The sequence below is a fragment of the Ferrimonas balearica genome (assembly GCF_019802085.1).
Classification (GTDB): Bacteria; Pseudomonadota; Gammaproteobacteria; order Enterobacterales; family Shewanellaceae; genus Ferrimonas; species Ferrimonas balearica_B.
The window spans coordinates 392,137-445,758 of the sequence record NZ_JAHVHV010000003.1 but is presented as its reverse complement, the minus strand read 5'-3'; the positions used below and the strand labels follow the sequence as shown (position 1 = coordinate 445,758).

General features: G+C 65.5%; 57 protein-coding genes and 1 riboswitch (2 of these 58 cut by a window edge). Of the genes, 13 read left to right on the top strand and 44 right to left on the bottom strand.

The window, feature by feature from the left end; translation table 11 throughout:
* The 3 genes in view from KUV81_RS14855 to KUV81_RS14845 are tightly spaced (at most 49 nt apart) and all read right to left on the bottom strand, a layout consistent with a single transcriptional unit that may run on beyond the window.
* A protein-coding gene (locus tag KUV81_RS14855; RefSeq protein WP_222544666.1) for an alpha/beta fold hydrolase crosses the window boundary here: on the bottom strand, positions 1–33 show its start. 888 nt of this gene lie to the left of the window's left edge; 33 of the gene's 921 nt are visible here — the first part of the coding sequence; the start codon lies at positions 31–33; its stop codon lies off the left edge, out of view.
* Positions 30–335, bottom strand: coding sequence for a DUF1244 domain-containing protein (locus KUV81_RS14850; RefSeq protein WP_222544665.1), 306 nt, complete (start codon positions 333–335; stop codon positions 30–32). Before KUV81_RS14850 ends, KUV81_RS14855 begins: the two co-directional genes overlap by 4 nt.
* Before the next feature lie 49 nt (positions 336–384).
* Positions 385–2,112 carry a DUF885 domain-containing protein gene (locus tag KUV81_RS14845; RefSeq protein ID WP_222544664.1) on the bottom strand — a complete coding sequence of 576 codons (1,728 nt, stop codon included), beginning with the start codon at positions 2,110–2,112 and terminating at the stop codon, positions 385–387.
* A gap of 120 nt (positions 2,113–2,232) precedes the next feature.
* Between KUV81_RS14845 and add the strand changes: the two genes are divergently transcribed.
* The gene (gene add / locus KUV81_RS14840) at positions 2,233–3,240 is read left to right on the top strand and encodes an adenosine deaminase (RefSeq protein ID WP_222544663.1); all 1,008 of its coding nucleotides are present in this window, start codon (positions 2,233–2,235) and stop codon (positions 3,238–3,240) included.
* A gap of 53 nt (positions 3,241–3,293) precedes the next feature.
* Here add and hemN read toward each other — a convergent pair whose 3' ends face one another.
* Positions 3,294–4,697: an oxygen-independent coproporphyrinogen III oxidase gene (hemN, locus tag KUV81_RS14835; protein WP_261389414.1), complete on the bottom strand. Its 1,404-nt coding sequence runs from the start codon at positions 4,695–4,697 to the stop codon at positions 3,294–3,296.
* 103 nt (positions 4,698–4,800) lie between these two features.
* On the opposite strand from hemN, the gene KUV81_RS14830 reads away from it, so the two are divergent.
* Entirely contained in the window at positions 4,801–5,106 is a 306-nt protein-coding gene (locus KUV81_RS14830) for a hypothetical protein (protein ID WP_222544662.1), read from the top strand.
* Positions 5,107–5,109: 3 nt separating this feature from the next.
* Here the strand turns inward: KUV81_RS14830 and KUV81_RS14825 are convergent, their stop codons facing one another.
* The 4 genes from KUV81_RS14825 to KUV81_RS14810 all read right to left on the bottom strand — a co-directional run bounded on the left by KUV81_RS14825 (position 5,110) and on the right by KUV81_RS14810 (position 8,132).
* Positions 5,110–5,547 carry a DUF2489 domain-containing protein gene (locus KUV81_RS14825; RefSeq protein WP_222544661.1) on the bottom strand — a complete coding sequence of 146 codons (438 nt, stop codon included), beginning with the start codon at positions 5,545–5,547 and terminating at the stop codon, positions 5,110–5,112.
* 2 nt (positions 5,548–5,549) lie between these two features.
* Positions 5,550–6,062 (bottom strand): Der GTPase-activating protein YihI, encoded by a 513-nt coding sequence (gene yihI, locus KUV81_RS14820; protein WP_222544660.1) that lies wholly within the window; start codon positions 6,060–6,062, stop codon positions 5,550–5,552.
* Positions 6,063–6,095: 33 nt separating this feature from the next.
* Positions 6,096–6,731: a class I SAM-dependent methyltransferase gene (locus KUV81_RS14815; protein WP_222544659.1), complete on the bottom strand. Its 636-nt coding sequence runs from the start codon at positions 6,729–6,731 to the stop codon at positions 6,096–6,098.
* Positions 6,732–7,505: 774 nt separating this feature from the next.
* Positions 7,506–8,132: a c-type cytochrome gene (locus KUV81_RS14810; protein WP_222544658.1), complete on the bottom strand. Its 627-nt coding sequence runs from the start codon at positions 8,130–8,132 to the stop codon at positions 7,506–7,508.
* Positions 8,133–8,303: 171 nt separating this feature from the next.
* Between KUV81_RS14810 and yihA the strand changes: the two genes are divergently transcribed.
* A complete protein-coding gene (yihA, locus tag KUV81_RS14805; RefSeq protein WP_222544657.1) occupies positions 8,304–8,942 on the top strand; it encodes a ribosome biogenesis GTP-binding protein YihA/YsxC in 639 nt (212 codons plus the stop codon).
* A 403-nt stretch (positions 8,943–9,345) separates the two neighbouring features.
* On the opposite strand, the gene polA is transcribed toward yihA, so the two are convergent.
* Entirely contained in the window at positions 9,346–12,090 is a 2,745-nt protein-coding gene (polA, locus tag KUV81_RS14800; RefSeq protein WP_222544656.1) for a DNA polymerase I, read from the bottom strand.
* Between the two features lie 449 nt (positions 12,091–12,539).
* Between polA and elbB the strand changes: the two genes are divergently transcribed.
* A complete protein-coding gene (gene elbB, locus KUV81_RS14795) occupies positions 12,540–13,199 on the top strand; it encodes an isoprenoid biosynthesis glyoxalase ElbB (protein WP_222544655.1) in 660 nt (219 codons plus the stop codon).
* Positions 13,200–13,326: 127 nt separating this feature from the next.
* On the opposite strand, the gene KUV81_RS14790 is transcribed toward elbB, so the two are convergent.
* From KUV81_RS14790 to KUV81_RS14780, 3 genes are read right to left on the bottom strand one after another with little or no spacing between them, the layout of a single operon-like run.
* Complete coding sequence (locus KUV81_RS14790) at positions 13,327–13,782, bottom strand: GNAT family N-acetyltransferase (protein WP_222544654.1); 456 nt, start codon at positions 13,780–13,782, stop codon at positions 13,327–13,329.
* A complete protein-coding gene (locus KUV81_RS14785; protein WP_222544653.1) occupies positions 13,779–14,432 on the bottom strand; it encodes an HD domain-containing protein in 654 nt (217 codons plus the stop codon). Before KUV81_RS14785 ends, KUV81_RS14790 begins: the two co-directional genes overlap by 4 nt.
* Entirely contained in the window at positions 14,432–15,094 is a 663-nt protein-coding gene (locus tag KUV81_RS14780) for a 7-cyano-7-deazaguanine/7-aminomethyl-7-deazaguanine transporter (protein ID WP_222544652.1), read from the bottom strand. The genes KUV81_RS14785 and KUV81_RS14780 overlap by 1 nt, the downstream gene beginning before the upstream one ends.
* Positions 15,095–15,304: 210 nt before the next feature.
* Here KUV81_RS14780 and moeA point away from each other — a divergent pair, with 210 nt between their 5' ends.
* Entirely contained in the window at positions 15,305–16,552 is a 1,248-nt protein-coding gene (moeA, locus tag KUV81_RS14775; protein ID WP_222544651.1) for a molybdopterin molybdotransferase MoeA, read from the top strand.
* Positions 16,552–17,301, top strand: coding sequence for a molybdopterin-synthase adenylyltransferase MoeB (moeB, locus tag KUV81_RS14770; protein ID WP_222544650.1), 750 nt, complete (start codon positions 16,552–16,554; stop codon positions 17,299–17,301). The genes moeA and moeB overlap by 1 nt, the downstream gene beginning before the upstream one ends.
* A 38-nt stretch (positions 17,302–17,339) precedes the next feature.
* Here the strand turns inward: moeB and KUV81_RS14765 are convergent, their stop codons facing one another.
* The 12 genes from KUV81_RS14765 to moaA all read right to left on the bottom strand — a co-directional run bounded on the left by KUV81_RS14765 (position 17,340) and on the right by moaA (position 25,540).
* Positions 17,340–17,504: a YqaE/Pmp3 family membrane protein gene (locus KUV81_RS14765; protein ID WP_222544649.1), complete on the bottom strand. Its 165-nt coding sequence runs from the start codon at positions 17,502–17,504 to the stop codon at positions 17,340–17,342.
* A 26-nt stretch (positions 17,505–17,530) separates the two neighbouring features.
* Positions 17,531–18,220 carry a TIGR01621 family pseudouridine synthase gene (locus KUV81_RS14760; protein WP_222544648.1) on the bottom strand — a complete coding sequence of 230 codons (690 nt, stop codon included), beginning with the start codon at positions 18,218–18,220 and terminating at the stop codon, positions 17,531–17,533.
* Positions 18,221–18,262: 42 nt separating this feature from the next.
* Positions 18,263–19,588 (bottom strand): sensor histidine kinase, encoded by a 1,326-nt coding sequence (locus KUV81_RS14755; protein ID WP_222544647.1) that lies wholly within the window; start codon positions 19,586–19,588, stop codon positions 18,263–18,265.
* Positions 19,589–19,591: 3 nt separating this feature from the next.
* Complete coding sequence (locus tag KUV81_RS14750; protein WP_222544646.1) at positions 19,592–20,269, bottom strand: response regulator transcription factor; 678 nt, start codon at positions 20,267–20,269, stop codon at positions 19,592–19,594.
* A gap of 1 nt (position 20,270) precedes the next feature.
* A complete protein-coding gene (locus tag KUV81_RS14745; RefSeq protein ID WP_222544645.1) occupies positions 20,271–20,798 on the bottom strand; it encodes a PepSY domain-containing protein in 528 nt (175 codons plus the stop codon).
* Between the two features lie 65 nt (positions 20,799–20,863).
* On the bottom strand, positions 20,864–21,322 hold the full coding sequence (locus KUV81_RS14740) for a hypothetical protein (protein WP_222544644.1): 459 nt from the start codon (positions 21,320–21,322) through the stop codon (positions 20,864–20,866).
* A 54-nt stretch (positions 21,323–21,376) separates the two neighbouring features.
* On the bottom strand, positions 21,377–22,648 hold the full coding sequence (locus KUV81_RS14735; protein WP_222544643.1) for a DUF5666 domain-containing protein: 1,272 nt from the start codon (positions 22,646–22,648) through the stop codon (positions 21,377–21,379).
* Between the two features lie 155 nt (positions 22,649–22,803).
* The gene (gene moaE / locus KUV81_RS14730; RefSeq protein WP_222544642.1) at positions 22,804–23,250 is read right to left on the bottom strand and encodes a molybdopterin synthase catalytic subunit MoaE; all 447 of its coding nucleotides are present in this window, start codon (positions 23,248–23,250) and stop codon (positions 22,804–22,806) included.
* 1 nt (position 23,251) lies between these two features.
* Positions 23,252–23,500: a molybdopterin synthase sulfur carrier subunit gene (gene moaD / locus KUV81_RS14725; RefSeq protein WP_222544641.1), complete on the bottom strand. Its 249-nt coding sequence runs from the start codon at positions 23,498–23,500 to the stop codon at positions 23,252–23,254.
* A gap of 17 nt (positions 23,501–23,517) precedes the next feature.
* A complete protein-coding gene (gene moaC / locus KUV81_RS14720; protein ID WP_222544640.1) occupies positions 23,518–24,000 on the bottom strand; it encodes a cyclic pyranopterin monophosphate synthase MoaC in 483 nt (160 codons plus the stop codon).
* On the bottom strand, positions 23,997–24,527 hold the full coding sequence (moaB, locus tag KUV81_RS14715; protein ID WP_222544639.1) for a molybdenum cofactor biosynthesis protein B: 531 nt from the start codon (positions 24,525–24,527) through the stop codon (positions 23,997–23,999). Before moaB ends, moaC begins: the two co-directional genes overlap by 4 nt.
* Before the next feature lie 32 nt (positions 24,528–24,559).
* Positions 24,560–25,540: a GTP 3',8-cyclase MoaA gene (moaA, locus tag KUV81_RS14710; RefSeq protein ID WP_222544638.1), complete on the bottom strand. Its 981-nt coding sequence runs from the start codon at positions 25,538–25,540 to the stop codon at positions 24,560–24,562.
* Positions 25,528–25,674: riboswitch (molybdenum cofactor riboswitch) on the bottom strand. It overlaps the preceding gene by 13 nt.
* A gap of 219 nt (positions 25,675–25,893) precedes the next feature.
* Between moaA and KUV81_RS14705 the strand changes: the two genes are divergently transcribed.
* The gene (locus KUV81_RS14705) at positions 25,894–27,528 is read left to right on the top strand and encodes an electron transfer flavoprotein-ubiquinone oxidoreductase (protein ID WP_222544637.1); all 1,635 of its coding nucleotides are present in this window, start codon (positions 25,894–25,896) and stop codon (positions 27,526–27,528) included.
* Positions 27,529–27,563: 35 nt separating this feature from the next.
* Here the strand turns inward: KUV81_RS14705 and KUV81_RS14700 are convergent, their stop codons facing one another.
* The 7 genes from KUV81_RS14700 to KUV81_RS14670 all read right to left on the bottom strand — a co-directional run bounded on the left by KUV81_RS14700 (position 27,564) and on the right by KUV81_RS14670 (position 36,074).
* On the bottom strand, positions 27,564–28,619 hold the full coding sequence (locus KUV81_RS14700) for a GGDEF domain-containing protein (RefSeq protein WP_222544636.1): 1,056 nt from the start codon (positions 28,617–28,619) through the stop codon (positions 27,564–27,566).
* A gap of 78 nt (positions 28,620–28,697) precedes the next feature.
* Entirely contained in the window at positions 28,698–29,540 is an 843-nt protein-coding gene (locus KUV81_RS14695) for a PfkB family carbohydrate kinase (protein ID WP_222544635.1), read from the bottom strand.
* Between the two features lie 101 nt (positions 29,541–29,641).
* Entirely contained in the window at positions 29,642–30,976 is a 1,335-nt protein-coding gene (locus tag KUV81_RS14690) for a coproporphyrinogen III oxidase family protein (protein WP_222544634.1), read from the bottom strand.
* Positions 30,977–31,381: 405 nt separating this feature from the next.
* On the bottom strand, positions 31,382–32,368 hold the full coding sequence (locus tag KUV81_RS14685; RefSeq protein WP_222544633.1) for a formate dehydrogenase subunit gamma: 987 nt from the start codon (positions 32,366–32,368) through the stop codon (positions 31,382–31,384).
* Positions 32,369–32,419: 51 nt separating this feature from the next.
* Complete coding sequence (fdh3B, locus tag KUV81_RS14680; protein ID WP_222544632.1) at positions 32,420–32,992, bottom strand: formate dehydrogenase FDH3 subunit beta; 573 nt, start codon at positions 32,990–32,992, stop codon at positions 32,420–32,422.
* A gap of 14 nt (positions 32,993–33,006) precedes the next feature.
* The gene (locus tag KUV81_RS14675) at positions 33,007–35,868 is read right to left on the bottom strand and encodes a formate dehydrogenase subunit alpha (protein WP_222544631.1); all 2,862 of its coding nucleotides are present in this window, start codon (positions 35,866–35,868) and stop codon (positions 33,007–33,009) included.
* 17 nt (positions 35,869–35,885) lie between these two features.
* On the bottom strand, positions 35,886–36,074 hold the full coding sequence (locus KUV81_RS14670; RefSeq protein WP_222544630.1) for a formate dehydrogenase: 189 nt from the start codon (positions 36,072–36,074) through the stop codon (positions 35,886–35,888).
* A gap of 487 nt (positions 36,075–36,561) precedes the next feature.
* Here KUV81_RS14670 and KUV81_RS14665 point away from each other — a divergent pair, with 487 nt between their 5' ends.
* Positions 36,562–36,858 (top strand): DUF1496 domain-containing protein, encoded by a 297-nt coding sequence (locus tag KUV81_RS14665; protein WP_222544629.1) that lies wholly within the window; start codon positions 36,562–36,564, stop codon positions 36,856–36,858.
* Positions 36,859–36,946: 88 nt separating this feature from the next.
* Here KUV81_RS14665 and uvrD read toward each other — a convergent pair whose 3' ends face one another.
* The 3 genes from uvrD to KUV81_RS14650 form a co-directional block, all read right to left on the bottom strand.
* Positions 36,947–39,112, bottom strand: coding sequence for a DNA helicase II (uvrD, locus tag KUV81_RS14660; RefSeq protein ID WP_222544628.1), 2,166 nt, complete (start codon positions 39,110–39,112; stop codon positions 36,947–36,949).
* 82 nt (positions 39,113–39,194) lie between these two features.
* Entirely contained in the window at positions 39,195–39,902 is a 708-nt protein-coding gene (locus KUV81_RS14655) for an HAD-IA family hydrolase (protein ID WP_222544627.1), read from the bottom strand.
* Between the two features lie 57 nt (positions 39,903–39,959).
* A complete protein-coding gene (locus tag KUV81_RS14650) occupies positions 39,960–40,874 on the bottom strand; it encodes a GGDEF domain-containing protein (protein ID WP_222544626.1) in 915 nt (304 codons plus the stop codon).
* Positions 40,875–41,084: 210 nt separating this feature from the next.
* Between KUV81_RS14650 and KUV81_RS14645 the strand changes: the two genes are divergently transcribed.
* The gene (locus KUV81_RS14645) at positions 41,085–41,438 is read left to right on the top strand and encodes a DUF2956 domain-containing protein (protein WP_222544625.1); all 354 of its coding nucleotides are present in this window, start codon (positions 41,085–41,087) and stop codon (positions 41,436–41,438) included.
* A 58-nt stretch (positions 41,439–41,496) separates the two neighbouring features.
* Here the strand turns inward: KUV81_RS14645 and KUV81_RS14640 are convergent, their stop codons facing one another.
* The 6 genes from KUV81_RS14640 to lptM form a co-directional block, all read right to left on the bottom strand.
* Positions 41,497–41,769 carry a hypothetical protein gene (locus tag KUV81_RS14640; protein WP_222544624.1) on the bottom strand — a complete coding sequence of 91 codons (273 nt, stop codon included), beginning with the start codon at positions 41,767–41,769 and terminating at the stop codon, positions 41,497–41,499.
* Positions 41,770–41,867: 98 nt separating this feature from the next.
* Positions 41,868–42,758 (bottom strand): tyrosine recombinase XerC, encoded by an 891-nt coding sequence (gene xerC, locus KUV81_RS14635; RefSeq protein WP_222544623.1) that lies wholly within the window; start codon positions 42,756–42,758, stop codon positions 41,868–41,870.
* A complete protein-coding gene (locus KUV81_RS14630; RefSeq protein ID WP_222544622.1) occupies positions 42,751–43,419 on the bottom strand; it encodes a DUF484 family protein in 669 nt (222 codons plus the stop codon). The genes xerC and KUV81_RS14630 overlap by 8 nt, the downstream gene beginning before the upstream one ends.
* Complete coding sequence (gene dapF / locus KUV81_RS14625; protein WP_222544621.1) at positions 43,416–44,243, bottom strand: diaminopimelate epimerase; 828 nt, start codon at positions 44,241–44,243, stop codon at positions 43,416–43,418. The genes KUV81_RS14630 and dapF overlap by 4 nt, the downstream gene beginning before the upstream one ends.
* A 35-nt stretch (positions 44,244–44,278) precedes the next feature.
* Positions 44,279–45,523, bottom strand: coding sequence for a diaminopimelate decarboxylase (gene lysA / locus KUV81_RS14620; protein WP_222544620.1), 1,245 nt, complete (start codon positions 45,521–45,523; stop codon positions 44,279–44,281).
* Position 45,524: 1 nt separating this feature from the next.
* Entirely contained in the window at positions 45,525–45,686 is a 162-nt protein-coding gene (gene lptM / locus KUV81_RS14615) for an LPS translocon maturation chaperone LptM (RefSeq protein WP_222544619.1), read from the bottom strand.
* A 71-nt stretch (positions 45,687–45,757) separates the two neighbouring features.
* On the opposite strand from lptM, the gene cyaY reads away from it, so the two are divergent.
* Positions 45,758–46,075, top strand: coding sequence for an iron donor protein CyaY (gene cyaY, locus KUV81_RS14610; protein WP_222544618.1), 318 nt, complete (start codon positions 45,758–45,760; stop codon positions 46,073–46,075).
* 64 nt (positions 46,076–46,139) lie between these two features.
* Here cyaY and KUV81_RS14605 read toward each other — a convergent pair whose 3' ends face one another.
* The 4 genes from KUV81_RS14605 to KUV81_RS14590 form a co-directional block, all read right to left on the bottom strand.
* Positions 46,140–46,622: a hypothetical protein gene (locus KUV81_RS14605; RefSeq protein WP_222544617.1), complete on the bottom strand. Its 483-nt coding sequence runs from the start codon at positions 46,620–46,622 to the stop codon at positions 46,140–46,142.
* Between the two features lie 80 nt (positions 46,623–46,702).
* Positions 46,703–47,767, bottom strand: coding sequence for a DUF3541 domain-containing protein (locus KUV81_RS14600; protein ID WP_261389412.1), 1,065 nt, complete (start codon positions 47,765–47,767; stop codon positions 46,703–46,705).
* A gap of 58 nt (positions 47,768–47,825) precedes the next feature.
* Positions 47,826–48,233: a DUF3429 domain-containing protein gene (locus KUV81_RS14595; RefSeq protein ID WP_222544616.1), complete on the bottom strand. Its 408-nt coding sequence runs from the start codon at positions 48,231–48,233 to the stop codon at positions 47,826–47,828.
* Between the two features lie 58 nt (positions 48,234–48,291).
* Entirely contained in the window at positions 48,292–50,664 is a 2,373-nt protein-coding gene (locus KUV81_RS14590; RefSeq protein ID WP_222544615.1) for an adenylate cyclase, read from the bottom strand.
* Positions 50,665–50,882: 218 nt separating this feature from the next.
* Between KUV81_RS14590 and hemC the strand changes: the two genes are divergently transcribed.
* The 3 genes in view from hemC to KUV81_RS14575 are tightly spaced (each overlapping or abutting the next) and all read left to right on the top strand, a layout consistent with a single transcriptional unit that may run on beyond the window.
* Entirely contained in the window at positions 50,883–51,815 is a 933-nt protein-coding gene (gene hemC / locus KUV81_RS14585) for a hydroxymethylbilane synthase (RefSeq protein WP_222544614.1), read from the top strand.
* The gene (locus KUV81_RS14580) at positions 51,815–52,558 is read left to right on the top strand and encodes a uroporphyrinogen-III synthase (RefSeq protein WP_222544613.1); all 744 of its coding nucleotides are present in this window, start codon (positions 51,815–51,817) and stop codon (positions 52,556–52,558) included. The genes hemC and KUV81_RS14580 overlap by 1 nt, the downstream gene beginning before the upstream one ends.
* On the top strand, positions 52,533–53,622 hold the 5' portion of the coding sequence (locus KUV81_RS14575; protein WP_222544612.1) for a uroporphyrinogen-III C-methyltransferase. 293 nt of this gene lie beyond the right edge of the window; 1,090 of the gene's 1,383 nt are visible here — the first part of the coding sequence; the start codon lies at positions 52,533–52,535; its stop codon lies off the right edge, out of view. The genes KUV81_RS14580 and KUV81_RS14575 overlap by 26 nt, the downstream gene beginning before the upstream one ends.

The following is a 53,622-nucleotide window of genomic DNA, read 5'->3' as shown; positions in this document are numbered from 1 at the left end:
CCACAGGGGGTGGGCCTCCAGCGCTTCGATCATGAACCGGCTTTGGCCGCCTGGCGGGCCTCGAAGGCCGCCAACTGCTCCGCCGTGGCCGGCTGTTGATGCTTGGCTTTCCATTCGCTGTAGGGCATGCCGTAGATCGCTTCACGGGCGGCGTCGTAGTCCACCTCCACCCCCCGCTCTCCCGCTTCCGCCATGTACCACTTGGCCAGACAGTTACGACAGAAATCCGCCAGGATCATCAGGTCGATGTTCTGCACCTCCTTGTGGTTGTCCAGGTGGCTCAACAGGCGGCGCAATACCGCGGCCTGCACTTCGCTTTCGGTCTGTTTGTCCATGACGGCTCCAATCAAAGGGCGGGGAGACCCCCGCCGGGTTTAGGCGAGTTTAGCCTTGCTGTTGCTGGACGATCCAGGCGTCCACCTGACGCTCCAGTTCCGCCAGGGGCATGGAACCCCCCAGCAGGATCAGGTCGTGGAATTCGCGCAGGTCGAATCGTTCACCCAGGGCATCCTGTGCCTTGCTACGCAGACGCCACAGGGTCAGTTCCCCCACCTTGTAGGAGAGGGCCTGGCCCGGCCAGGAGATGTAGCGGTCGATCTCGGTGCCGACGTTGTGCAGCGACAGGGCGGTGTTGTCCGCCAGGAAGGCCTGGGCCCGTTCGCGGCTCCAGCCCTTGGCGTGCATGCCGGTGTCCACCACCAGGCGACAGGCGCGCCACATCTCGTAGGTGAGGCGGCCAAAGTTGCTGTAGGGGTCCTGGTAGAAGCCTCCCTCCAGGCCCAGCTTCTCGGCGTACAGGCCCCAGCCCTCGCCGAAGGCGCTGATGTAGTGGTAGCGGCGCAGGGGATGCACCTCCTGCTCCTGGCTCAGGGCGATCTGCAGGTGGTGGCCCGGTACCGCCTCGTGCAGGGTCAGGGCTTCCATCTCGTACAGCGGGCGCTTGTCCAGGGCGTAGGTGTTGACCCAGTAGTAGCCGGGCTGGTCATCGGCGCTGGCGCCGGAGTAGCGGCCGGTGGTGTATTTGGGGGCGATCTCCGCGGGCACCTCCATGATGCCGTAGGGGGTGCGCGGCAGGGTCTTGAAGAAGCGCGGCAGCATGGCGTCCGCCTGCTTGGACAGGTAGGCGGCGTAGCGCAGCAGCTCCTCCGGGGTCTGGGCGTAGAACTGGGGATCGGTGCGCAGGAACACGAGGAAATCGGCAAAGCTGCCCTCATACCCCTGCTCGGCGATCACCGCTTCCATCTCGGCGCGGATCCGGGCGACCTCCTCCAGGCCCAGCTGGTGCACCTGATCGGCGGTCATCGGCAAGGTGGTGAAATGACGCACCCGGTTTTCGTAGTAGGCCGGGCCATCGGGCAGCTCGGTGGCGGCGATGCTCTGGCGGGCGCCGGGACGGTACTCGCCGACGAAAAAGTCGTAGTAGCCCTGGTAGGCGGGGATCACCGCGTCGCGCACCAGCGCCAGACCCCGGGCCCGAGCCTCGGCGTGTTCCTCTCCCAACGCCTCGAGGGGGCGGTAGTAGAGGCTCTGTTCCGGGGTTTCGGGGATGAACGCCTGGATGCTGTCTTCGAAGCCGGTCAGCACCACCTGGGGTACGGTGACGCCCTGGGCCAGGCCCTGGCGCATCCAGGCGATCTGCTGATCAAAATAGACCGGCAGGGCCTCAAGGCGGCTGAGGTAGTGGGCCACGTCGGCGTCGTTTTCCAGACGGGCGGACCGGGCGAAGCTGGCCACGTAGGCGTGAAAGCCCCCCTCGGAGGAGAGCGGCATCAGGTGTTCACCGAAGGCGTAGGCGTCCACCCGGTTGTTCAATATGCCGCTTAAGATCGCCAGGTCGACCCGCTCCTCGGCGTTCAGGGCGTCGGCGTCCAGGGCCTCGGCCCGGGCCAGCAGGGCCCGGTAGGCGGCGTCCCGCCGGGCCAGGGCCTGCGGGGAGACGTCCGCCAGGCGACCGGCGGCGTCGGCGTCTCCGAAGCGCTCCGCCAGGGTGGGGGAGCTGGACAGCTGCAGCTGCCAGGTGTCGTCCATCAGTTGGGCCAGGGTGTCGTCGGACTGGGGGGTACCCGCACAGCCGACCAGCAGCAACAGCAGCGTGGCCAAGCACTTTTTCATCGTTTTTTTCCTTGTTTTCTTTATCCTTGTGCTCCACCCCCGGGGAGGGGGTGACGACAGTGTAACGATCCGTCTGGCCAAAAGGGAGGGGGCCGCGGATCCATCAACTCGGGATCCCCCATGACCGACAACACCCTGGTGCTCACCGACTTGCACCGACACCTGGACGGCAGCGTCCGGCCGCAAACCGTACTGGCGCTGGCCCGCCACTTTAACCTGCCCCTGCCGGCGGACACCCTGGCGGCCTTGCGCCCCATACTGCAGGTCACCGAGCCCTGTGCTTCGGTGGAGGCCTTCCTGGCCAAGCTGGATTACCAGGTGGCGGTGCTGGGCAACCTGGACGCGGTGCATCGGGTGGCGCGAGAGAACGTCGAGGATCTGGCCCTGGAGGGGGTCGATTACGCCGAGCTGCGCTTCTCTCCGGCCTACATGGCCGGCCCCCACGGACTGCCCCAGGACGGGGTGGTGGAGGCCGTGGTGGATGGCGTGCAGAGCGCGGCTCGGGCCACCGGGGTGAAGGTGAACCTCATCGGCATCCTCTGCCGCGGCGATGGCGAGGCCGCCTGCCAGCGGGAGCTGGACGCCATCCTGAGCCAGCGGGATCACTTTGTCGCCTGCGATCTGGCCGGCGATGAGCTGGGGTTCCCGGGGGAGCGTTTCGTCGATCACTTCCGCCGGGTGCGGGACGCCGGCCTCAACGTCACCATCCATGCCGGGGAGCCGGGGCCGCCGCAGAGCATCTGGCAGGCGGTGACCGAGTTGGGCGCCACCCGGCTGGGACACGCCACCACCGCGGTCCAGGATCCGCGCCTGATGGCTCACCTGGCCCAGGAGGGGATCGGCATCGAGTCCTGCCCCACCTCCAACGTCCACGCCAACTCGGTAGCCGACTACGAGGTGCACCCCATCCGCCAGTTTGTCGCGGCGGGGATCCCGGTGTGCCTGAACACCGACGACCCCGGGGTGTCCGCCAACTCGGTGCCCTTCGAGTACCGCATGGCCCGGGAGCGGATTGGCCTGACCGACGCGCAGCTGCGCCAGATCCAGCACAACGGCCTGCAGCTGGCCTTTTTGAGCGATGCTGAACGGGCCGAGCTGCGTGCCCGAAAACGCCAGGCCCGGGGGTAATCGGGCACAAAAAAAGCCGCCCTCGGGGCGGCTTTTTCTATTTTGGGCTGGGCTTAGATCACCCGGCTGAACTGCTGCTGACGGGCTTTCTCGCGCAGGTAGCGGTCGAAGCACATGCAGATGTTGCGGATCAGAAGGTTGCCCTGGGAGGTGATGCGGATGATGTTGCCGTCCAGCTCCACCAGTTCGTCCTCCACGAAGGGGGCCAGCAGCTTGAGGTCTTCGGCGAAGTATTCGTCGAAGTTGATGTCCCACTCCTGCTCGATGACGGTCTTGTCCATCTCGAAGTGGCAGATCAGCTGCTTGATCACCGCCCGGCGGATGAAGTCGTCCCGCTCCAGGGAGCAGCCCTTGACCAGGGCGTGACCCTCGGCGTCGATCGCCTCGTAGTAGTCCTTCAGCGCCACCTGGTTCTGGGCGTAGGCGTTACCGATGCTGGAGATGGCGGAGGCGCCCAGACCCAGCAGATCGGCGTCGGGCTGGGTGGTGTAGCCCTGGAAGTTACGGTGCAGCTTGCCGGCGCGCTGCAACTTGGCCAGCTCGTCGTCGGGCTTGGCGAAGTGGTCCATGCCGATGAACTGGTAGCCGTCTTCCACCAGGGTGTTGATGCTGTTTTCCAGGATCTTCAACTTCTGCTGCGGGTTCGGCAGATCGGTCTCGTGGATCTTGCGCTGGGCCGCGAAACGGTGCGGCAGGTGCGCGTAGTTGAAGATGGAGAGCCGGTCCGGGCTGAGATCCTTGATCCGCGCCAGGGTCTTGTTGAAGCTCTCCGGGGTCTGATGGGGCAGACCGTAGATCAGATCGACGTTGGTGGACTGGAAGCCACGCTCGCGGGCGTACTTCACCAGGTCGAAGATGAACTGCTCATCCTGCTCCCGGTTGACCGCCACCTGCACCTCTTTGTTGAAGTCCTGCACGCCGACGGAGATGCGGTTGAAACCCACCTCCTTGAGCACGTCCACGGTCTCCAACTCGATCTCCCGCGGGTCGATCTCGATGGAGAACTCCCCCTCACCGGCGAAGTTGAAGTGCTCTTTGAGCAACCCGGTCAGACGACGGATCTGCTCCTGGTTGAGGAAGGTCGGGGTGCCCCCGCCCCAGTGCATCTGGGTGACGGTGTACTCGGTGAACAGCGGTGCCCGGTTCTTGATCTCCCGCTCCAGGTAATCCAGGTACTGGTCCGCCTTGTGCGGGTGGCGGGTGATGATCTTGTTGCAGCCACAGTAGTAGCAGAGCTTGTGGCAGAAGGGCACGTGGATATAGAGGGAGAGATCCCGCTTGTCGGAGGTGGCGATGGCCTGACGCAGGTCGGCGTCAGCGAAATCTTTATGGAATTCGATCGCAGTGGGGTATGAGGTATAACGGGGGCCTGAGTAGTTGTACTTCTCAATCAGGGCCTGGTTCCAGCTGATCTTATCCTGCACGAAAGCGTCTCCTTGGGATCGGAATGAACGCATTATGCACCTTTTACCGGGCCCCGCCATTGATCGTGGCCCCAAATTTGACCAATGTGGCAACAGAGTTGCGAATGGGGTGTTGAGGATGCTAGGGAAAGTTGTGATGCCGATCGCGCTGTTGGCGATCAGTCTGCCGGCCCTGGGGGCGGGCAAAGCCTGTGAAATTGGCCAGCCGGCGAAGACACCGCAGCACTGGCAGCAGGCCGAGGACGCCGCGCTGCTGACGCGCTGGTGCCGGGTGGCGCAGCTGAGCGGGTTTCACCGCATGGACGTGGACAAATACCGGGACAAGGGCTGGCTCTCGGTGGCCAAGGCCTCGGAGCAGGCCCTGGCCGCCTGCGACCAGGAACGGATCCAGCTGGCGACCTTGCTGGCGGCCCGGGGTCTGGCGCCGCCGGACTGCCCCTGAGCCTCAGCTCAGCTCTGCCAGGGCCGCCAGTTCGTCGCCCATCTTGGGCCCCAGGCGGGACTCCCAGTGGGCGCGCTCCATGTCCAGCTTCATCCGCTCGTTGCGCTTGAGGGCCTTGCGGGCCTCCAGGATGGGGTGGTGGGCGATGTTGTCGTACAGCTCGTGCAGCACCGGGTAGCGCTGGCGCAGCTGCTCCTGATCGGCGTCCGGCAGGGCCCGCAACAGGTTCACCAGGCGCAGCGCCCCTTCCGAGGGCTCACACTGCTGCTGCTGGCAGGCCTTGGCCACCAGCTGGATCTGCTCCAGCAGATCGCTGCGCCGCTGGGCCACGGCCGCCGCCTGGCGCTGTTTGACCTGGCGCAGTTGCCACAACAGGCTGGCGGCGTAGGCCGCCAGCGCCACCACGATCAGCGCGCCCAGCGCCATCATCCATACCGGCATCGTCAATCCTTGTAGTTGTCCAGCATCGCTTCGCCCTGCTCAAAGCGGGCCAGCAGATCGTCTTCCGCGTCCATCGGGGTGTCGTGCTCGGGCGCCTCCTCCTCGTCCAGCCCCAGCTGCTGCATCAGCGCGCCGAGGCGATCCAGGGTGGCGTCCAGCCACTGCTGGTCCTTGGGCTTGAGGGTTTCCCCGGCCTCGGTGCGCTCCAGCAGCAGGTTCAGGCGCGGATCCGACTCCAGCTGGGCCAGCTCCACTTCCGGGGCCAGCGGTGCCGGCTGGGCCGGGGTCTGCTGGTCGACAAACAGGGCCACGGGCTTCTTGCTGCCTTTGCGGGGATCCTGGCCGGTGCCACCGTCCAGGCGCGCCTGAGCGGCCTTGGACAGGCTGTGACGGCTGCCGCTGGCCTGGCCCTTACCGGCTTTCTTGCTCGGCTTCTTGCGGGCGCTGGCTTTCTCCCGGGCCGGCCGGGTCGGGCCGTTGTTGTTCACTTTGCGGGATTTCTTGATTCGGGTCATAAGGCCTCCAATTGGGGGCGGGTTTATATCAGATTATGCCGGTTTTTGCAGCAGGATAACGTCGTTGCCGATGAACTCCAGCCGCAAACCGTCCCGTCGGGCCAGGAACTCGAAGGTGGCCTGGCTGAAAAAACTGACGTGGGTGGGGTCGTTTTTGTAGTGCCATTGGGCGAAGGCCTGGGGGCCGCGCACCAGCTTGGTCATCAGCCCCAGCCAGCCGCCGGGCTTGAGACGTTCCAGCAGCAGCTGCCACTCCCGGGCCGGGCGGTAGAAATGCTCAATGGCCTCGGTGCAGGTGATGAAGTCGTACTGCCGCCGCAGGGGGGCGCGGTCCGGGGCGTAGTAGGGGTCGTACAGTGCCACCGGGTGGCCCGCTTCGCTGAGCATCCGCGACAGGGTGGGGCCCGGGCCACAGCCAAAATCCAGCCCCTCGGCCCCACTGGGCAGTCGGGTCAGCAGCGGGTCGGCCAGCCGCGCCAGGAAACGCCGGTAGCCGGCGTCCGCCGGATCGTTGTTGTGCTTGTCGTACTGGTCCTTCTCGGCCGCGGCCGGCAGCAGGGAGGCGGGATCGGCAAACACCAACTGGCAGCGTTGGCACTGGAAGTAGTGGCGGCGTTTGTCCTGGTGGTAGTGTCCGGTGTCGGTGTGCTGGCACAGCGGGCAGAGCATGGGTGGTCCTGTCGGGTCTCGGGAGCGGCCATTATAGGCGCAATGGCGATAAAAAAGGCGGCAGATTGCTCTGCCGCCTCGCAAGGGTGTCGGAGACACTCCCCCATTCTGTAACCAGGCATTCCATACCTGCGTGAGACTTCCCGGTCTGCTTCCTTCTTTTTATTGCCTGCTTCCGTGCGTGCGTTTTTTGTTAGTGGTCACTCCGGACCTTTTTTCTTTTTCCTGTTATGTCATCCATAACGTCATGGCGTCGTATCCTTACGACCCGGTCATCCTGACCTGAAGGTAACCATCCATGTAAACCCAAAACTCCGTGGGTTCGGGATCTCCGTCCCGTCTCGTCCTGAGTCTTGGCTTCCAGTGCCGCTCCCCATCCTAGGGAGTTTCCTGGTGAACGCTGGCCTTCCTGTCCAAGCGTCCGTTCCGTTTCGGTGACTACTCTACGTAATTTGAGCTGGATCGCAACTTTTTTTCCGACGGGATCTGGCTCAATATATTTTGTTAAATCTATAAGTGCATGATTTGAAAAAGGTTGCCTGGAAACATCCTGCTAACAAGGTGGGGGTGTCTGGCAGACAATATGGCAAATGTCTTACACATGGCCGGGGTTATAACGCACGCACCAATGGATGCGTTGGTGGATGCTGCTGGAAAGGGTCGGACCAATCGTGCATTTCTCTGACGAAGTGGGGCGTGAAAAGGGCTTTTCACTGTCGGCCGGGCACAAAAAAGCGGGCCCGAGGGCCCGCGATTGCCATGGTGCTGTCCCGCTTATTTCAGCGCGCTGATGTACTGGGACAGGATGGCGATGTCTTCGTCGGTGAGGTTCTTCGCCACCCCGCCCATCATGCCGTTCATGTCGTTGTGACGGGAGCCGTCACGGAACTTCTCCAGCTGGATCTTCAGGTAGGTGGGGTGCTGGCTGGCCAGGGCGGGGTAACCGGCCAGGCTCATGCCCTCACCCTTGACGCCATGGCAGGCGACACAGGCGGTGATCTGACGGGCGGCGTCGCCCCCCATGTACAGCTGGTGGCCGCGCTCCTGCACCTCTTCGGCGGCCGCCGGACCGGCGCTGATCTGCTGGCTGGCGAAGTAGGCGGAGATGTCGGCGATGTCCTCGTCGCTCAGGGCCATGGCCATGCCGCTCATGACCGGGTCATGACGCCCTTCCTGGCCACCGGTTTGCGCAGCCTGGCGGAACTCTTTCAACTGCTTGACCATATACCCGGTGTGTTGGCCGGCGATCTTGGGGTACATATCGATGGGGCTGTTGCCATCCATACCGTGACAGGCGATGCAGGTCACGGCCTTCGTCTGGCCCGCTTGGGCGTCGCCCTCGGCCTGGGCCAAGGTGGAGAACATGGACAGCACAGCAAAGACAACAGCAAACTTTTTCATGACGTTCCAACTTATTATATCGGTGGCGTTTCTTTCCCTGCGACATGGGTCCCCTGTTACACTGGGGAGACCACGCAGCGGCATTTTACACGAAATCTGAGCCAGGTCTAAGCTCGGGGGTGTTTTGTGATCCCGTCCCGCTGTTGAGACGACCGTTTTTTGGAGATCCCCGTGACTGAGTTCCAAGTCGACTTCCGTCTCGCGCGCTTTGTCACCAGCGCGCCGGACATTCATCACCTGCCGCCGGACGAGGGGGTGGAGATCGCCTTTGCCGGCCGATCCAACGCCGGCAAGTCCAGCGCCCTCAACACCCTGACCGACCACAACGGTCTGGCCCACACCAGTAAGCGCCCGGGGCGGACCCAACTGATCAACGTCTTTGCTTTAACGGAGCAGAAGCGCCTGGTGGATTTGCCCGGCTACGGCTTTGCCAAGGTGCCGTTGGAGATGAAGCTGAAGTGGCAGGAGGCGTTGGCGGAGTACCTGGAGAAGCGCCAGTGCCTCAAGGGGCTGGTGGTGCTGATGGACGTGCGTCATCCGCTGAAGGACTTGGACCACAACATGATCCGCTGGGGGGTGGCCGCCGGCATGCCGGTGCTGGTGCTGCTGACTAAGGCGGACAAGCTCAAGCAGGCGGAGAAGAACAAGACCCTGCGCCAGGTGAAGGAGACTCTGTCCGAGCTGGAGGGCGAGGTGGTGGTGCAGCTGTTCTCCTCCCTCAAGGGCACCGGCCGGGAGCCGGCTCTGCGGGTGCTGAACGACTGGTTGCACCGGGATGAACAGGCCCAGCAGATGGGCACCCCCGAATAAGAAAAAAGCCGGTGACCAAAAGCGGTCGCCGGCGAAGTAAAAGCTAATTTTGGGGAGAAGCTTTTAAAAAACGATAACAAGACTAAACCGCCACTTGGGAAGGCCTAGTGGTGATAATGTAACCCACCCAGATGACAATTTAAAGTATTTGCTCTAACTTTTGCCGAGTCCCGCATCCCGGCGTTCAGGCACAAAAAAACCCCGACAACCGTGGTTGCCGGGGTGCCAATTTTGGCGATCACCAAAAGGCGATCATAATTAGGTCTGAAAGATAGAACATCTTACCTCTGTACCCTACCGAGACAGCATAACCAAGCCACCCAGACCGGAAAAGCGCTTTCGCCGGTGAATTTGATTATCTGTGATCTGGCTCACGCCGGGGTCTGGGCCCCGGCGCGTCGGCTCAGTGGGCCTGATCCCAGTTCTCCCCCAGGCCGCCTTCGGCCAGCAGGGGCACATCCAGCTCCGCCGCCTGGCTCATCAGCTCGCACAGCGCCGCCTGGTGTTGCTCTGCCTGGGCTTCGCGCACCTCGAACACCAGTTCATCGTGCACCTGCATGATGAGGTGGATCTCCCCTTCCGGCTGTGCCGTCAGGTAGTCCGCCACCAGCAGCATCGCTTTTTTGATGATGTCCGCCGCGGTGCCCTGCATGGGGGCGTTGATGGCGGTGCGCTCGGCGGCCTGCTGGCGCATCTTGTTGCGGGCGTTGATCTCCGGCAGGTGCAGGCGACGCCCCATCAGGGTCTCCACATACTCCTTGTCGTGGGCCTGGGCCTTGGTGCGGTCCATGTAGTCCAGCACGCCCGGGTAGCGGTGGAAGTAGCGATCGATGTAGTCCTGGGCCTCGGCCCGGCCGATGTCCAGCTGCTTGGCCAGACCGAACGCCGACATGCCGTAGATGAGGCCGAAGTTCACCGCCTTGGCCCGGCGGCGCTGCTCGGTGGTGACGCTGTCGAAGGGCACGCCAAACACCTCGGCGGCGGTGGCCTTGTGGATGTCCTTGCCCTGGGCGAAGGCCTCCAGCAGCCCCTTGTCCTGGGACAGGTGGGCCATGATCCGCAGCTCAATCTGGGAGTAGTCGATGGCCAGCAGGCGGTAGCCCTCGGGGGCGACAAAGGCCTGGCGGATCCGCCGCCCCTCGGCGGTGCGGATCGGAATGTTCTGCAAGTTGGGATCCGAGCTGGAGAGACGGCCGGTGGCGGTCACCGCCTGGTGGTAGCTGGTGTGCACCCGGCCCGAGGGCTTGACCAGCTGGGGCAGCTTGTCGGTGTAGGTGTTCTTCAGCTTGGCCAGGCTGCGATGCTCCAGGATGATCTTGGGCAGCGGGTAGTCCAGGGCCAGCTCCTGCAGCACCTCCTCGGCGGTGGAGGGGGCGCCCTTGGGGGTCTTCTTCAGCACCGGGTAGCCCAGCTTGTCGAAGAAGATCGCCTGCAGTTGCTTGGTGGAGCCCAGGTTGAACACCTCGCCGGCGATCTCGTGGGCTTGCTGCTCCAGGCTGTCCAGGGTGGCGGCGATCTCGCTGCTCTGCTGGTGCAGCTGGTCGGTGTCGATCAGCACGCCGTGACGCTCCATGGCGGACATGATGGGCACCAGCGGCAGTTCCAGCTCTTGGAACACCCGGCTGGGCCCGGCCAGCTCCTGCAAGCGGGGCCACAGGTGCTGGTGCAGCTGCAGGGTGATGTCGGCGTCCTCGGCGGCGTAGGGGGCCGCCTCTTCCAGGGGGATTTGGTTGAAGGTCTTCTGCTTGACCCCTTTGCCGGCGATCGCCTCGAAGTGGATGGTTTTCTTGCCCAGGTACTTGAGTGCCAGGTCGTCCATGTTGTGGCGGCCGGCGGTGGAGTTGAAGCAGTAGGACTCCAGCATGGTGTCGAAGGCGATCCCCCGCAGCTGGATGCCGTACTTGGCCAGCACCGACATGTCGTACTTGAGGTTCTGGCCCACCTTGCGGGGGGCGGGATCCTCCAGCAGCGGCTTGAGCTTGGCCAGCACGGCGTCGCGCTCCAGCTGTGCCGGTGCCCCCTCGTAATCGTGGCCCACCGGCAGGTAGGCGGCCTTGCCGGCCTCCACGGCGAAGGAGAGCCCCACCAGTTCCGCGGCCATGTAGTCCAGGCTGGTGGTCTCGGTGTCCAGGGCGAACAGCTCGGCGTCCGCCAGTTTGGTCAGCCAGGTGTCCAGCTGGGCTTCGGTCAGGATCAGCTCGTGCTCGGTCTGGCTCTGGGCCGGGGCGGGGCTGGCGTCGGCCTCCCCGTTGCCCGCGGGCAGCACGGCGCCGCCGTCCAGGACTTCATTGAGCCAGCGGCGAAACTCCAGTTCGCCGTAGAGCTTGGCCAGGGCATCCCGATCCGCATCGCCAATGGTCAGCTGGTCCGGTTTCTCCTCCAGCTCGACGTCGGTCTTGATGGTGGCCAGACGGTAGGAGAGGAAGGCCTCATCGCGGTTCTCCCGCAGCTTCTTGGGCATGGTTTTGCTGCCGCGAAAGCCCAGGGGCACCACGGCGTCCACGTCCTCGTAGATCCGCTCCAGGCTGCCGATCCCCTGCAACATCGCCAGGGCGGTCTTCTCCCCCACCCCGGGCAGCCCGGGGATGTTGTCCACCTTGTCCCCCATCATCGCCAGCAGATCGATGATGAGCTCCGGGCCCACCCCGAACTTGGCCTTGACCCCGGGCACGTCCAGCAGGGTGTCGGTCATGGTGTTGATCAGGGTGACCTTGTCGGTCACCAGCTGGGCCATGTCCTTGTCCCCGGTGCTGATCAGCACGTCGTAGCCGGCGGCTTCCGCCTGCTGGGCCAGGGTGCCGATGACGTCGTCCGCTTCCACGCCGGGAATGGAGATCAGCGGCAGGCCCAGGGCCTGGATGATGGCGTGCAGCGGCGCGATCTGGCTGCGCAGATCGTCGGGCATCGGGGGGCGCTGGGCTTTGTACTCCGGGTAGATCTCGTCGCGGAAGGTCTTGCCCTTGGCGTCGAATACCACCGCCATGTGGCTGGGCCCATACTGTTTCAGCAGGCTGCGCAGCATGTTGACCACACCGTACACGGCCCCGGTGGGTTCGCCCCTGGAGTTGGTCAGATGCGGCGGCGCGTGGTAAGCGCGGTAAAGGTAGGAGGAGCCATCAACCAGGATGAGGGGGGATTGGGCAGACATAGGGGCCGTTTCATCAGTGAATTGAAGGGGCTTAGGATGCCACGTTCCGCGGGGTTGACGCCAGTGTTCACCCTGGCTGACAGGCAGCCCAAACCGCAGCAACTAAGCTGTGGATAACTTTGTGTACAGGCTTTGTGGACAACTTGGGCGGATCCGTGATCCGGATCCTTGCTTTTACAGCAAACGCCCTTGTGCTGCGGGATCCAGAGGGTCCGTAAGTGACTTTACAGCGCGTTTTGTCCGATCACGGCAATGTGGATATTGACAATGCCAGTGGAGTGATATCGGGCAGGGAAGGTTGGGAAAAACAACAGGCTCCTTCCTGAAGTCGAAAGATAACTTAGCATATTATTTAACCGGGTCTACCCCGACATGAAAAAAATGTTAAAACGCTTTGACATATCGCAAAGTCAGTTGAGCAACTCATTGGAATAAAAAGGAGACTTGCCATGAAACCGATCGCGGTGATCCTCAGTGGTGCCGGTGTTTTTGACGGCAGTGAGATCCATGAAGCGGTGTTAACCCTGTTGGCCCTGTCCCGGGCCGGCGTGCCCTACCGCTGTTACGCCCCGGACCGGGATCAGCTGCACGTGGTCAACCACCTCACCGGCGAGGTGGCGGAGGGGGAGCGGCGCAACATCCTGGTGGAGGCGGCCCGCATCGCCCGGGGCGAGATCCAGCCTCTGTCCGCGCTGTCCGCCGAAGCGCACGCCGCGGTGATCCTGCCCGGCGGGTTCGGGGCGGCCAAGAACCTCTGTGATTTCGCCGTGACGGGGGCCGAATGCCAGGTGGCGGAGGACGTCAGCCAGGCCTGTCGAAGCTTTATCCAGGCCGGCAAGCCCAGCGGTTACGTCTGCATCGCCCCCATCATGATGCCGCGGATCTTTGGTGAGGGGGTGCGGGGCACCATCGGCACCGACGTCGACACCGCCGCGGCCTTCAACCTGATGGGGGGCGATCACCAGAGCTGCCCGGTGCAGGAGGTGGTGGTGGATCCCAGCCACAAGGTGGTGTCCACCCCTGCCTACATGCTGGCGGGCAACATCGCCGAGGCGGCGGAGGGGATCGAGAAGCTGGTGGCCGAGGTGCTGGCGATGTGCGAGCGCTAGGCAAAAAAAACAGGCCAGTGTGAGCGCTGGCCTGTAAACGTGTGAGCAATGTGCGTTGGGTGAGTGTGAGCGTCTCACCGGATTGGAACGCAGGTAAACGATAATCAATATCATTTGCCTTTGCAAGTTATTCGTTGCCGTTTTTTAATGCCTTGGTGAGGTGGATGCGGTGATCCGCCAGGGTGTCACCCTTGGCCTCGAACGCTTCGATGCCGTAGCCGTGGCGCAGCAGCATGGCCACCATGGTGGCGTAGCGGTTGCGGCTTTTCACCTTGAGCCGGTCGTAACCCTGGTCGTTGGCCCAGGCCTCCTGGGCCAGCAGCATCTCCCGGGCCAGGCCCAGGGCGCGAAAGTCCGGCAGGATCCCCCCCATCCAGGAGTAGAACACCCCCTCTTCCAGCTGGTAGCCCACCTTGAACCCGGCGGCCTCTCCCTCCACTTCGGCGATCTGGATCAGGTGGGGCACCGACGCCAGTCGGCGCTGGTACTCCTCGGCCCCGTAAGGCTGATTGAATTCCGGGATCTGTTGGCTGATGGCCACCACCTCGTCGATGGTGCCCGGTCGAATGCGTTGTTGGATCATGCGTCGGCTCCGAGTTCGTGGGCCAGTTGGTCGAGATAGCCCTGCATCCAGGCCCAGCGCCGGGCGCCTTCGGCCCGCCCGGCGTCGGTGTTCAGCTGCTCCGGCAGGTGACGCAGCTTGATGTACAGGTGGTCGAGGTTGAAACGGTTGTCGTCCCACTCCCGTCGCTCACCGAAGGGATCGGCCGGGTCATAGAGCGTCCGGCCCCACTGGCCTCCCAGCATCAGGCAGCGAGAAAGGCCGATGGCCCCCAGGGCGTCGAGGCGATCCGCATCCTGAACGATGCGGGCCTCCAGGGTCTCGGGGGCGATGCCGGCGGACCAGCTGTGGGCCATGATGGCGTGGTGGATGGCGCTCAGATGCTCAGCCGGGTAGCCCGCCTCCTCCAGCAGGGCCACTGCCTTGTCGGCACTCAACTGGGAGGCCTGGCTGCGGCGGGGATCCCGCTTGTCCACCAACACGGCGTCGTGCAGCCAGGCGGCGGGCAGGATCACCGCCAGGTTGGCCCCCTCCTCACGGCCCAGCTGGGCGGCGGTGGCCACCACCCGCTGGATGTGGGCCAGATCGTGGGCGCCGTCACTGCCGGCGGCGGCCGCCCAATCTCGGCAGCGTTGCTGCCAGGTGGCATCGAAAGGAGAGGCTGTGGTCATCAGGCTAAAGGCTGTCGTTGGGAATCAGAGGCCAGGAGTTTATCGGTCAGCACCTTCAAAAGCACGCCGTAGGCCGGCAAAAACAGCATCAGGCTGATGGCCAGTTTGAAGACGTAGTCGACGGTGGCGATCTCCACCCAGTGCTCAGCCATAAAGGGATCGGCGCTGGCGTAGAAGGCGACGGAAAAGAACACCGCGGTGTCGACGAAGTTGCCGATCACCGTGGAGGCGGCCGGGGCCACCCACCAGGCAGCATACTGACGCAGCTTGGCGAACACCTTGATGTCCATCAACTGGCCGAACAGGTAAGCGGTGAAGCTGGCCAGGGCGATGCGGGCCACGAAAGCGTTGAACTCCCCCAGGCCGGCCAGGCCGACGAACTGACCGTTCTGCCACACCACGGAGACCAGGTAGGAGATCACCAAAGCCGGCAACATGGCGCCGAAGATGATCCGCCGGGCCGCCCCGGCACCGAAGATCCGGACGGTCAGATCCGTGGCCAGGTAGACGAAGGGGAAGGAGAAGGCGCCCCAGGTGGTGTGGTAGCCAAACAGTTGGAACGGCAGCTGCACCAGAAAGTTACTGGAAGCGATGATGAAGATGTGAAAACTGACCAGCACGGCCAGGGCGCGCTTCATCTGCGCGTCGGTCAAGGAAAGCATCAATGTCACCTTTTTGGTTAGCGGGGTGAGGGAACCCGAACGGCAATAATCAGCCCGGGCCGGGGCGAGTTGAACCCGCTGCCGGCGCGGCGAAGGGCGAAATTATAGGCAGGAAGCGATCCAATGCAAGGCTTTGTTGATCGAAGTAGGGGCAAGGGGGGACGGTGGTGGCATAATGGACGCCATTCATCGCCACAACCGGAACTCCCTATGGTCAACCACGACTGCTGCAGTCAACCGGGCCTGATGCTGCCCGCCGATGCCCTGGCCCGCATGCGCGCCCAGGTGGCCCCCATCGACGACGAGGAGCGGGTGCCGCTGGAGCAGAGTGTCGGCCGGGTGCTGGCCCAGTCCATCGCCGCGGCCATCGATCTACCGCCCTTCGCCAACTCGGCGATGGACGGCTACGCGGTGCGGGCCGATGAAGTGGCCGAGGGCACCACCCTCCAGGTGGCGGGCAAGGCCTTTGCCGGCGCGCCCTTCGAGGGTCAGTGCGGTCCCGGTCAGTGCGTGCGCATCATGACCGGCGCCACCCTGCCCGAAGGGCTGGACAGCATCGTGATGCAGGAGCAGACCGAGGCCGAGGGCGACCGGGTGCGTTTTTTACGTGACGTGCGTCCGGGCCAGTTTGTCCGGGAACAGGGCAGCGAGCTGACCGCCGGCACCCAGGTGCTGGCGGCGGGCACCCGCATCGGCTCGGCGGAGATCGGCGTGCTGGCCACCGTCGGGGTGGCCGAGGTGCCCGTGCGTCGCCGCCTCAAGGTGGCGCTGTTTTCCACCGGGGACGAGCTCAAGGCCCCAGGCACTCCTCTGGCGGCGGGGGAGATCTACGATTCCAACCGCCACGCCCTGCGCACCATGCTGCAGGCGATGCATTGCGAGGTGCTGGATCTTGGGGTGATCCCCGACGATCTCGAGCAGGTGCGGGCCGCCTTCCGTCGGGCCGACGCCGAGGCCGACGTGGTGGTGACCTCCGGCGGCGTCTCCGTCGGCGAAGCGGATTTCATCAAGGTGGTGCTGGACGAGCTGGGTCAGATCAGCTTCTGGAAACTGGCGATCAAGCCGGGCAAGCCCTTTGCCTTTGGCCGACTGCCGGGCTCCTGGTTCTGCGGCCTGCCGGGCAACCCGGTCTCCTCCATGGTGACCTGCTACCAGCTGGTGCAACCGCTGCTGGCCCACCTGTCCGGCGAGGCCGAGCGGGCGCCGCTGCTGCTGCAGGCGCGGCTGCAGGACAGCCTGCGCAAGGGGCCCGGGCGTCAGGAATACCAGCGCGGAGTGCTGACCCGGGACGACGAGGGCAACCTGCTAGTGACCTCCACCGGCGCCCAGGGCTCCGACATGACCACCTCCATGAGCCGCGCCAACTGCTTCATCATCCTGCCCAAGGAGAGCGGCGACACCCCGGCGGGCAGCTGGGTGACCGTGGAGCCCTTTAACGCCGTGTTGGGAGGGGTGTGATGGAGGAGATCCTGTCCGACGAGGAACTGCTGCGCTACAACCGCCAGATCGTGATCCGGGCGTTCGACATGGACGGCCAGGAGGCGCTCAAGCAGGCCAAGGTGCTGGTGCTGGGCGCCGGGGGCCTGGGCTGCGCCGCCGCCCAGTACCTGGTAACCGCCGGGGTGGGCAGTCTGACCTTGGTGGATTTCGACCACGTGGAGCTGTCCAACCTGCAGCGTCAGGTGCTGCACCGGGACAGCCGCATCGGCCTCAACAAGGCGCTGTCCGCCGCCGAAGAGCTGGCGGGCCTCAACCCCCACGTCACCCTGCACACCGTGGACCGGCTGCTGGACGAGCCGGAACTGGCGGTGGCGGTGGCGGACCACGACATCGTGCTCGACTGCACCGACAACCTGGAGACCCGCAACCAGCTCAACCGCTTCTGCTTCGAGTCCAAGGTGCCGCTGATCTCCGCCGCGGCGATCCGCATGGAGGGGTTGGTGACGGTGTTCGACTACGGGGCGGACAAGCCTTGCTACCAGTGCTTTGCCAGCCTGTTCGGTGAGCAGCAGCTCTCCTGCGTGGAGAGTGGGATCCTGGCGCCGGTGGTGGGCATGGTGGGCTGTCTGCAGGCCACCGAGGCGGTGAAGCAGCTCAGCGGCATGGGGAGGACCCTGTCGGGGCGGATCCTGATGATCGACGCCATGACCATGGAGTTTCGCGAGATGACCCTGCCCAAGCGGCCGGATTGCCCGGTCTGCGGTTAAGGTAAAACCGGCCAGCCAAGCGGCTGGCTTTTTTGTGCCTACTTGGTGATCACCCAGATGGCGTGCAGGATCCCCGGCACCCAGAAGAACAGGCACAGCAGGATGTTGATCACCAGGTCCTGCCCCATCCCCTTGTGCAGAAACACCGCAACCGGCGGCAGCAGGATGGCGATGATCACCAGAATCAGTTTGTTGGTGTCCATGGCGCGCCTCGTTAGCCCTGTTTTGCTTAGAGTATAGAGGCCTTTGGCTCGCCTTCGCCGGGCCAGCTCGGCGGCGATTGCTGCCACTGTTCCAGCAGCGGCGACAGCTCATCGCCCCACAGCGCCCCCTGGGTGGGCGGACACCAGAAGCTGAGCCGTTCGCCCTGCCACTCGAAGGCCAGGCCCAGGGCGTGCAGGTAGGTGCGATCCGCCTCGGCCCCGCCGTACAGACCGTCCCCCAGGATCGGTGCCCCCAGGCTCTTCAGCGCCACCCGGATCTGGTGGGTGCGGCCGGAGCGGGGGCGCAGCAAAAAGGCGCGCACCCCGGGCCGCAGGCTGTGGCTGACAAACTGGGTGACCGCAAACTGGGTCTGCCCCGGCACCAGCTTCCAGGCCCCCCGTCGGGCCTTGGCCATGCCCCCCTTCACCGTACCCTGCTTCTTCTTCGGCTTATGGGCCGACAGCGCCAGGTAGCGCTTCTCCACCTTGTGCTCGGTAAAGCGCTCGGTCAGTGCCGCGGCGGCGGCGGGGGAGCGGGCCAGCAACAGCAAACCGGAAGTGGGGGTGTCGAGCCGGTGCACCGGGTAGAGGGCTTCACCGGTTTCTTCGGCCAGCTGGGCCACCAGGCCGGCGCTGCCGGTCTGGCTGTGGAAATGCACCCCGGCGGGTTTGTCGACCAGCAGGAAATCGGGGTGGCTATGCAGGATCTTGGCCATGGGGGCTCCTTCGGGGCGGGCGGCCATTATAGCGGCTGATGCTCAGGGTGTGGCTGTCGGTGGCAACCTCAGGGTGATCGTCAATCCCGGCCCGGCGTCCTCCAAGCGCAGGGTGCCGCCGTGGGCGTGGCCGATCGCCTTGACCATGGCCAGCCCCAACCCCAGTCCCGGCTGGGTTCGGCTGCTGTCCCCCCGGTAGAGTCGCTGGGTCAGCTTCTCCCGCTCATCGGCACTGACCCCGGGGCCGTTGTCGGCCACGGTGAGGCCCTGGGCGTCGGCGCTGATCCGGATGGTGGCGCCGGCCCCGGCGTACTTGATGGCGTTGTCCACCAGATTGAACAGGGCCTGGAACAGCAGGTTGCGATCCCCCACCAGTTCCCCGGAGACCGGCGGCGCCACCACCAGAGACTGGCCGTTGAGCTCCGCCGCCGGCTGCATCATCTCCACCACGTCCGCCACCAGGGTTACGGCGGGCACCGGACGGTGCTCCAGGGTGCGCTGCCCCTTCTCCAACCGGGTCAGGCTCAGCATGGCGTCGAAGGTCGCCAGTATGGTGTCCAGTTGCTCCAGCTCCTGGCCAAGGCTGGGGTCCGCCGCCAGTCGCCGCTCCAGCCCCAGGCGCAGCCGGGTCATGGGGGTGCGCAGGTCGTGGGCGATGTTGTCGCTGATCCCCTGCACGGTGTCGAGGCTGGCGGTGAGGTTGTCCAGCACCCGGTTGAAGTGGCGGGCCAACTGATCGAACTCGTCGCCGGGGCGCTTGTTGGGCAGGCGGGCGTCGAGCTGGCCCTGCTCCACCGCCTCCGCCAGCCGGTTGAACCGGTGCAGTCGCTTGAGCTGGCTGCGGGCAAAGAGGTAACCCAGGGCCAGGGTCAGCAGCAGGGTGGCCCCCAGGGCCACCGCGGCGGTGCGGACAAACTGCTCCATCAAGCGGTTGAGCTGTTGGGTGGAGGCCGCCAGCATCACCTTGCCGTAGCGGGTCTCGGCGTAACCGGCGGTGAAGCGCACCAGGGTATTGCGCCGCGGATCCAGCACCGGCATAGGGGCGGTGCGAGGCAGGAGCGGTACTGTGTTGGGCAGCAGGCTGAAGGAGCCCACCATCCCCTCGGGGCCCTGCCAGGCAATCAGCACCGAGCTCTCCTGGGCCAGCACCGCCACCTGGGCGGCAAAGTTGTCCTCATCCAGCTGCTCCGACAGCTCCACCAGCTGGAAGGCCTCGGCGTTGAGCTGGCGATCGATCTGGCGCTGCTGGGCCCCCAGCAGCATCTGGTAGAGCAGGATCATGGTGACCAGCAGCATGGCGGCGGTCAGGGCCGCCAGCCCCAGGGTCAGGCGCCAGACCGAACTGCTGCGGGGGGTGGCCAGGCCCATGAGTCAGTCGGCCGGGCCGAGCCGGTAGCCGGCGCCACGCACCGTCTCGATGCGCACCCGGGCGCCCGCTTCCTGCAGCTTCTTGCGCAGCCGGGCGATGTGCACGTCGATGACGTTGGTGCCGGGATCGAAATGGTAATCCCACACCGACTCGAACAGCAGGGTGCGGGTCAGCAACTGGCCCTGGTGCTCCACCAGGTAGCGCAGCAGTTGAAACTCCTTGGGCTGCAGGGTCAGGGGACGGCCCTCCACCCGGGCCTTGTGGGCCAGCAGATCCAGCTCCAGGTTGGCCAGGGTGAGGCGATTGGGGTGGCTGTCGGGGCTGGGTCGGGCCATCAGGCGCTGGGCGCGGATCAGCAGCTCGGCAAAGGAGAAGGGTTTGACCATGTAGTCGTCTCCCCCGGCGCGTAGCCCGGCGATCCGCTCGTCCACGTCCCCCAGGGCCGAGAGGATGATCACCGGGGTGGTGTTGCCGGTGGCCCGCAGGGCCGCCAGCAGGGCCAGCCCCTCCAGCTTGGGCAGCATGCGGTCCAGCACGATCAGCCGATAGGGCTCGGTGGTGGCCAGCATCAGCCCCTGTTGACCGTCCTCGGCGCTGTCCACCACGTAGCCCTGCTCGGTAAAGCCCTTGGTCAGATACTGACGGTTGGTCGGATCGTCTTCGATGATCAGGATCTTCATATCAGTCCCACTGCAGGATCGGGAGCCGTTCGCCGGTGTCCAGGTCCAGCGCCAGCTTGCGTTTGCCCTGGGGGGTGAGCAGCTCCACCTCCAGGTAGCTGATGCCGATGTTGTGATCCAGCTGGGCCTCGAGCAGGAACCCCTCCTGGCCGGCGATGGCCAGGGCCACCAGATCGGCGAAGCGGCCTGGTCGGTTGCGTAGGGCCCTCAGGGCAACGCGCTCAGACTCGTCGTCCAGTTCGTCGGATTCCCACTCCTTCTCCAGCAGCCCGCCGGTCCGATCCAGCTTGAGCTCCAGGGTCTGACCCCGCTCGGGGGCGGCCAGACTCACCTCGTAGGTGATGGCACCCGCCTCCAGCTCCAGCTCGAACTCAATCACCTGGCCCTGGTGGCCGTAGTCCCGCTCCACCTGCTTGAGTATGGTCAAGGGCGCCGGACTCGGGTTCTTCTCCAGCTGAAGGTACAGCTCGGAGGCGGCCCAGCCGGGAAAGGCCAGAAGGAAAAGCGGTAGCCAGATCAGGTGTTTCATAGTCACTTTTGGTTGCGAGGCGGCCCTGAATGCACTCTACCACAGGGCCGTGGATGACGAGGGGTTCAGTGGTCGGGGCGGCAATCGCTGAGCCAGCCGCTCTGGGGATCCCGACGGCACTCCAGGGCGACTCTGCGCCCCACCAGGTGGCCTAGGTTGGTGTCACTGGCCCGGTAGCCCCACAGGGTGCCATCCGGGGCTACCCAGCCGGCCAGCTCGATCTCCGCCTCCGGTCTGTCCCGCTCCAGTTCGCTGACCTCGTAGCTGTCCCCGTGACGCTGGCCCTCGATCTCCAGCCACTGGCCATCCAGTTGTTGGGGCGTCAGGCCGTCCTCCCAGCGGGTGGCGTCGGTCAATGTCAGTTCGGTGCCGTTGAGGTGCAGCTGACCGTTCTGGTAACGCACCTGTCCTTCGGCGTGGAAGGGTTGGGCGGGCAGCGCCAGTTGCAGCGGTGCGGCCTGGGCCGGGGTCAGGGCGAGCAGGGTGAGGCTCAGGCCGAGCAGGGTATGGGCATTGGGCATCATGATGGCTCCTTGTGGTGATTGGGGCCCGCCGAACGGCGGGCCGGGACTGGGGGATCAGGGGTTAAGGACACACTGGCTCAGGATCTCCGCACCGCCGTACTGGCACTTCAGCTTGACCCACTGGCCGGCGTAGATCGCCAGGCTGTCGTCGATGCTGTCGTAGCCCCAGAGGGTGGCGGGATCCCGGGTGACCGGGCCTTCCAGCTCGAGGGTGGGGCCCGGGTCTGCGCGCTCCAGCTCCATCACCAGGAACTGCCCGTCTTGCTGATAGCCCTCCAGCTCCACCCACTCGCCGTCCAGGGTGACGTGGTTGAGGCCATCCTCGAACTGGGCGTTGGGGGCCAGCACCAGGGGGATGCCGTTGAGGGTCAGCTGGCCCGCATCGATCTGGGCCCGCCCGGTGACCTCGAACCCCGGTTGGGGCGCCGGGGCCGGCGCGTCGCCGATCCCCAGCTCCAACTCGGTGGCGAGCAGGCGACGATCCTCCGCTTGCCAGCGGCCCTCCACCTCCGCCCACTGACCGACGGTGAGGGTGGCGGGGCTGCCGTGCTCAAACTCGGTGCGCGAGTCCAGGGCCACCGGCCACTGCTGGTTCAGGATCATCAGGGTGGCGTCCTGGTTGACCCAGCTGATCAGGCCGCTGATGGTCAGGCGGTCGGCCGAGTCGTGGTCCGGCCCGGCTTCGCTCTCCACTTCCGAGGCCACCAGCTCAGAGCCATCCAGGGTGCCCGACACCTCCACCCAGCCCCCCTCGGTCAGGAGGCCGTCAACGGCGGCGTGGCGATAGGCCACGCTTAGCGGACCGAGATGGAAGCGCTTGGCCTCCCGGTCTAGCTGGGTCAGCTGCCCCTCGAGTTGGATCTCGGCACTGGGGTCACTGGCGCCGACGTAGCTGGCCTGGATGCCGTTGCCCTGGTAGTGACCGCTGATCTCCACCCAGCGGCCCGGGGCGTGCTGGCGCGCCGCGTCGGTCCAGACCGTCTGGCCGGCCACCACCAGGCGGGTGTCACTTTGCTCGCTCACCGGCCCCCGAAGCAGGGGGTCGTAGTCCACCTCGATGGCCTGATGGCCGTCGGTCTGGACGGTGACCACCATGCCGGGCTTCAGCGCCGATAGGCTGGCGCCTTGGTCTGCCATTTCCACATGGGCTTGCCCGGCGGGGACTTGGGTGTTCAGCAAGATGAGGTCGGTGCCGTCGACGCGGGTCAGGGGGCCCTGGATGACGGCGGGCAGGGTGGTGCTCTCCGGGCGGGCGTCGGGGGCGGAATCGGACCCGCAGGCGCCCAGGGTGGTGGCCAGCAGCGCGGGGAGGAGCAATCTGTGCATCGAGTTCTCTGACGGATAAGGGATCGTTGATGGACGCACTCTAGTACCGGGCCCCTAAGCCCAAGGTGGCGGGGGGATGAAACTTTGTTCATCTTCGCCGGACGTCGGGCAACAAAAAGGGAGCCATCAGGCTCCCTTGTTTCAGCGGGTGGGACTCAGCGGGCCCACTGCTCGGCGGCCTGGCTGTCGGCGTCTTTGGCGTCGACCCAGACGCTGCCCTCCTGGCTGGTTTCCTTCTTCCAAAACGGCGCGCGGGTCTTGAGGAAGTCGATCAGGAACTCGCAGGCGTCAAACGCTGCCTTGCGGTGGGCGCTGGAGACGCCGATAAAGACGATCTGGTCGCACAGGGCCAGTTCACCCACCCGGTGGATGATGGTGACTTCGTCCAGCGGCCAGCGTTGACGGGCCTCGGCTTCGATCTGGCCCAGTACGGCTTCGGTCATGCCCGGGTAGTGCTCCAGGGTCATGGCGCTGACGCCCCGGCTGTCGCCGAAGTCCCGCACCTTGCCGACGAAGGTGACCACGGCGCCACAACCGGGGTTGTCCGCCAGCTTGGCGTACTCCTCGGCGACGCTGAAGTCTTGGGTTTGTACTGCGATCATCTCAACCTCCGGTGACCGGCGGGAAGAAGGCCACTTCGTCGCCGGATTTCAGTTCGGTTTCCCAGCCGGACAGGGTCTGGTTGATGGCCACCAGGACGTTCTTGTCCTCCAGGGCCAGGCGCCACTTGTCGCCCCGGGTCAGCAGCTGCTGGCGCAGGGCGTCGGCGGTGAGGCCATCGGTGGCGTCAAAGGCCAGCTTGTCGACCCCGGTAACTTCGCGAATTTGTGCAAAAAACAATACGTTAATCATGCGTCTTGGCCTCTGGCTTACTGCGCGTCATGTTTGAAATGGCCGGATTTTCCGCCCCGCTTTTCCAGCAGGCGGACCCCTTCGATCACCATGTCCTTCTGCACCGCCTTGCACATGTCGTAGATGGTGAGGGCGGCCACGGAGGCGGCGGTCAGGGCTTCCATCTCCACCCCGGTCTGGCCCGCCAGTTTGCAGACCGACTGGATCCGCACCCGATGGTGCTCCGGCTCGGCCACCAGATCCACCTCCACCTTGGTCAGCATCAGCGGGTGACACAAGGGGATGAGATCCGAGGTTTTCTTGGCCGCCATGATGCCGGCGATGCGGGCGGTGGCGAACACGTCACCCTTGTGGTGGCGTCCCTCCATGATCATGGCCAGGGTGTCCGGGGCCATGACGATGGTGGCCTCGGCGCGGGCCTCCCGCTCGGTGACCGATTTCTCGGTCACGTCCACCATGTGGGCGTCGCCCTGGGCGTTGATGTGGGTAAAACCGCTCATGCGTCGTTCTTGACCTCTTTCAAATGCGTCACGAAGTTGCAGGGACGGTGGGTGGCGTCCAGCTGCTCTTTGAGGATCTTGGTCCAGCCGGTGCGGCAGGCGCCGGTGGAGCCGGGCAGGCAGAAGATGGCGGTCTTGTTGGCCATGCCACCGATGGCCCGGGACTGCACGGTGCTGGTGCCCAGCTCCTGGTAGGTGATGTGGCGGAACAGTTCGCCGAACCCTTCGATCTGCTTGTCGAACAGGGGGGAGACCGCTTCCGGGGTGGAGTCTCGCTCAGTGAAGCCGGTGCCGCCGGTGGTGATGATCACCTGGACCTTGTCGGAGGCGATCCATTCGGACAGCACCGCGCGGATCTGGTACTTGTCGTCCTTGATGATGCGGCGGTCCGCCAGGAGGTGGCCGGCTTCCTTGAGGTTGTCCTCGAGGAACTGACCGGACTTGTCGTTCTCCCAGGTGCGGGTGTCGGACAGGGTCAGTACCGCGATGTTCAGCGGTACAAAGTTGGCTTGAGAAAGGTGTCCCATAAAACGGTGTCTCTGTGGTTGGCTCTTTATGCTTATCCGCCGATGGAGGCCAGGTGCGGCGTGGCCCCGGCGTTCCCATCGTGGAGGTAGTGGGTTTCGTGTTTCTGGCCCAGGGCGGCGTGCAGCCGGGCCACCAGGGGAGCGAGCTGTTCGTCGCTGCCCAGCAGGTCCCGCAGCTCGATGCCGGCCTCGGTAAACAGGCACAGGTGCAGCTTGCCGATGGCGGACACCCGCAGTCGGTTGCAGGTGGCGCAGAAGTCCTTGGCGTAGGGCATGATGAGGCCGATGCGACCGGCGTAATCCGGGTGGCTGTAGTTGAGGGCCGGGCCGTCGTCGGGACCGCGGGGATCCAGGGTCCAGCCGGCCTGCTCCAGCTGCTGCTGGATCACCGCACCGGGCAGATGGTGGCGCTGGAAATAGTCGTGGTGCAGGCCGGTTTCCATCAGCTCGATAAAGCGCAGATCCACCGGCTGGTGTTTGATGTAGTTGAGGAACAGCGGCAGTTGATCGCCGTTGTGTTCCTTGAGCAGCACCACGTTGATCTTCACCTTGTCGTAGCCTTCGGCCAGCGCCGTGTCGATCCCCTTCATCACCAGATCGAAGCGGCTGTCGCCGGTGATGCGCTGGAACTGCACGGGATCCAGGCTGTCGACGGAGACGTTGATCTGGGACAGGCCTGCCTGGCGCCAGGCCTTGGCGTGCTCCGCCAGGCGATAGCCGTTGGTGGTGGTGGCCACCCGCTGCACCCCGGGGGTGTTGGCGGCCAGATCGACCACCGCCTCGAAGTCCTTGCGCAGGGTGGGTTCGCCGCCGGTGATCCGCACCTTGCGGGTGCCCACCTGGGCGAAGGCAAGCAAAACCCGCCGGATCTCCTCCAGCGTCATAAATCGGGGCTTGCCGTCGGGATGGTAGCCGTTAGGCAGACAGTACTGGCATTTGAAATTGCAGGCGTCAGTGATCGACAGGCGCAGATAGTGGAAGCTGCGGCCGAATCGGTCTTGGAGCTCTCGCATGTGTCACCTTTCCTAAAACAGAGGAAGGCAGGTCGACTTTCTCGGCCTACCCCGGTGGCCCTATCGCCACGGCCCGCCAACCATATCCGTTTCTGGACTTAGGCGCCGACGGGCTCGGTTCACAACTGCTAGCAGTGTAAAGTATAGCCAGCCCCTTGAACAATCAGCCTGGATCACATTTCCGGTCGGGGCCGTGAGCTGATTCTTCTGTTGCCCCCGGTTGCCACACAGGCTTTCACCGGGTTTCCCCTCTCATACGGCCTCCACTGTGAACTTGCTCACTTTTTCAGTAAGCTGACGGTAACGTAAACGTAAGCCCTTCGTGAGAGAGGGCGTGCCGACGAGGAAGAGGAATGGAACGCGAGTCGATGGAGTTTGACGTCCTGGTGGTGGGGGCCGGCCCGGCGGGGCTGTCCGCCGCCATCCGGCTTAAGCAGCGCAACGCCGAACTGAACGTCTGCGTGGTGGAGAAGGGGTCCGAAGTGGGGGCCCATATCCTATCCGGGGCGGTGTTCGAGCCCCGGGCCCTGGACGAGCTGCTGCCCGACTGGAAAGCACAGGGGGCGCCGCTCACCACGGCGGTGAGCGACGACGAGATCTGGATGCTCAAGGCCGACGGGGGACGTCGTTTCCCCAACTGGATGACCCCCAAGACCATGCACAACCAGGGCAACTACATCATCAGCCTGGGTAACCTGTGTCGCTGGCTGGCGGAGCAGGCGGAGTCGCTGGGGGTGGAGATCTACCCGGGATTCGCCGCAGCGTCGCTCATCGAGGAGGAGGGCGCCATCCGCGGGGTGATCACCGGTGACATGGGGGTGGCCCTGGACGGCAGTGAGAAGGACGGCTACATGCCGGGCATGGAGCTGCGCGCCGGCTACACCCTCTTTGCCGAGGGTGCCCGTGGCCACCTGGGCAAGCAGCTGATCCAGCGTTTCAACCTGGATGCCGGCCGCACCGCTCAGCACTACGGTCTGGGCTTCAAGGAGATCTGGCAACTGCCCGAGGGGCAGCACCAATCGGGCAAGGTGATCCACAGCGGCGGCTGGCCGCTGGATGAGCACGGCGCCTCCGGCGGCGGCTTCCTCTATCACGGCGACGACAACCAGGTGCTGGTGGGCCTTATCGTCGATCTCAACTACGACAACCCCTACCTGAACCCCTTCGAGGAGTTCCAGCGCTTCAAGACCCACCCGGTGATCTCGGCCCACCTGGCGGGCGGCGAGCGGGTGGCCTATGGGGCCCGGGCCATCGCCAAGGGGGGCTTCAACGCCCTGCCCAAGATGCACTTCCCCGGTGGCCTGCTGATCGGCTGTGACGCCGGCACCCTGAACTTCGCCAAGATCAAGGGCAGCCACACGGCGATGAAATCCGGCATGCTGGCGGCGGAGCTGGTGGCGGATCACCTGGCCAATGGCGGTCAGGCCGGGGAGGATCTTCAGGAGATGGAGACCCGCTTCAAGGGATCCTGGCTGTTCGATGAGCTGTACCGCTCCCGCAACTTCGGCCCGGCGATGCACAAGTTCGGCAGCCTGCTGGGGGGCGCATTCAACTTCATCGATCAGAACCTGTTTGGCGGTCAGTTGCCGCTGACGTTGAAGGACAATCACCTGGATCACGCCCAGCTCAAGCCCGCCGGCGATTATGAGGCGATCGCCTACCCCAAGCCGGACGGTAAGCTGAGTTTTGATCGCCTCTCCTCGGTGTTCCTCTCCAACACTTACCACGACGAGGATCAGCCCTGTCACCTCAAGCTGACGGACGCGGCGATCCCGGTGACGGTGAACCTGGCGCAGTTCGATGAGCCGGCGCAGCGCTACTGCCCGGCGGGGGTGTACGAGATGGTGGAGGAGGCGGGGGAGCCAAGGCTTCAGATCAACGCCGCCAACTGTCTGCACTGCAAGACCTGCGACATCAAGGATCCCAGTCAGAACATCACCTGGGTGACCCCGGAAGGGGGCGGTGGGCCCAACTACCCCAACATGTGATCAGTACAGCGCGCCTTTGGGCGCGCTGTTTGGTTTCAGGCCGCCTGGATCCCGTTGCGGCCGGACAGCTTGGCCTGGTACATCGCCTTGTCCGCCTGGTGCAGCAAACTTTGGGCGGACAGCCCCGGGTACCACTGGGCCACCCCCTGGCTCAGGGTGACCCGGGGGGAGATGGTGGAGCCCGGGTGAGGCAGGCCGGCGTCCTTGAGTCGGGTCTCGATCTCCTGGGCCAGGCGCAGGGCGCCCCGGCGATCGGTGGCGGGCAGCAACAGCACGAACTCCTCCCCACCCAGGCGTGCCAGGATGTCCGACTGGCGGCGGCTGGACTGGCGCAGGATCTGGGCCACCGTCTTGAGGCACTCGTCACCGGCCTGGTGACCGAAGTGATCGTTGTAGCGCTTGAAGTAGTCCACATCCAGCAGGATCAGCGCCAGGGCCCCCTTGGTGCGCTTGGCCTCGGCCACCGCCTGATCGAGCCGCTGTTCGAGATAGCGGCGGTTGGCCAGGCCGGTGAGGGGGTCCTGGTTGGAGAGGGTGCGAAACTTCTCCAGCAATCGCCGGTTCTGGCGCAGCTGGGCCTGGCTCATGCGCATCCACAGGTTGAGCTGGCGGCGGGTGGAGAGGCCCAGGTAGAGGGCGATGGTCAGGGTGGCCGCCTCCTGCCACCAGGGGGCCTGATTGGGCCACAGCAGCACCAGGGTGGAGGGCAGGATGCACAGCAGCAGGGCCCTGTCGGCACTGTGCAGGCCCAGCACCGTGGCCATCACGAACATCACGTAGGCGGAGAACAGGGGAAAGACGTGGGCCGGCTCGGTGTAGACCCGGGTGGCCAGCATCCAGGCCATCAGCAGCCCCAGCACCAGGGCCTGCCACTCGATGGCCACCACCAGCTCGAAGCGACGGCGCCGGCTGGCGGCGCGGTTGGCCAGCCAAAGGCCCGCGCAGAGGCCGGCGCCCACCAGGTGGGGCAGTTGGCGCACGAGGCCGTGGGGAAGTTCGTACAGCAGCCAGCTGGCCAGCAGGGCCAGGGTGGCAAACATCAGCAGCCACTGCATTCCTTTGTGCTGTACCGGCCTGGGGTCCAGTTCCATAGGGTCCCTGGGTTGCGTTTAAAAAGCGTGAAAGTTTAACCCGTTATGGTTCAAAACCCCACCAGCGTCAAGGCGGGTTCAGACCGATTGCAGATGGCGGCGCAGGCTGACGGGGGGAATGGAGCTCTCTGCCGACACGGCGAAGGCGGCCCATTGGGCGGCCTCGTTCATCGCTTGGGGCAGCGCGCCGTGGCTCAGCAGGCCGTGGATCAGCCCCGCGGCGTAGCAGTCGCCGGCCCCGGTGCTGTCCACCATATGGGCGGGCACCGCCGCCTGGTGATGCTGCCCCTCGGCGGTGAAGGCGTCGGCGCCATCGGCACCCCGGGTGACGATAAAGGCCCGCAGCTGGTCGCCGGCGATCCCCCGGGCCCACTCGAACGACGGGGAGAGGCCGTGCTGGGCCAGATCGTCCTGGGAGGTGATCAGGTAGTGACAGGGGCGGGAGGCCAGATCCTTGGGCAGCTGGGCCACCACCAGGCTGTGGGGCCGGGCTTCGTTCATCAGCCGGGGCAGGTGTTCCGCGGAGAGGTTGACGTAGAGGGCGTCCACCGGGGCCCAGTCGATGCGCTGGGGCAGCAGCAGCCGGGGGCGGTTGGGGCGCAGTATGGTGCGCTCGCCATTGGGTTCCATCAGCAACTGCAGCGACTGGGTGGGGCCTGCCAGGCGGTGGACCCGGTCGCAGTTGAGCCCCAGGCTGCAGGCTTCCGCCAGCAGCCAGTCCCCCAGTTCGTCGTCGCCCACCTGGCTGACCAGCTCCACCTGGTGGCCGGCCCACACCAGTCCCAGTCCGGTGTTGGTGGCCCCGCCCCCGATGCGGTGACCCAGATCCTCGTAGTGGATCCGGGCGCCGGAGCTCAAGGGGCGGTTGAGGCGCAGGATGTGGTCACAGTTGAGGTTGGCGATGATCAGGACTCGGCTCATGGGGTTGGCTCTTGGCATCAGGGTGTCCCGATTATCCGTTGCCCATGGCGGCTTGTCATCCGCGGGTCACAAAACGGGGGCCCTCAGGCCCCCGCGTCGCGTTACATGTCGTTGGCGCCCAGTGGTCGGCGCAGCTCCGCCCGGACGTTGTCCATGCCGGCGTAGAAGTTCTTCATCATCAGCAGGCCCATCATCAGGCCGTTGGGGGTGGCCTGCAGCTTGTCGGGATCCTGGGGGTCCTGCTTGACGCTGCCGGTGGCGTGCATAAAGGCCATCTCCTTCGCCAGGCCGATGTAAGGGCTGGTGCCGAAGTTGTCCTTGAAGTAGGACTTGGACAGTCGGCCGCCGAACAGGCTGAGCAGGAAGCGGTATTGCATCACCGCATGACGGCTGTAGTGCTTGGAGGACTCCACGCCCATCTTGCCGCTGGCGATCTTCTCCTGGTAGCGGCGCAGGGAGAAGCTGTTCACGTACAGGGTGTCGTGCAGGAAGCTGAAGCTGCCGGAGCCCAGGCCGAGGTAGTCGTCGTAGTTGACCACGTACTCGTCGAAGCCCTCGTCGTTGCTCTTGCCGAAGGACCAGGCGGTGAGCTGATCGTAGTGCCCGTTCAGGGTGTTGAGGATCAGTTCGTAGTCCTTGCGCACGTCCTGCTGACCGTTGGCCAGGTTGCCCTTGGCGCTCTTGCGGGTCTGGTGGGTCACCATCAGCGGGTAGGTGGTGATCTGACGGGGGCCGAGGCGGGTCAGCATCTCCATGTCCCGCAGCAGCACCTCTTCGGTCTGCCCCTGGAAGCCGAAGATCATGTCGACGTTGAGGATCGGGAAGTTGTCCTTGGCCCGCAGCAGCTTCTCGTACACCACCTCCGGCTCGCCAAATTTCTCCAGCCGGTCGGTGCGGGCCAGGATGTCGCGGTCGAAGCTCTGAACGCCCACGGAGAGGCGGTCCACCAGGCCATGCAGCTGGGTGAACTCGGTGGAGGTCAGGTGCAGGGGGTCGGACTCGCAGGAGACCTGCTTGATCCCCGGGAACAGGTTGCGGGCGTGCTCGATGGTGCGGGCCAGCTCATCCACCAGCACCGTGGTGGTGCCACCGCCGATGTAGAGCTCCTCGAAGTCGTAGCCCAGGGCCTTGGCCATCTCCATCTCCTTGCGCAGGGCCACGAAGTAGGCCCGTGCCTTGTCCTCACGGAACAGGAAACGGTGGAAGGTGCAGAAGCTGCACAGGGTGTGGCAGAAGGGCACGTGCATGTACAGCATGTACTTGCGGCCGGGCATGGGGGCCGGGATGGTGTCGCACGCCTGGGTGTCGAGACACAGATGCCGCTTGGTGTAGTGCTGCATCATGTGCTCAAGGCCGTCGAGCATCCAGCGCGGCGTGGTGATCTTGGCGCTGTCGCGGATGGCGGCGTTGTTTAAGGCGCGTTCGGCTAATGACATAAAGGCTCCCGTGGGTGGCAGGAGGGCGATGGCCCCTGCGTGACCTGATTGGTGCAAAATCGACCCAAGTTCGATTGCAATCAGGCAACCGGCTTGCTAGGTGGCCCCAGCATAGGGATTCGATCCGGTGCTGTGGAGGGGACGGGTCACAGACTGGGGCAAAGGGGTCAGGCCAATTGTCAAAAATGCGATCCGGTCAGCAAATCATCGTGTTGCCAAAGTGTTACCCGGAACTTTTTTGGGACAGATTGTCGCGCATTTACGAACTGGGTTCGGTTTTTGACCCAGGGCTGTCGACAATCTTTCGGGAAAAGGCGGCGATTCTGCCCGGGCACTGGGGACAAAAAAAGCGCCCCGGTGGGGGCGCTCTTATTGGCAGTGCAGTGGGTCGGGCTCAGGCCCGGTTCACTTCTGCTGGTATTTCAGGGTGCCGTTGGCCTTGATCTCGTCGTACCAAAGGTCGTGGTGCTGGATCGCCCAGTTCTCGTCGCAGTAACCGGACACCATGCACTCCATGCCGCCCTCGGACATCACGGTGGCCATGAAGATGTGGACGATGGAGAAGGCACAGATGATGATCGCCGCGCCGGCGTGGGCCAGCAGGGCGATCAGGCTCAGGGTCCGGCTGGGCTCGAACAGGTTCGGGAACAGCAGGATCATGCCGGTCACGGAGACCACGGCGCCGAAGATCACGAAGGCCCAGAACCACAGCTTCTCACCGGCGTTGGCAAAGCCCGCGTGGGGGTGCTTGCCCTTGAAGGGACCGAAGTTGATGTAGCCGCCCACCACCATAAACCAGTCGATGTCGTACTTGGCGGGGATCTGGTTCTTGGCCCACTTCACGCTCATCAGCAACCAGCCCAGCATGAAGGGGATTGCCATGTAGTCGTGCACCGGCTTGGCCACCGCCGCCATGGCGGAGAAGGCGCCCTGACCGAGCAGGGGTTCAATGATGAACTTGCCGGACAGCAGCACCAGGCCAGTGAGGATCAGCAGCAGGCAGGGGATGGCCCCCAGCCAGTGGATCGCCACGTCCGCCTTGGACCAGCGGTACACCATCTTGCCGGAGAAGCCCTTCTCCAGCTTGGAGATGCCGTTGACGGCGATGAACAGCACGAACACCGCGATCATGCCGAACAGGGCAGCGAACAGGCCGTAGGAGAGCCAGTCGTTACGCCAGTCCAGCATCCGCTCGTCGTAGGCGTTGATCAGCTGGGGGTGGAACTCGTTGACGGAGGTGGTGCGGCCTTCGGCGCCCTGCTGGATCGCCTGCCACAGCACTTCCGCTTCGTTCCCCGCCTGAGGCGCGATCTCGCCACCGTTCGCCAGGGCCAGCCCGGAGAACAGCAGGGAGAAAGCCACCAGGGCGGCTTTGATTGGGTTAGAGAACATACATGCTCCTTAGCTTGGCCGGGGCGGCATGCCGCCCCGGCCGATCAGGGCTTAGCCCCAGGCACCGTCTTTGTGGCCACGGGTGACCACACGCTCACGGTAGATGTCGGACACCATGCCCGCATCGCCCGCCAGCAGGGCCTTGGTGGAACACAGCTCGGCACACATCGGCAGCTTGCCTTCGGCGATCCGGTTGGCACCGTACAGGGCCTTCTCCTTGGCGGAGCCGGCCTCGGTGTTGGGGCCGCCGGCACAGAAGGTGCACTTGTCCATCTTGCCCTTGGAGCCGAACACGGCCTTTTTCGGGAACTGCGGGGCGCCGAAGGGGCAGGCGTACAGGCAGTAGCCACAGCCGATGCAGCGCTCTTTGTCGTGCAGCACGATGCCGTCTTCGGTCTTGCTGAACACGTTGACCGGGCACACCTTCATACAGGGGGCGTCGGCGCAGTGCATGCAAGCGACGGAGATGGAGGCTTCGCCGGGCACACCGTCGTTGATGGTGACCACACGGCGACGCTGGATGCCCCATTCCAGGGCGGCGTCGTTTTCGTTCTTACACGCAGTGACACAGCCGTTACACTCGATGCAGCGCTTGGTGTCACACATAAATTTCATGGTTGCCATGAGTCAGTTACTCCTTACGCTTTCTCGATCTGGCACAGGGACACTTTGGTCTCCTGCATCTGGGTCACCGGGTCGTAACCGTAGGTCAGGGCGGTGTTGGCGGACTCGCCCACCACGTACGGCTTGGTGCTCACGCCACCGGACTCGGGGTACTGCAGGGCTTCACCGTGCATCACACCCGCGAAGTGGTAGGGCATCCAGGTCTGGCCCGGCAGAACCCGCTCGGTCACCATCGCCTTGATCAGGATGCGGCCGCCTTCGGCGCCCTCCAGCCAGACGTCATCGCCATCGCGGATGCCACGATCGGCGGCGTCCGCCGGGTGCAGCTCAACGAACATCTCCTGCTGCAGTTCCGCCAGCCACGGGCAGGAACGGGACTCTTCACCGCCCCCTTCGTACTCCACCAGACGGCCGGAGGAGACGATCAGCGGGTACTTCTTATCGAGGTTGTCGCTGATCACCTTGTCCTGAATGGTCTTGAACAGGGTGGGCAGACGGTGCACCTGCATGTCGTCGTGGGTCGGGTACTTGGCGATCAGGTCGCGACGCGGGGTGTACAGCGGCTCACGGTGCGTCGGGATCTCATCGGGGAAGGTCCAGACACGGCAGCGGGCCTTGGCGTTACCGAAGGGCACCATGTTGTGGGCCAGGGCCACGCGCACGATGCCGCCACCCAGGTCGGTGGACCAGCTGCGGTTCTCGGCCAGGGCCTTCTCTTCGTCGGTCAGCTCGTCCCACCAGCCCAGTTGCTTGAGCATCTTGTCGTCGAACTGCGGGTAGCCGTCCTGGATCTCGGCGCCCACGGAGGCGGAACCGTCGGCCAGGATGTTTTCGCCGTCGTACTCAACGCCGAAGCGGGCACGGAAGTTACCGCCACCCTGGTTCACGTTGATGTCGGTGCGGTACAGGATCTGGGTGCCCGGGTGCTTCTGCTCCGGGGTGCCCCAGCAGGGCCACGGCAGACCGTAGGTCTCACCCTTGTTCACGCCACCGGGCGCTTCCAGGGTCTCGCGGGAGAAGTCACCCCAGTTCATGGTGTGGGCCTTGATCCGCTCAGGGCTCCAGCCGGTGTAGCCGATGGAGCGCATGCCGCGGGCGTACTCGCGCATGATGTCGTCCGGGCTCGGCATGTGGTCGGTCACGGCGATGTTCTTGGTCCAGGCGTCGGCGATGCCCACGTGCTTGGCCAGGCGATACATGATCTCCAGGTCGTTCTTGGACTCGAACATCGGCTCAACGACCTGCTGACGCCACTGGGCGGAACGGCCGGAGTTGTTCACGGAACCTTCGCACTCGAACTGAGTGGCGGCGGGCAGCAGGTAGACGCCGTCCTTGCGGCGGTGCATCACACCGGCCATGGTCGGGTAGGGATCCACCACCACCACGGTCTCCAGCTTGTCCAGCGCGTCACGCACTTCCATCTGGCGGGTTTCGGTGTTGACGGACTGACCCCAGAAGAAGGCCAGGCGCAGGTTGTCGTTCTGAGCCAGCTTCTGCTTGTCCTCCAGCACGCCATCGTGCCAGCGGGAGCAGGGCATGCCCGGGGTGGTCATGGGATCGCGACCCAGGTACTGGTTGTGGTCGAAGCGGCCTTTGACCTGCTCGAACGGCAGCTCCCAGACGCGGGACCAGTGTTCCCAGGCGGCGGTGGACAGGCCGTAGTAACCCGGCAGGTTGTCAAACAGCAGGCCCATGTCGGTGGCGCCCTGAACGTTGTCGTGGCCACGGAAGATGTTGGTCCCGCCGCCCTGCACGCCCATGTTGCCCAGGGCCAGCTGCAGGATGGAGTAGATCCGGGTGTTGCCGTTACCCACGGTGTGCTGGGTCCCGCCCATACACCAGATCACGGTGCCCGGCTTGTGCTCGGCCATGTGCTTGGCGGCCGCGTAGACGGCGTCACGGGAAACGCCGGTGACGTTGGCCACCTCTTCCGGGTTCCAGCGCTTCACCTCTTCACGGATCTTGTCCATGCCGAAGGCGCGTTGCTTGATGAACTCTTTGTCTTCCCAGCCGTTCTCAAAGATGTGCCAGAGCAGACCGTACACCAGCGGGATGTCGGTGCCAGGGCGCAGCGGCAGGTGGATGTCGGCGTGGGCCGCAGTCCGGGAGAAACGGGGATCCGCCACAGTGATGGTGGCACCGCGCTCTTTTGCCGTCAGGATGTGCTGCATGGCAACGGGGTGCGCCTCTGCCGGGTTGGATCCGATCAGGAAGATGTTTTTGGCGTTGCGGATGTCGTTGAAGGACTGGGTCTGAGCACCGTAACCCCAGGTGTTGGCGACGCCAGCAACCGTGGTGGAGTGACAGATCCGGGCGGAGTGGTCCACGTTGTTGGTGCCCCACATGGCCGCCAGCTTGCGGTACATGTACGCGCCTTCGTTGGAGAACTTGGCGGAGCCCATGAAGTACACGGAATCCGGACCGGAGGTCTCTTTGATCTCCAGCATTTTGTCGCCGATCTCGGCGATGGCCTGCTCCCAGGACAGCTTCTTCCACTTGCCGCCTTCCAGCTTCATCGGGTACTTGACCCGCTTGGTGGAGTGGGTGTGGTAGCGCAGGGAGGCGCCCTTGGCACAGTGACCGCCGGCGTTGAACGGGTGGTCGAAGGCCGGCTCCTGACCGGTCCAGACGCCGTTCTGCACTTCGGCGTACACACCACAACCCACGGCACAGTGGGAGCAGATGGTGCGCTTGACGTCTACCGGCTGGCTGTTGTCGGTGATGGCCGCTTCGGCCTTCTTGATCATGCCGGCGCCCAGCATGGAGGCGGCGGCGATGCCACCGGTAGTAACACCGGCGTTTTTCAGGAACTGGCGACGGTTCAGGCCCAGGGTATCGGCCTGAGTCGCGGTGTTGGCTTTACGAGTCAGTTTCATCGGTTCTCACTCCTGCCTTATTGGCCGCGGGCCGCGGCGTAGTAGCGGCGGACGTGGTCGGTTTCGCGGTAGCCCTGCTTGTCGGTCGCGCTGGTGGCGACGCTGGCGGCGGCGGGGGCTGCAGCGATGGCTGCGCCGGCCACCGGGGCCATGGCCAATGCCTTCAGCAGCCCACGGCGCTCAAGGTTGGTCTTGTTCTGTTTCATGTGGTCTCCTCGTTGGTTTGCCGCAACGCGGCAAGACGAACATCGGAAAAAGCGGAAACGGAATATCGGTTTTTCCGAGGTGTTCTAGGCCATCGAATGGGAAAATGGCTGGTGAGATTCTCCATACTGGCCCGGGGAAAAATGTGAACTCGGACACCATTTTCTGTGGTTATAGTTGAGATCGGTTCGCTTTTTGAGCCAGATCAAGTCGCATTATCAGTGCTTTGTTTTGCTGTTGCCGGGGCGTTGCGGTGGCATTGTTGCCTTGGGAGGGGTTGCCCCCTTTTGACCCGAGGTAACGCACAAAATCGCGGGAACCGTGATCCGGCTCTCGTTCAATCCCCGGTGAGGAACGGCCGCCTATTCCACTGGACAGACCCGGGGGGATCCGGGCATGGTCAACAGGGGATAACGGCCCGGATTGTCGGGTCAAAATGTCGCAATGGGGGCGCCACCGAGGGGTGTGGCCCCGGGGAAGGAGAAGGGAATGAGAATGGTAATCAGCCTGGCCCTGGTGCTGGCCTTTGGCGCGGCGGCCCAAACCGACCGCAGCAGTCGGATCATCAGCACCGGCCACAAGCCGGTGACCGTGGTGGACGGCACCCAGGTGGTGCGCGCCTGCTGGTACCAGGGGCAACAGTACTCCGAGGGGGCGCCGCTGGAGGTGGGAGGACAGTTGCTGTTCTGTCTGCCGAAGAACGATTTCGAGACCAACGGGTCGCTGATCTGGCGAGCCATGACGGAGCGGGAGCAGCGCCAGAGTAAGATCCAGGTGACGCCCTAGAACCCCAGCCGGTTTAGGCCATCGGGTGACGGCCCATCAGCCGGACCCGGCCCTTTGAGCGTGCGCGGCCGCAGGCCCGCATGGCGGGTTAGCGGGCCTCCAGTCGGGCGTAGGCCACCACCAGCCACTTGACGCCCATGCCATCGAAGGCCACCTGGACTCGGCTCTGCGGGCCGCTGCCTTCGTAGTTGATGATCACCCCGTCGCCAAACTTGGGGTGATGCACCCGCTGGCCCAGGTTGAAGCCGCTCTCATTAAAGCGCTGTTCGGACTGATTGAAGCGGTTGTACTGGCGCGGCTGGGACACCTGGGTGGTGAGCCGCACCTCCTCCAGGTGCTCCTGGGGGATCTCCCGGATAAAGCGGCTGGCCTTGGCGAAGGTCTCCCGGCCATAGAGGCGGCGGGACTCGGCGTAGGTGATGGTCAGCTTCTGCATCGCCCGGGTCATCCCCACGTAGCACAGCCGCCGCTCCTCCTCCAACCGATCCCCCTCGTCCAGGGCCATCTGGCTCGGGAACATCCCCTCCTCCACGCCGCACATGAACACCAGGGGAAACTCCAGCCCCTTGGCGCTGTGCAGGGTCATCAGCTGCACGGCGTCGTCGCTGTCGCTGGCCTGGCCTTCGCCGGCCTCCAGCGCCGCATGAGCGAGGAAGGCGTTCAACTCGCTCATCTCCTCCGCCTCGTCGGGCTTTTCGAAGGAACCGGCGGCGGTCACCAGCTCGTTGAGGTTCTCGATGCGGGCCTCCGCCTTCTCCCCCTTCTCCGCCTCGTACATCGCTCGCAGGCCGGAGTGGTTGATGACGTGGTCCGCCTGGCGCTTCAGCGACTCCTCGACGATCTCCTCATCCAGCTGGTGGATAAGATCCATAAAGCGGGCCACCGCCGAGGCCGCGCGGCCCGCCAGGCCCCGCTCGTTGAGCAGCCGCTGGCAGGCCCGCCACAGGGTGATCCCCTCGGTTCGGGCTGTGGCGCGGACGATCTCCAGGGTGCGGTCGCCGATCCCCCGGGCCGGGGTGTTGACGATCCGCTCGAAGGCGGCGTCGTCGTCCCGGTTGGCGATCAACCGCAGGTAGCCCAGGGCGTCCTTAATCTCCTGGCGCTCGAAGAAGCGCAGGCCGCCGTAGATGCGGTAGGCCACGCTCTGGTGCAGCAGCGCCTCCTCCAGCACCCGGGACTGGGCGTTGGAGCGGTAGAGGATGGCGCAGTCGGAGAGGGCCCCACCGCCGTCCAGGTGGTGCTTGATGCGGCCAACGATGTAGCGGGCCTCCTCCAGCTCGTTGAAGGCGCAGTAGAGGCTGATCGCCTCGCCGCTGGCCCCCTCGGTCCACAGCTCCTTGCCCATCCGCTCCGCGTTGTGGGCGATCAGGGCGTTGGCGGCGTTAAGGATGGTGCCGGTGGAGCGGTAGTTCTGTTCCAGCCGGATGGTCTGGGCGCCGGGGAAGTCGTCGAGGAACTTCTGCAGGTTCTCCACCTTGGCGCCCCGCCAGCCGTAGATCGACTGGTCGTCGTCGCCGACGATCATGATGTGGCTGCCGTTGCCCGCCAGCATGCGGATCCAGGCGTACTGGATGGCGTTGGTGTCCTGGAACTCGTCCACCAGGATGTGGCGGAAACGCTGCTGGTAGTGGCGCAGCAGGTGGGGCTGCTTGAGCCACAGCTCGTGGGCCCGCAGCAGCAGCTCGGCAAAATCCACCAGCCCGGCCCGGTCGCAGGACTCCTGATAGGCCTGGTAGATCTGCAGGAAGGTTTTCTCCACCGGGTGGTAGCCGGCGTCGATGTGCTGGGGGCGCAGTCCTTCGTCCTTCTTGGCGTTGATGTAGCCCACCGCCTGCCGGGGCGACCAGCGCTTCTCATCCAGCTGCAGGGATTTGAGGATCCGCTTCACCAGGCGTTGCTGGTCGTCGCTGTCGAGGATCTGGAAACCCTCCGGCAGGCCGGCCTCCTGGTAGTGGGCCCGCAGCAGGCGGTGGGCCAGGCCGTGGAAGGTGCCGATCCACATGCGATTGACCGGCCCCCGGACCAGATCCTCGATGCGGTGGCGCATCTCCGCCGCCGCCTTGTTGGTGAAGGTCACCGCCAGGATGGCGTAGGGGCTCTCGCCCTGGTCTTCCATCAGCCAGGCGATGCGGTGGGTCAGCACCCGGGTCTTGCCACTGCCCGCCCCGGCCAGCACCAGGACGGCGCCGGGGGCCGCTTCAACCGCGGCGCGCTGTTTGTCGTTGAGCGATTCGAGCAGGGCAGAGCTGGACATGGGCTGGGGGTCACCTTGAGGTTGAAAGAGGCGGCATTATATCAGCCCTGACGACCAAATTGAGCGCCCACGGCGCGGCGTCTCACAGCAGCTGGTGCAGGGCGTCCAGGGTGTCGATGGTGGCGGTGGGCAAACGGGCCCCGGCGGGTCGGGGGCGGCCGTCGGGTCGGGGGTTGAGCCAGATCGCCTGGCAGCCGGCCTGCAGGGCACCGGCGATGTCGGTGTCCGGGTGGTCACCGATGTGCAGCAGCTGGGCCGGCGCCACCCCCAGGCGATCGCAGGCCTGCCAGAACAGGTCCGGGGCCGGTTTCAGCGGGCCGTCCGGGCCGGCATTGAGCACGGCAGCAAAGGGGATCTGGGGCATAAAGCGGCGGACGTCGGCATTGCCGTTGGTGATCACCGCCAGGGGGTAGCGCTGTGCCAGGGCGGTCAGCAGGGCCAGGTTGGCCTGGGGCACCTGGATCTCACTGCGCCAGACCAGGAAATGCTGCAGCGCCTGTTCCGCCTGGGCCTGGACCGATGTCTGACCCAGGGCGGTCAGGCCCCGCTCCAACGCCTGGCGCCGCCAGCGTGTGGTGCAGCCGGTGAGGCTGGGATCCGCTTCGGCGGCGGCAAGTTTATGGGCCTGCCAGAAGGCGGGATCGGCGGCACGGGGGTCTTGGGTGGCCGCCAGCAGGTGTTCCCGCAGACGCAGCTCCGCCCGGCGCAGCACCGGCGGATTGTCGTACAGGGTGTCGTCGAGATCGAAACTCAGGGCCTGCACCGGTTGCAGGCGACGGTAAAAGCGCATGGGGGCCTCCGGCTGAACAGCCTGATGATGACCCCCGCCCCGCCCCCTTGCAAGGGCTCAGTGGCTGCGCAGGGCTGAGGCGGGCGCGGCGGTGGGCAGGATCATCGCCGTGGTGCGTGCGGCGCTGGGGCGGCGCAGCGGCAGCAAGCTGCGGTTGCGCCCCTGGGCCTTGGCCCGGTAGAGGGCCTGGTCGGCGGTGTCCAGCAACTGCTCCGGGGTGGCACCGGGCTCCAGGGCCGCCACTCCGATGCTGACGGTCTGGGCCGAGGGCAGGTCCGCCGTCAGGTGCTGCCACTGCTCCCGCACCCGCTCGGCCAGGGTCAGGGCGCCCATCTCGTCGGTGTGGGGGCAGAGCACCACGAACTCCTCACCGCCGTAACGGGCCGGCAGATCGCTGCCGCGCACCTGCTGCTGCAGCAGGGTGGCGAAGCGGGTCAGCAGCTGGTCCCCTGCGGCGTGTCCCAGGCGGTCATTGAGGCGCTTGAAGTGGTCCAGATCCAGCATCAGCACCGCCAGGGGATCCCCGTAGCGGTGGGCCAGCTGGCAGGCTCGGGCCAGTTGGCGATCCAGCTGGCGGCGATTGGCCAGGCCGGTGAGGGGATCGGTGTGGGCCAGCTCGGTCAACTGCCGTTGCTGGCGCTCCCAGCGGCGCAGCAGATGGGTGCCGGGCAGGATGATCAGCGCCAGGGTGCCCAGGGTGCTGCCGCGCTGGGCGCCCAGGCTGGTCAGCAGCGGAGTCTGGGGGTCCAGGGCGCCGGCCAGCAGCAACAGGGCCATTGAGAGTCCCCCCAGGCCCACCAGGGCGAGCCGGTCCCGCCGGTGCAGGCAGGCCAGGGCAACGGCGGCGTGCAGCAGGGCCGCCCAGACGCTGGGGACCGGGGCCAAGTCCAGGACGAAGGCCAGGGCCACCAGGGCCAGCAGCGTCAGTCGAAAAGCCAGGGTTGCGGCGGTAGCGGTTGGATGCGGTGTCATGGGGAGTCCTTAACCTCCATGCAAAGTTGCGTCATGGTTGTTAACGCAAGAGTTGGGCCAGGATCTTAAGTTGTTGATTTGTATGGGGGCGGAAATTGGTGGCGGCTTTTTGACGCCGTCAAAACCCTGTCAATTCATTGAAATGGCGGGATTTTGCCGCCTTGGGGAGCGCAGGGGGTACAATGGGGGAAAACCATCAGGAACAGCACTATGGCCAAGACGCCCGCAACGCCGGTTTCCCAGGAGGTGGTGGCCGAGTCGATGAAGATCGCTCGGGGCACCCAGCAGCCGGGACAGACCAAAGAGCAAACCAAGCTGATCGCCAAGGGGATCGAGAAGGGGATTGCCGAGTACAAGAAACAGCAGAAGGCCAAGTCGCGGGCGGCGGATAAGGCGCGTAAGCAGGCCCGTCGGGCCAAGGCCCGTCGGGCCAAGGCCCGGACGGAAGAGGCGGAGTCGGTGGAGACGGATGCACCGACCGCGGCCCCCTCGGCCTCCCGCCTGCCCTGGATCCTGCTCGGGCTCAGCTGGGCGGGCTTTATCGCCTACCTGGCCCTGGATTGAACCCGACCGCCAACGCAAAAAGGCCTCCCACTCGGGAGGCCTTTTTGGTTAAGCGGGGTTATTGCGGCTCGGTGCTGGACCCCAGGGAACCGCTTTGCAGGGTGTCGGCCACCTGCTTGCGGGCCATCTCCGCCTCGGCTTCCATCTGGGCCCGGGTGCGGCAACGACGTTTGCGGATGTGGCTGCCGGTGATCTTTTCCGCGCGACAGATGATGTCGGAATCGGATTGGGCTTGCTGGGCCTGGGGATCGTCGCCGTTGGCGGCGGTATCCGGGGTACTGGAGCAGGCGGAGAGCAGCAGGATGGGGGCAGCGAGAAATGCTAACTTCATGATCATAGGTCCCTGTATTGTCATGCCAAAGCCAAAACAAGCATCATAATTGGCTGATTGATAACAATAAGTCAACATCCGCGCGAAAGCGAAGGGGATCAGGACTTTTTCTTGGCCCTGGGGTGGGCGTCGTCGTACACCTTGGCCAGGTGCTGAAAATCCAGGTGGGTGTAGATCTGGGTGGTGCTGAGGTTGGCGTGGCCCAGCAGTTCCTGCACGGCACGCAGGTCCCCGCTGGACTCCAGCATGTGGGTGGCGAAGCTGTGCCGCAGCTTGTGGGGGTGCACCCGGCTGTCCAGGGCCTGCTGCTGGCCCCACTGGGTCAGGCGGGCCTGCACCGCTCGAGCGCTCAGGCGTCCGCCCCGGTTGGAGAGAAACAGCGCCTCGCACTCCCCCTTGAGCAGCTGCGGCCGCAGGGCCAGGTAGCGGCTCAGCCACTCCCGGGCCAGGCGGCCGATGGGCAACTGCCGTGTTTTGCCCCCCTTTCCTCGCACCCGCACCTGGCCCTCGGTCAGGTCGAGCTGGCCGCAATCCAGCCCCACCAGCTCCGCCAGGCGCAATCCGGAGGAGTAGAACAGCTCCATCATCGCCCGGTCCCGCACCACCAAGGGGTCGGCGTCGTCCAGGCTCAGCAGGCGGTCAACCTGATCCACGTCCAGGTTTTTAGGCAGGGGGCGCTGCTGCTTGGGGGCCTGCACACCGGTCATGGGATCGTGCTGCAGAGCCCCCTCCCGCAGCAGGAACTTCACCAGTTGGCGCAGGGCACTCAGGGTCAGGGAGAGGGAGCGGGGGGAGAGGCCCTGGCGGTGCAACTTGGCCAGCAGGGTCTGGCAATGGGCGGTGCGCAACTGGGGCCAGTCGTCGAGCCCCTGCTCGGCTAGCAGCGGCAGACAGCGGTTCAGCTCCCTCAGGTAGTTGCGGACGGTGTGGGGCGAGTACTGGCGCTCGTTCTCCAGGTAGCCTTGGAACGAGGCCAGCGCGTCATGCATCGGGGGTCAGCAGCTGGCGCACCCGGTAGTTGAGCAGGTGTTTGAGCTGGTCCAGCAGCAGGGTGTCCATGTCCGCCACGAAGTGGCCGGGATCGTGGGAGGCGATGGCCACCACGCCGATCCAGTCGTTGATTTCGCCCAGGCCTATCAGGGCCACCGAGCCGGTCTCCAGGCCCACCATCAGCTGGGCTTCGGCGGCGGGCAGGCGACCCAGGTAGTAGCCGTCGCCGTTGAGACGGCGGCGCAGCACCCCCAGCAGGGTTTCCGGTTCGAAGCGGTTGACCGGCGAGGCGATGTGCAGCCGCACCCGGCCAAAGCGGAAGCGCTGACGCAGCTGATCCGCCATCTCCCGCTGCAGTTGCTCCAGGGTGTCGCAGGCCAGCAGATCGAAGATCAGCTTGCCGTAGAAGCGGTAGATCTCCTCGTTGCGCGCGGCCACCGCCAGCAGTGAGGTGATCTCCTCCTCCAGCTGGTTGACCCTGTCCCTCAGCATCATCTGCTGGCGCTCCACCAGGGAGACGGTGCCGCGCTCCGGGTGGGGGATCCGCATCGACAGCAGCAGCTCCGGGTAGCGGGCGAAGAAATCGGGGTGGTCCAGCAGGTACTCCCGCACCAGCACGGGATCCACGTCGTTGAGATCGATCAGTTCCCGTTTGCTCATAGCGGCACCTGGCCGTCGTAGACGTGGATGGCCGGCCCGGTCATGTACACCGGTTTGCCCTCGCCGGCCCAGCGGATCTGCAGGGTGCCGCCGGGCAGGTCCACCCGGACCTTGTCCCCCAGCAGTCCCTGGAACTGGCCAATCACCGCCGCCGCACAAGCGCCGGTGCCGCAGGCCTGGGTTTCCCCGGCGCCGCGCTCGAACACCCGCAATCGGATGTGGCCGGGGTTCATCACCTGCATAAAGCCGACGTTGACCCCCTTGGGGAAGCGTTCATGTCGCTCCAGCAGCGGCCCCAGGGTCTCCACCGGGGCGTCCTCGAGGCGGTCGACCTTGAGCACGCAGTGGGGGTTGCCCATGGAGACGGCACCGGCCAGCACCGTCTGGTTGTCGGTGGGCAGCAGGTAGGTTTTCTCCACCTTGTTGGCGCGAAAGGGTAAGGCGGCGGGTTCGAAGTTGGGCACGCCCATGTTGACCGAGACCCGCTCCTCGCCCTCCAGGTCCAGCACCAGGGGGCCGCCCTGGGTGGAGACCCGGATGCGGGACTTGTGGGTCAGCCCCTTCAAGCGCACGAAACGGGCGAAGCAGCGGGCGCCGTTGCCGCACTGCTCCACTTCACCCCCGTCGGCGTTGAAGATCCGGTAGTGGAAATCCTGGTCCGGATCGTAGGGGGGCTCCACCACCAGCAGCTGATCAAAGCCGATGCCGAGGTGGCGGTCCGCCAACTGACGGATCTTGTCCGGCGACAGGTAGAGGTTCTGGGTGATCCCATCCACCACCATGAAGTCGTTGCCGAGCCCGTGCATCTTGCTGAAATGTATCAAGTTGATACGCCTTATCCTGAGATTATCCGGCTAGTTTACGGCAGGAGGGATTCCCCTTGCCACAGTTGTTCCACGCTTTCCCGGGCCCGGATCAGGTGGGCCTGATCGCCGTCCACCAGCACCTCGGCCGCCCGCGGCCGGCTGTTGTAGTTGGAGGCCATGGTGAAGCCGTAGGCCCCGGCGCTGCGCACCGCCAGGAGGTCACCGGGCTGGATCGTCAGCTCCCGGCCCTTGCCCAGGAAGTCACCGGTTTCACACACCGGGCCCACTACGTCGTAGACCCGGCTGGGTTCGTCCCGGGGTTTGAGCGGGATGATCGCCTGCCAGGCGCTGTAGAGGCTGGGGCGGATCAGGTCGTTCATGGCGGCATCGACGATGGCAAAATCGCGATCCTCACCGGCCTTGAGGTATTCCACCTCGGTCACCAGCACCCCGGCGTTGGCCATGATGGCGCGACCGGGTTCCAGGATCAGGGTCAGGGGCCGGTCGCCGAGGCGCTCGCGCAGGGCGCGGGCGTACTCGTCCGGCTGCGGCGGGGTTTCCTCGTCGTAACGCACCCCCAGGCCGCCACCGACGTCCAGGTGGGACAGGGTGATCCCCTGCTCCGCCAGGCGGTCCACCAGGGCCAGCAGCCGGTCCAGGGCATCGATAAAGGGCGGCAGGCTGGTGAGCTGGCTGCCGATGTGGCAGTCCGCGCCCTTAACCGCCAGGTGCGGCAGGGCGGCGGCCCGCTGGAACACCGCTTCGGCCCGCTCCATGGCGATGCCGAACTTGTTCTCCTTCAGCCCGGTGGAGATGTAGGGATGGGTGCCGGCGTCCACGTCCGGGTTGACCCGCAGCGACACCGGGGCCACCCGGCCCATCTGGCCGGCCACGGCATTGAGCCGTTCCAGCTCCGCCTCGGACTCGACATTGAAGCAGTGGATCCCCGCCTCTAGGGCCTGGCGCATCTCGGCGCTGGTTTTGCCGACGCCGGAGAACACCACCTTGGCCGGATCGCCTCCGGCCTGCAGCACCCGGGCCAGTTCGCCGCCGGAAACGATGTCGAAGCCGCTGCCCAGGCGGGCCAGCAGGTTGAGCACCGCCAGGTTGGAGTTGGCTTTGACCGCGTAACAGATCAGGTGCGGGTGGTCCCCCACCGCCCGGTCAAAGGCGTGGAAATGGCGTTCGATGGTGGCACGGGAATAGACGTAGCAGGGGGTGCCGTGGGTTTGCGCGATGTCGGACAGCGGCACACGTTCAGCGTACAGCTCTCCCTGTTGATAGCTGAAATGGTCCAACTCAGTGCCCTTCGGTGTGGTCGTTGTTCTGGGGCGCCGACTGGGGGGCCGCCTGGGGTTCGCTCTGGTTGCTCTGGGGCTCATCCGGCAGGTAAAGGGGGCCCTTTTGGCCACAGGCGGCGAGTCCCAGCAGCAACAGCAGCATGATGCCAATACGTTGCATACAGGGTGCAGATTTTGTTTTTGATGGTCGTATAATCGCACTGACCACAGCAATTGCAAAGAGAGATCCTCATGGCGCTAGACCACAGCCAGTACCATCAGCTCGCGGACCAGGTCCTGGAGCACATCACCGAGACCATCGACCAGGCGGACCTGGATCTCGATTACGAACAGGCGGGCAATGTGCTGGAGCTGGAGTGCGCCGACGACACCCAGATCATCATCAACAAGCAGGAGGCGATGAGCCAGATCTGGGTGGCCACCAAGTTTGGCGGCTTCCACTTCTCCTACGATGAGGGGCAGTGGCGGGACGATCGCAGTGGTGAGGAGCTGTACGGTTTCCTGGCGGCGGCCATCGCCAAGCAGGGCGGCGAGCGCATCGCCTTCTGAGTCCCGAGAACGGGGCAGGAGCGGGCCAATGGGCCCGCTTTTTTTGTGCCGCTGGTTCGGCGGCTCAAGGCTCGAAGTGGTAGAGGTACCAGGCCCCGCGGATCCGCTGGTGGGCGAAGAAGGCGTTGCTGCCCTGGGCGCGGTGGGCCTCCAGTTGCGGTACCAGTGCGGTGGGGATCTCCTCCCGATAGGCGAACCCCTTGACCGAGCCGCCCCTGGGCCGGCCCCGGTGGCTGAACTCGAAATCGATGCTGGTGGGCTCGTGATAGGCGCTCAGTCGGTGGATGGCCAGCTGCGCCATGCGCCGCTGGTATTCCGCCAGGCGCTGCGCCGACAGGGGGGGGTGGCCGGGCCTTAAGGTGGCCTGGCCCTCCTGGGTGAGGGAGAGGATCTGTGGATCCGCGCTCAGCATCCGGACCAGGGCGTCGAACTGGGCACTGTGGCGCTGATGATGGGTCAGCATGGCCTGATCGTTGGGGTGGTGCAGGCGGTTGCTGGCCAGCAGGGCCAGCAGCACGAGGGGGACCACCAGGTACAGGGGTTTCACTGGGCCGGCTCCTTCTGGCTTGATCGTGACTCTCTTGAGCAGATCAACGACCCAATTCGCCGGCGACTGAAAAGTGGCGCTTACTTGGGCACCAGACCCCAGGGCAGCGGCGTGAGCAGCTGAGGCTCCCTGGCGTAGTGCGGGCCGGCGCGGGGGGCGTGCCAGTCCAGCAGCATGATGGCCAGCACATTGCGGTGCTCACCGCCTTTGAGATCCCGACTGCCGTTGACCGCCGGGATCAGCCCCGCTTCGGGATCCACCGCCGCGGCGATGGCCGCCCGGGTCTTGGCCACCACGGGATCCGACTCCAGTCCGGCCAGCAGGAAGCTGAGACCCACCTCGGCGATGATGTCCGGTTTGGTGCGCTTGAGGATGGTGTCGATGTCGGCCCGAAAGGCGTCGTAGATCCACTGGAAGTCCGCTTCCTGCACCGGGTCCTGGTAGTAGCGCGAGGCGGCGAAGATCAGGTGGGTCATGCCGTAGATCTTGTTGCCGTATTCCAGATCCGACAGCTGGGCATCCCCCTCCGGCGGGTAGAGGGCGCGGAAGGCCTCCACAAAGCCCGCCACCTTGTTCCCCTCCCCCAACTGTTCCAGCCAATAGACTTGATTGGCCAACTGCGCCGCCCAGACCCGGATCAGCTCGGGATCCTCGCTGTAGCGGGCAAAGTCCTGGTGGCGCAGCAGCGCCCGCAAACGGGCGTCCTGGCGGTGCTTGAGGCCGTACTCCTCGGCCCGGGCCAGGGCGCCGAGCAGTTGGATCCCCAGCACCAGGTACTCCGGCTTGTCGGCGGTGGCGGCCTGGCGCCAGCGGCCCCGCTCCGCATTGCTGTCCTGGTAATTGGCCAGGGCCCGTCGCCCCTCGGCGGCCACCGCGGCGGGGTCCCCCAGGGTGTCGGCGATGCGGTTCAGGGTGCTGGCGATGCGGGCCATATCGGACCAGATGGCGGCGGCGTAGCGGGGATCACCGGTTTGCCGGTACATCCGCAGGCCATAGTGGCCCGCCTTGACCGCCGGCAGGGTGTAGAGCTGGGTTTCGTAGGTGTGGCGCAAAGTGTCGGCCACCGCCCGGTGTTCCTGGGCGGTCAGCGGCCAGGCCAGCATCAGGGCCAGCAGCGCAACGTTCCATCGAATCAAGGGGACCAAGGGGTGTTCTCCCGCAACGGACTGATGATTCTGAGCTTACCGGTCCGGGGCGGGAGCGTCACCCCGGCAGCGCCATCCACAGGTGGCAAAGCAGGGCTACGGTGGTCAGTATCAGGCGCAGGTTCCAGTATCCCGGGGGTGGGGTGAGCCGGCGAAAGTCGTACAGCAGCACGCCGATAAAGCCCAGGGCCAGGGGCCCCAAGGCCCACAGCGGCGGCAGCAGCAATAGCGAGAGCCAGGCCAGGATGCTGGGCCCCATGGCGATGTAGGTCTGGCGCGGCCGCGCCCGCTCGATGACGCTGGGGTACCAGTGCACCCCGCCGAGGAAGGAGAGAATGATGGCGCTGTAGAGGGTGAAAGCCTCCAGGGCCCGCTCCGGCGACAGCCACTCAAGGCCGCGCAGCAGGGGCAGCGACCAGAAGGGGATGAGGCCGGCCAGGCCCAGCCAGAGGGCGTGAGGGTGCATGGCAAACTCCGGGGCAAAAACTGTCCCTTACGGTTTGCTGGAGAGGGTGGATCGCTCCTCAGAGTGCCAGGGGTTCCACCGCCAACTCGCCCCCTTCGCTGCGGCTCAGGCGGTAGAACTGGGGCAGGTTGAAGGTGCCGCTGGCCCCCAGGCTGGCATTGCCCCGTTGGAAGGCGTAGAGGTGGCTGAGCTCTTCCACCAGGCCGGACAGGCCCTGGGCCCCGCTGGTGAGCTGTTTCAGCTCGTTGCGTTCGTCCAGCAGGTAGATGTCGAGCCCGGTGGGACGCTCCCGGACAAACACCTGCACCAGCCCGCGACGGGCGTATTGGCCCAGGATGGCGGGAGCCCCGGCGTAGGGATCCTCCCCCAGATCCGGTTTGGGCAGCTCCACCACCCCCTTGCGTTTGAGTTGACCCAGCAGGGCTTCGGCCTTGTCCAGCCGCTGCCAGCGCAGGCCCCGGGGATCGATGAACAGGCCGTACTGGCGGTGGCCCAGGGCCAGGGGCCAGACCTGGGTGCGCTCCATCGTGGCCTGACAGAACAACCTCTGAACCCGCTCCAGCAGTTGGGCCAGGCCATCCTCCAGTTGGGTGGTCAGCTTCTTCGAGGCGCTGAATACCTGGATCGGCAGAGGCCCCTGGCGTCGGTCCAGGCCGGAGAGCAGCTGGGCCAGCAGTTTCAGCAGGCCCTCCTCCTCCTCGAACCGGAAGCAGTGACGCTCCCCCCAGGAGTTTTCCGTCAACAGGGTCAGGCTGCCCACCAGGTTGCGCTTGGGCCGCCCGGTGGCGAACACCGGCGCGCCCTGCAGATCCATCATCAGGCTCTGGCCGTGCCACTGGGCGGTGGGGTCCTGCTCCACGTTGCACAGCAGCACCACCCGGGTGTAGCGCCAGGGGGCCTGCAGTGCCGTCAGGCTGGGATTGCTGCGGGGCGGTATGGCCGAGTGCAGGCGTCGGCACAGGCGGGTGAGCTTCTGGCTGTGCCAGCTCTGGCCCCCCTGGTGGCAGTGGATCTCGGTGGTGGGGCCCACCAGGCCGTTGGTGAGAGCCCAGGCCAGGCAGGCCAGTCGGGAGTCGGCGTTGTAGAGCGGACTTTCGCCGAACAGCTGGTTCTGCTTGGGGGGCCGGCGATAGAGGTACCAGCCCCGGGGGTGGTGGGGGTTGTCGCGCACCGCCACCAGGGTCAGGGCCTCCTCGGTGAGCAGGTCACTCCACAGGGGATTAAGCTGGGGGATCTTGGCCGGTTCGGCCTCGAAGCGGGTGTAGAGCTTGCGGGTCAGCACCCCCAGGTCCTCCAGCTTGAGCCGACTGCGCAGCCGCTGACGGGCGGCGAAGCCGGTCAGGCGCTGGTAGCTGGTGAGCATGACGTGGTCCAGCCGCTCGTTGCACCAGCGCAGCTGCCCGGCGTGCCAGTGCTTGGCGTGGTCCAGGTTGTCCAGCAGCTCGGCGGTCCAGCGCCACTGCTCGGTCAGCGCCTTGAGAGTGGGATAGCGCCAGTCCTGGGCGCTGGCGGGCTGACTCAGGGGCAGGGCGCACTTGAGGTAGAAACAGCGCTGGGCCATGGTCAGGCGGCGACGGTCGCTCTCCCGCTTGAGGTAGTCGCTGACCCGCTGGTAGAGCATCAGGTAGGGATCCAGGCTGTCCATCCCCTGCCCCGCCCGCAGCCGGTACCAGAGCTGGTCCCGCAGGATCCGCTGGTCCGGGTAATCCGCCACGTAAGCCTCCAGCAGCAGCACCTTGAGGGCGGCCTTGTGGGGCTGGTCGAGGCCCTTGAACAGCTGCCACAGGGCGGCACCGAAAAACTCCGCCGCCGGCAGGTGGCTGAGTTGCCCCAGGCTCAGCAGCTCGGGGTGGTCCTGGGGCGCACCGGGCCACCAGGCCAGGGGCTGGCCCGCCAGGCGGATCTGGGTGCGGTAGAACTCCTCCAGCAGCAGCCAGTTCTGGGCCGAGCCGCTGTGCTCGGCGGAGAGGGCGCCGCTTTGGCCCTGCTCCAGCATCTGCGGCGTCACCAGGTAGAGGTGCAGCTCCAGCCCCTGCTCGGTGAAATGGCGGGACAGGGCCTCGCACTTGCGTTGCAGCGCCTGTTGCTGGGCCGCCGTCAGGGTGCTGGGGTGGACCACCCAGCAATCGAGATCCGACTCCGGGCCCTGGCCAAAGGTGCCAGTGCTGCCCATGGTGTAGAGGCCCAGCAGGATAGGATCGCCCTGGGGCAACGCCAGCCAGGGCTCGGGGCAAGGGGTCAGGGGGGGCCGGGCAAAGCCCGACGGGGCGCCGTCCACGAAGCCCGGCAGCTCGGGGTGGTTGAGCGCCAGCAACCAGGGCAGTTGCCAGAACAGGGGCACCCGCTCAGCCCCCAGCTGCTGTTGAGCCAGGGCCAGGCGACGCTGATTAAGCTGATCACTGAGGGCGATGTCGGACTGCAGATCTCGCAACGGCTTTCAGGGGGTTAGGTCTAAAACTGTGATCATGGTAACACTTTTGCCTGGGGCAGAGGAAAGCGTGAGTTGCTTCACCTTTTTGCAGAATGATGATCCGGTTTTGTGGTGAGGATGCGAGCTGTTGCCTTTTCTGGGGCCCTAAATGCTGGCAACATGGCCGCCACAAGCGTACCCACAATGGGTTGAGAATCAGACAGCCAAGGGAAAGATCGATGGCCCGTAAAGAGATCCGTATCGCAACCCGGAAAAGCCCGCTGGCCTTGTGGCAGGCGGAGTTCGTCAAGGCGGAGCTGGAAAAAGCCCACCCCGGCCTGACCGTTACCCTGCTGAAGATGTCCACCAAGGGGGATCGGATCCTGGATACCCCGCTGGCCAAGGTGGGGGGCAAGGGCCTGTTCGTGAAAGAGCTGGAAGTGGCCATGCTCAATGGCGAGGCGGACATCGCCGTGCACTCCATGAAAGACGTGCCGGTGGAGTTCCCCGAAGGTCTGGGCCTGGCGGTGATCTGCGACCGCGAAGACCCGCGCGATGCCTTCGTATCCAACACCTACAAGAGCCTGGATGACCTGCCCCAGGGCGCCATCGTGGGTTCCTCCAGCCTGCGTCGCCAGTGCCAGCTGCGCGCCATGCGTCCGGACCTGGATGTGCGTGACCTGCGCGGCAACGTGGGCACCCGTCTGTCCAAGCTGGACGCCGGCGAGTACGACGCGATCATCCTGGCGGCGGCAGGCCTCAAGCGCCTGGAGCTGGAAGAGCGGATCACCGATCTCATCGAGCCCGAGCAGTCCCTGCCGGCCAACGGCCAGGGTGCCGTGGGCATCGAGTGTCGCCTGGACGACGCCGAGCTGGTGGAGCTGATCAGCGTGCTGAACCACGCGCCGACCCAGGCCCGTGTGGTGGCCGAGCGGGCCATGAACACCCACCTGGAAGGGGGCTGTCAGGTGCCGATCGGTGCCTACGCCGTGATCGAAGGGGACACCCTGTGGCTGCGTGGCCTGGTGGGTGATACCGACGGTAGCCGCATCATCCGCGACGAGCTGCGTGGCCCGGTAGTCGAAGCCGAGCAGCTGGGGATCACCCTGGCCAAGCGCCTGCTGGAGCAGGGCGCCGGCGAGATCCTGAGCCGGGTGTACGGGGACGCCTGATGCACCTGCTGCTGACCCGTCCCGACGGGCGCAATGGGCCGCTGGCGGAAAAGCTGGCGGCCTTGGGGGTGCGCACCAGTCGCGCCCCCATGGTGACATTGACGGCCAACCCCGACGCGGGCCCCAGTCCACTGGATGCAGTGGATGGGGCCTTTTTTGTGTCCCGTACCGCCGTGGAGTACGCCCACCGGGCGCTCCAGGGCCGCTGGCCGGCGATCGCCTACTTCGCCGTCGGCGGCGGCACCGCCGAGGCCCTGCGTCGCTGCGGCGTCACCCCTCACTGCCCCCCGGTCGGGGAGGAAACCACCGAGGGGGTGCTGGCCCTGCCCCAATGGCAGTCGCTGCCGGGTAAGCGGGTGGCCATCGTCCGCGGCGTCGGTGGCCGGGAAGCGATGGCCCAGGCGCTATGTGCCCAGGGATACCGGGTGGACTACTGGGAGCTGTACCAGCGCCAGCGTCCCGTGCTGCCGGGCAACTGCGCCGAAAGCTGGCGTCAGGACGGGGTAAACGTCATACTGGCTACCAGCGGCGAAATCCTTGAAAACCTCTTTGCAGTAACACCCTTATTGGAACACCCCTGGCTGCAGCAGTGCCTTTGGCTGGTGCCGGTGGAGCGGGTTGCCGAGCTGGCGCAGCAGCGCGGTTGCCGGCGGATCAGGGTGATGGGCGGGGCCGGGGATGACGCCATCGTTCGCTGCCTAGGAAGTTTGTACCGCTATGGAGAAGACCCCGAAGGATCCTAAGGATCCCAACGCCCGTCCCGATCGCCCCTCGGACGCCCCACCGCGACGTCGGCGACGCAAATCCCCCTCGGCGCCCTCGGACCCCGCTATCGAGTCCACCCCGACCGACACCGCTGCCCAAGCGGAGGATGCCGCCAAGCCAGCGAAGCGCGAAGAGGTTCAGGCGGACGCCCCGTCCACGGCGGCCGACACGTCGGACGAGCCCACGCCGGCAACCGCTTCCGACACCCCCTCTTTGGCCCCGGCGGTCGAGCCCGAGGTCCCGACCCCGACGCGCGCCGGTGGGGACACACCGCGCCCAGCGACCCGGCCCAAGCCTGAACCCAAACCCGAATCCGCCCCGGCCAAAGCCTCCGGGGGCGGGGCCATCTATGTCGCTCTGCTGGCGCTGGTGATCGCCATCGGTGCCGTGCTCTTTATCGCCTGGCAGTGGCAGCAGGAGCAGCAACTGCGCGAAGACAACGCCAACCTGGTGGGACAGCTCGAGGGGCTGCGCCAGGTGATGGAACAGCGGGGCACCTCGCTGGAGCGTCGCATCGAGCGGGGCGAGGCGGACCTGGCCAGCAGCCGGGAAGCCCTGGTGGCGGTGCGAGAGCAGCAGCTGGAGGCGGAGCGTCGTTTGCAGCAGCGCCAGCCCAGTGACTGGATGCTGGCGGAAGCGGATTACCTGGTGCGGATGGCCGGTCGCAAAGTGTGGCTGGAGCAGGACAGCGACACCGCCCTGGCCCTGTTGCGGGACGCCGACCATCGACTTCAAACCCTGGGGGACCCGGATCTGGTGCCCCTGCGCGAAGCCCTGGCAGACGACATCGCCCTGCTCAGTGGCCTGCCTCGGATGGACCGGGCCGGCCTGGCGCTGGGGATCGAGTCCCTCATCAAGCGCATCGACCGTCTGCCCCTGAACACAGTGGAGCTGCCGGAAGTGGTCGCCGCAGCGGACAACGGCGAACCCACCAGCAACCTCAGTGATTGGAAAGAGAACCTGGCCCGCAGCTGGCACGCCCTGACCGACGACTTCATCACGGTGCGCCGTCGCCAGGGGGCGGTTCAGCCGCTGCTGGCGC

What these genes read in the sequence shown, in the direction of transcription:
- KUV81_RS14750 (WP_222544646.1), bottom strand. Translation starts at nt 20,269, where the DNA reads ATGAAGATCCTGATCATCGAAGACGATCCGACCAACCGTCAGTATCTG.
- KUV81_RS14745 (WP_222544645.1), bottom strand. Translation starts at nt 20,798, where the DNA reads ATGAAACACCTGATCTGGCTACCGCTTTTCCTTCTGGCCTTTCCCGGC.
- xerC (WP_222544623.1), bottom strand. Translation starts at nt 42,758, where the DNA reads ATGCATGACGCGCTGGCCTCGTTCCAAGGCTACCTGGAGAACGAGCGC.
- KUV81_RS14760 (WP_222544648.1), bottom strand. Translation starts at nt 18,220, where the DNA reads ATGGCCAAGATCCTGCATAGCCACCCCGATTTCCTGCTGGTCGACAAA.
- hemN (WP_261389414.1), bottom strand. Translation starts at nt 4,697, where the DNA reads ATGCGTTCATTCCGATCCCAAGGAGACGCTTTCGTGCAGGATAAGATC.
- yihI (WP_222544660.1), bottom strand. Translation starts at nt 6,062, where the DNA reads ATGACCCGAATCAAGAAATCCCGCAAAGTGAACAACAACGGCCCGACC.
- hemC (WP_222544614.1), top strand. Translation starts at nt 50,883, where the DNA reads ATGGCCCGTAAAGAGATCCGTATCGCAACCCGGAAAAGCCCGCTGGCC.
- KUV81_RS14700 (WP_222544636.1), bottom strand. Translation starts at nt 28,619, where the DNA reads ATGGAACTGGACCCCAGGCCGGTACAGCACAAAGGAATGCAGTGGCTG.
- KUV81_RS14630 (WP_222544622.1), bottom strand. Translation starts at nt 43,419, where the DNA reads ATGAGCAAACGGGAACTGATCGATCTCAACGACGTGGATCCCGTGCTG.
- KUV81_RS14740 (WP_222544644.1), bottom strand. Translation starts at nt 21,322, where the DNA reads ATGATGCCCAATGCCCATACCCTGCTCGGCCTGAGCCTCACCCTGCTC.
- KUV81_RS14850 (WP_222544665.1), bottom strand. Translation starts at nt 335, where the DNA reads ATGGACAAACAGACCGAAAGCGAAGTGCAGGCCGCGGTATTGCGCCGC.
- moeA (WP_222544651.1), top strand. Translation starts at nt 15,305, where the DNA reads ATGGTCAACCACGACTGCTGCAGTCAACCGGGCCTGATGCTGCCCGCC.
- fdh3B (WP_222544632.1), bottom strand. Translation starts at nt 32,992, where the DNA reads ATGGCAACCATGAAATTTATGTGTGACACCAAGCGCTGCATCGAGTGT.
- KUV81_RS14685 (WP_222544633.1), bottom strand. Translation starts at nt 32,368, where the DNA reads ATGTTCTCTAACCCAATCAAAGCCGCCCTGGTGGCTTTCTCCCTGCTG.
- KUV81_RS14695 (WP_222544635.1), bottom strand. Translation starts at nt 29,540, where the DNA reads ATGAGCCGAGTCCTGATCATCGCCAACCTCAACTGTGACCACATCCTG.
- KUV81_RS14675 (WP_222544631.1), bottom strand. Translation starts at nt 35,868, where the DNA reads ATGAAACTGACTCGTAAAGCCAACACCGCGACTCAGGCCGATACCCTG.
- KUV81_RS14655 (WP_222544627.1), bottom strand. Translation starts at nt 39,902, where the DNA reads ATGCGCTTTTACCGTCGCCTGCAACCGGTGCAGGCCCTGAGTTTCGAT.
- KUV81_RS14790 (WP_222544654.1), bottom strand. Translation starts at nt 13,782, where the DNA reads ATGATCCAACAACGCATTCGACCGGGCACCATCGACGAGGTGGTGGCC.
- KUV81_RS14580 (WP_222544613.1), top strand. Translation starts at nt 51,815, where the DNA reads ATGCACCTGCTGCTGACCCGTCCCGACGGGCGCAATGGGCCGCTGGCG.
- KUV81_RS14645 (WP_222544625.1), top strand. Translation starts at nt 41,085, where the DNA reads ATGGCCAAGACGCCCGCAACGCCGGTTTCCCAGGAGGTGGTGGCCGAG.
- elbB (WP_222544655.1), top strand. Translation starts at nt 12,540, where the DNA reads ATGAAACCGATCGCGGTGATCCTCAGTGGTGCCGGTGTTTTTGACGGC.
- moaA (WP_222544638.1), bottom strand. Translation starts at nt 25,540, where the DNA reads ATGCGAGAGCTCCAAGACCGATTCGGCCGCAGCTTCCACTATCTGCGC.
- KUV81_RS14670 (WP_222544630.1), bottom strand. Translation starts at nt 36,074, where the DNA reads ATGAAACAGAACAAGACCAACCTTGAGCGCCGTGGGCTGCTGAAGGCA.
- KUV81_RS14780 (WP_222544652.1), bottom strand. Translation starts at nt 15,094, where the DNA reads ATGCTTTCCTTGACCGACGCGCAGATGAAGCGCGCCCTGGCCGTGCTG.
- KUV81_RS14815 (WP_222544659.1), bottom strand. Translation starts at nt 6,731, where the DNA reads ATGCTCTGCCCGCTGTGCCAGCACACCGACACCGGACACTACCACCAG.
- polA (WP_222544656.1), bottom strand. Translation starts at nt 12,090, where the DNA reads ATGTCTGCCCAATCCCCCCTCATCCTGGTTGATGGCTCCTCCTACCTT.
- KUV81_RS14640 (WP_222544624.1), bottom strand. Translation starts at nt 41,769, where the DNA reads ATGAAGTTAGCATTTCTCGCTGCCCCCATCCTGCTGCTCTCCGCCTGC.
- KUV81_RS14690 (WP_222544634.1), bottom strand. Translation starts at nt 30,976, where the DNA reads ATGTCATTAGCCGAACGCGCCTTAAACAACGCCGCCATCCGCGACAGC.
- KUV81_RS14650 (WP_222544626.1), bottom strand. Translation starts at nt 40,874, where the DNA reads ATGACACCGCATCCAACCGCTACCGCCGCAACCCTGGCTTTTCGACTG.
- KUV81_RS14705 (WP_222544637.1), top strand. Translation starts at nt 25,894, where the DNA reads ATGGAACGCGAGTCGATGGAGTTTGACGTCCTGGTGGTGGGGGCCGGC.
- KUV81_RS14735 (WP_222544643.1), bottom strand. Translation starts at nt 22,648, where the DNA reads ATGCACAGATTGCTCCTCCCCGCGCTGCTGGCCACCACCCTGGGCGCC.
- KUV81_RS14595 (WP_222544616.1), bottom strand. Translation starts at nt 48,233, where the DNA reads ATGCACCCTCACGCCCTCTGGCTGGGCCTGGCCGGCCTCATCCCCTTC.
- moaD (WP_222544641.1), bottom strand. Translation starts at nt 23,500, where the DNA reads ATGATTAACGTATTGTTTTTTGCACAAATTCGCGAAGTTACCGGGGTC.
- KUV81_RS14665 (WP_222544629.1), top strand. Translation starts at nt 36,562, where the DNA reads ATGAGAATGGTAATCAGCCTGGCCCTGGTGCTGGCCTTTGGCGCGGCG.
- KUV81_RS14825 (WP_222544661.1), bottom strand. Translation starts at nt 5,547, where the DNA reads ATGCCGGTATGGATGATGGCGCTGGGCGCGCTGATCGTGGTGGCGCTG.
- moaB (WP_222544639.1), bottom strand. Translation starts at nt 24,527, where the DNA reads ATGGGACACCTTTCTCAAGCCAACTTTGTACCGCTGAACATCGCGGTA.
- moeB (WP_222544650.1), top strand. Translation starts at nt 16,552, where the DNA reads ATGGAGGAGATCCTGTCCGACGAGGAACTGCTGCGCTACAACCGCCAG.
- lptM (WP_222544619.1), bottom strand. Translation starts at nt 45,686, where the DNA reads ATGCAACGTATTGGCATCATGCTGCTGTTGCTGCTGGGACTCGCCGCC.
- KUV81_RS14845 (WP_222544664.1), bottom strand. Translation starts at nt 2,112, where the DNA reads ATGAAAAAGTGCTTGGCCACGCTGCTGTTGCTGCTGGTCGGCTGTGCG.
- KUV81_RS14830 (WP_222544662.1), top strand. Translation starts at nt 4,801, where the DNA reads ATGCCGATCGCGCTGTTGGCGATCAGTCTGCCGGCCCTGGGGGCGGGC.
- KUV81_RS14765 (WP_222544649.1), bottom strand. Translation starts at nt 17,504, where the DNA reads ATGGACACCAACAAACTGATTCTGGTGATCATCGCCATCCTGCTGCCG.
- uvrD (WP_222544628.1), bottom strand. Translation starts at nt 39,112, where the DNA reads ATGTCCAGCTCTGCCCTGCTCGAATCGCTCAACGACAAACAGCGCGCC.
- add (WP_222544663.1), top strand. Translation starts at nt 2,233, where the DNA reads ATGACCGACAACACCCTGGTGCTCACCGACTTGCACCGACACCTGGAC.
- KUV81_RS14810 (WP_222544658.1), bottom strand. Translation starts at nt 8,132, where the DNA reads ATGAAAAAGTTTGCTGTTGTCTTTGCTGTGCTGTCCATGTTCTCCACC.
- moaE (WP_222544642.1), bottom strand. Translation starts at nt 23,250, where the DNA reads ATGATCGCAGTACAAACCCAAGACTTCAGCGTCGCCGAGGAGTACGCC.
- moaC (WP_222544640.1), bottom strand. Translation starts at nt 24,000, where the DNA reads ATGAGCGGTTTTACCCACATCAACGCCCAGGGCGACGCCCACATGGTG.
- cyaY (WP_222544618.1), top strand. Translation starts at nt 45,758, where the DNA reads ATGGCGCTAGACCACAGCCAGTACCATCAGCTCGCGGACCAGGTCCTG.
- KUV81_RS14755 (WP_222544647.1), bottom strand. Translation starts at nt 19,588, where the DNA reads ATGGGCCTGGCCACCCCCCGCAGCAGTTCGGTCTGGCGCCTGACCCTG.
- KUV81_RS14785 (WP_222544653.1), bottom strand. Translation starts at nt 14,432, where the DNA reads ATGACCACAGCCTCTCCTTTCGATGCCACCTGGCAGCAACGCTGCCGA.